The 51,211-nt window shown below is 57.5% G+C and carries 48 protein-coding genes and 1 tRNA gene (1 of these 49 running past the window's edge); 18 read left to right on the top strand and 31 right to left on the bottom strand.

The genetic code is table 11. The annotated features are described in order from the left end of the window. Positions 1-73: 73 nt before the first annotated feature. The gene (locus tag ACYVJT_RS03635) at positions 74-571 is read right to left on the bottom strand and encodes a DUF2238 domain-containing protein (protein ID WP_343955409.1); all 498 of its coding nucleotides are present in this window, start codon (positions 569-571) and stop codon (positions 74-76) included. Between the two features lie 45 nt (positions 572-616). Then, positions 617-1,294, bottom strand: a complete 678-nt coding sequence (trhA, locus tag ACYVJT_RS03630) for a PAQR family membrane homeostasis protein TrhA (protein WP_343955411.1) — start codon at positions 1,292-1,294, stop codon at positions 617-619. Between the two features lie 118 nt (positions 1,295-1,412). On the opposite strand from trhA, the gene ACYVJT_RS03625 reads away from it, so the two are divergent. After that, on the top strand, positions 1,413-2,246 hold the full coding sequence (locus tag ACYVJT_RS03625; protein WP_343955413.1) for a phosphotransferase: 834 nt from the start codon (positions 1,413-1,415) through the stop codon (positions 2,244-2,246). A 166-nt stretch (positions 2,247-2,412) separates the two neighbouring features. Here the strand turns inward: ACYVJT_RS03625 and gatB (ACYVJT_RS03620) are convergent, their stop codons facing one another. The 10 genes from gatB (ACYVJT_RS03620) to ACYVJT_RS03575 are packed head-to-tail and all read right to left on the bottom strand — an operon-like array spanning position 2,413 to position 12,394. Further along, complete coding sequence (gene gatB / locus ACYVJT_RS03620; protein WP_343955415.1) at positions 2,413-3,885, bottom strand: Asp-tRNA(Asn)/Glu-tRNA(Gln) amidotransferase subunit GatB; 1,473 nt, start codon at positions 3,883-3,885, stop codon at positions 2,413-2,415. Further along, entirely contained in the window at positions 3,882-5,156 is a 1,275-nt protein-coding gene (locus ACYVJT_RS03615; RefSeq protein ID WP_343955417.1) for an amidase, read from the bottom strand. Before ACYVJT_RS03615 ends, gatB (ACYVJT_RS03620) begins: the two co-directional genes overlap by 4 nt. After that, on the bottom strand, positions 5,156-5,422 hold the full coding sequence (locus ACYVJT_RS03610; RefSeq protein WP_343955419.1) for an Asp-tRNA(Asn)/Glu-tRNA(Gln) amidotransferase subunit GatC: 267 nt from the start codon (positions 5,420-5,422) through the stop codon (positions 5,156-5,158). Before ACYVJT_RS03610 ends, ACYVJT_RS03615 begins: the two co-directional genes overlap by 1 nt. Before the next feature lie 22 nt (positions 5,423-5,444). Further along, on the bottom strand, positions 5,445-5,954 hold the full coding sequence (locus ACYVJT_RS03605; RefSeq protein WP_343955421.1) for a GNAT family N-acetyltransferase: 510 nt from the start codon (positions 5,952-5,954) through the stop codon (positions 5,445-5,447). Then, a complete protein-coding gene (locus ACYVJT_RS03600; protein ID WP_343955423.1) occupies positions 5,948-7,006 on the bottom strand; it encodes an inositol monophosphatase family protein in 1,059 nt (352 codons plus the stop codon). The genes ACYVJT_RS03605 and ACYVJT_RS03600 overlap by 7 nt, the downstream gene beginning before the upstream one ends. Next, entirely contained in the window at positions 7,003-9,210 is a 2,208-nt protein-coding gene (gene ligA, locus ACYVJT_RS03595) for an NAD-dependent DNA ligase LigA (protein ID WP_425579830.1), read from the bottom strand. Before ligA ends, ACYVJT_RS03600 begins: the two co-directional genes overlap by 4 nt. Before the next feature lie 8 nt (positions 9,211-9,218). Then, positions 9,219-9,941 (bottom strand): PP2C family protein-serine/threonine phosphatase, encoded by a 723-nt coding sequence (locus ACYVJT_RS03590; protein ID WP_343955427.1) that lies wholly within the window; start codon positions 9,939-9,941, stop codon positions 9,219-9,221. Next, the gene (locus ACYVJT_RS03585) at positions 9,941-11,098 is read right to left on the bottom strand and encodes an adenylate/guanylate cyclase domain-containing protein (protein ID WP_425579831.1); all 1,158 of its coding nucleotides are present in this window, start codon (positions 11,096-11,098) and stop codon (positions 9,941-9,943) included. The genes ACYVJT_RS03590 and ACYVJT_RS03585 overlap by 1 nt, the downstream gene beginning before the upstream one ends. Beyond that, positions 11,095-11,634 carry a PH domain-containing protein gene (locus tag ACYVJT_RS03580; RefSeq protein ID WP_343955429.1) on the bottom strand — a complete coding sequence of 180 codons (540 nt, stop codon included), beginning with the start codon at positions 11,632-11,634 and terminating at the stop codon, positions 11,095-11,097. The genes ACYVJT_RS03585 and ACYVJT_RS03580 overlap by 4 nt, the downstream gene beginning before the upstream one ends. A gap of 28 nt (positions 11,635-11,662) precedes the next feature. Then, positions 11,663-12,394: a biotin--[acetyl-CoA-carboxylase] ligase gene (locus ACYVJT_RS03575; protein ID WP_343955431.1), complete on the bottom strand. Its 732-nt coding sequence runs from the start codon at positions 12,392-12,394 to the stop codon at positions 11,663-11,665. Positions 12,395-12,468: 74 nt separating this feature from the next. On the opposite strand from ACYVJT_RS03575, the gene ACYVJT_RS03570 reads away from it, so the two are divergent. The 6 genes from ACYVJT_RS03570 (at position 12,469) to ACYVJT_RS03545 (ending at position 20,128) form a co-directional block, all read left to right on the top strand. Then, complete coding sequence (locus ACYVJT_RS03570; protein WP_343955433.1) at positions 12,469-14,088, top strand: acyl-CoA carboxylase subunit beta; 1,620 nt, start codon at positions 12,469-12,471, stop codon at positions 14,086-14,088. Next, entirely contained in the window at positions 14,085-14,291 is a 207-nt protein-coding gene (locus ACYVJT_RS03565) for a hypothetical protein (protein ID WP_343955435.1), read from the top strand. The genes ACYVJT_RS03570 and ACYVJT_RS03565 overlap by 4 nt, the downstream gene beginning before the upstream one ends. Before the next feature lie 16 nt (positions 14,292-14,307). After that, the gene (locus ACYVJT_RS03560; RefSeq protein ID WP_343955437.1) at positions 14,308-15,936 is read left to right on the top strand and encodes a DUF885 domain-containing protein; all 1,629 of its coding nucleotides are present in this window, start codon (positions 14,308-14,310) and stop codon (positions 15,934-15,936) included. After that, positions 15,933-16,568: a Maf family protein gene (locus tag ACYVJT_RS03555; RefSeq protein WP_343955439.1), complete on the top strand. Its 636-nt coding sequence runs from the start codon at positions 15,933-15,935 to the stop codon at positions 16,566-16,568. The genes ACYVJT_RS03560 and ACYVJT_RS03555 overlap by 4 nt, the downstream gene beginning before the upstream one ends. A gap of 178 nt (positions 16,569-16,746) precedes the next feature. Next, the gene (locus ACYVJT_RS03550; protein WP_425579834.1) at positions 16,747-18,582 is read left to right on the top strand and encodes an acetyl/propionyl/methylcrotonyl-CoA carboxylase subunit alpha; all 1,836 of its coding nucleotides are present in this window, start codon (positions 16,747-16,749) and stop codon (positions 18,580-18,582) included. A 130-nt stretch (positions 18,583-18,712) separates the two neighbouring features. Next, the gene (locus ACYVJT_RS03545) at positions 18,713-20,128 is read left to right on the top strand and encodes an MFS transporter (protein WP_343955443.1); all 1,416 of its coding nucleotides are present in this window, start codon (positions 18,713-18,715) and stop codon (positions 20,126-20,128) included. A 93-nt stretch (positions 20,129-20,221) separates the two neighbouring features. Here the strand turns inward: ACYVJT_RS03545 and ACYVJT_RS03540 are convergent, their stop codons facing one another. Both ACYVJT_RS03540 and ACYVJT_RS03535 read right to left on the bottom strand, forming a co-directional pair. Further along, positions 20,222-22,210: an acetoacetate--CoA ligase gene (locus tag ACYVJT_RS03540; RefSeq protein ID WP_343955446.1), complete on the bottom strand. Its 1,989-nt coding sequence runs from the start codon at positions 22,208-22,210 to the stop codon at positions 20,222-20,224. A gap of 116 nt (positions 22,211-22,326) precedes the next feature. Further along, positions 22,327-23,733, bottom strand: a complete 1,407-nt coding sequence (locus ACYVJT_RS03535) for an NAD(P)H-quinone dehydrogenase (protein WP_343955448.1) — start codon at positions 23,731-23,733, stop codon at positions 22,327-22,329. Between the two features lie 101 nt (positions 23,734-23,834). Between ACYVJT_RS03535 and ACYVJT_RS03530 the strand changes: the two genes are divergently transcribed. The 5 genes from ACYVJT_RS03530 to ACYVJT_RS03510 all read left to right on the top strand — a co-directional run bounded on the left by ACYVJT_RS03530 (position 23,835) and on the right by ACYVJT_RS03510 (position 28,634). Next, the gene (locus tag ACYVJT_RS03530) at positions 23,835-24,662 is read left to right on the top strand and encodes a purine-nucleoside phosphorylase (protein ID WP_343955449.1); all 828 of its coding nucleotides are present in this window, start codon (positions 23,835-23,837) and stop codon (positions 24,660-24,662) included. 1 nt (position 24,663) lies between these two features. Beyond that, complete coding sequence (locus ACYVJT_RS03525) at positions 24,664-26,364, top strand: phospho-sugar mutase (protein ID WP_343955451.1); 1,701 nt, start codon at positions 24,664-24,666, stop codon at positions 26,362-26,364. Positions 26,365-26,373: 9 nt separating this feature from the next. Continuing rightward, positions 26,374-27,069 (top strand): deoxyribose-phosphate aldolase, encoded by a 696-nt coding sequence (gene deoC / locus ACYVJT_RS03520; RefSeq protein WP_343955453.1) that lies wholly within the window; start codon positions 26,374-26,376, stop codon positions 27,067-27,069. Positions 27,070-27,141: 72 nt separating this feature from the next. Further along, positions 27,142-27,414: a hypothetical protein gene (locus ACYVJT_RS03515; protein ID WP_343955455.1), complete on the top strand. Its 273-nt coding sequence runs from the start codon at positions 27,142-27,144 to the stop codon at positions 27,412-27,414. 158 nt (positions 27,415-27,572) lie between these two features. Next, a complete protein-coding gene (locus tag ACYVJT_RS03510) occupies positions 27,573-28,634 on the top strand; it encodes an acyltransferase (RefSeq protein WP_343955457.1) in 1,062 nt (353 codons plus the stop codon). A 6-nt stretch (positions 28,635-28,640) separates the two neighbouring features. Here ACYVJT_RS03510 and mfd read toward each other — a convergent pair whose 3' ends face one another. Continuing rightward, positions 28,641-32,180 (bottom strand): transcription-repair coupling factor, encoded by a 3,540-nt coding sequence (mfd, locus tag ACYVJT_RS03505; RefSeq protein ID WP_343955698.1) that lies wholly within the window; start codon positions 32,178-32,180, stop codon positions 28,641-28,643. A 189-nt stretch (positions 32,181-32,369) separates the two neighbouring features. Between mfd and ACYVJT_RS03500 the strand changes: the two genes are divergently transcribed. Further along, positions 32,370-32,894 (top strand): DUF2505 domain-containing protein, encoded by a 525-nt coding sequence (locus ACYVJT_RS03500; protein ID WP_343955459.1) that lies wholly within the window; start codon positions 32,370-32,372, stop codon positions 32,892-32,894. 67 nt (positions 32,895-32,961) lie between these two features. Here ACYVJT_RS03500 and pth read toward each other — a convergent pair whose 3' ends face one another. The 12 genes from pth to ACYVJT_RS03440 all read right to left on the bottom strand — a co-directional run bounded on the left by pth (position 32,962) and on the right by ACYVJT_RS03440 (position 42,701). After that, positions 32,962-33,573 (bottom strand): aminoacyl-tRNA hydrolase, encoded by a 612-nt coding sequence (pth, locus tag ACYVJT_RS03495; RefSeq protein WP_343955461.1) that lies wholly within the window; start codon positions 33,571-33,573, stop codon positions 32,962-32,964. Between the two features lie 10 nt (positions 33,574-33,583). Beyond that, positions 33,584-34,210: a 50S ribosomal protein L25/general stress protein Ctc gene (locus tag ACYVJT_RS03490; protein ID WP_343955463.1), complete on the bottom strand. Its 627-nt coding sequence runs from the start codon at positions 34,208-34,210 to the stop codon at positions 33,584-33,586. A gap of 174 nt (positions 34,211-34,384) precedes the next feature. Continuing rightward, a complete protein-coding gene (locus ACYVJT_RS03485) occupies positions 34,385-35,365 on the bottom strand; it encodes a ribose-phosphate diphosphokinase (RefSeq protein WP_343955465.1) in 981 nt (326 codons plus the stop codon). A gap of 86 nt (positions 35,366-35,451) precedes the next feature. Continuing rightward, positions 35,452-36,912: a bifunctional UDP-N-acetylglucosamine diphosphorylase/glucosamine-1-phosphate N-acetyltransferase GlmU gene (glmU, locus tag ACYVJT_RS03480; protein ID WP_343955699.1), complete on the bottom strand. Its 1,461-nt coding sequence runs from the start codon at positions 36,910-36,912 to the stop codon at positions 35,452-35,454. Positions 36,913-36,957: 45 nt separating this feature from the next. Next, positions 36,958-37,029 (bottom strand) — tRNA-Gln (locus ACYVJT_RS03475). 58 nt (positions 37,030-37,087) lie between these two features. Then, the gene (locus tag ACYVJT_RS03470; protein ID WP_343955467.1) at positions 37,088-37,480 is read right to left on the bottom strand and encodes a Rho termination factor N-terminal domain-containing protein; all 393 of its coding nucleotides are present in this window, start codon (positions 37,478-37,480) and stop codon (positions 37,088-37,090) included. Between the two features lie 39 nt (positions 37,481-37,519). After that, complete coding sequence (gene gatB, locus ACYVJT_RS03465) at positions 37,520-39,025, bottom strand: Asp-tRNA(Asn)/Glu-tRNA(Gln) amidotransferase subunit GatB (RefSeq protein ID WP_343955469.1); 1,506 nt, start codon at positions 39,023-39,025, stop codon at positions 37,520-37,522. Next, a complete protein-coding gene (gene gatA / locus ACYVJT_RS03460; RefSeq protein ID WP_343955471.1) occupies positions 39,025-40,575 on the bottom strand; it encodes an Asp-tRNA(Asn)/Glu-tRNA(Gln) amidotransferase subunit GatA in 1,551 nt (516 codons plus the stop codon). The genes gatB (ACYVJT_RS03465) and gatA overlap by 1 nt, the downstream gene beginning before the upstream one ends. Then, positions 40,572-40,877, bottom strand: coding sequence for an Asp-tRNA(Asn)/Glu-tRNA(Gln) amidotransferase subunit GatC (gene gatC / locus ACYVJT_RS03455; protein ID WP_343955473.1), 306 nt, complete (start codon positions 40,875-40,877; stop codon positions 40,572-40,574). The genes gatA and gatC overlap by 4 nt, the downstream gene beginning before the upstream one ends. Positions 40,878-41,000: 123 nt before the next feature. Then, positions 41,001-41,528 carry a type 1 glutamine amidotransferase domain-containing protein gene (locus tag ACYVJT_RS03450; protein ID WP_343955475.1) on the bottom strand — a complete coding sequence of 176 codons (528 nt, stop codon included), beginning with the start codon at positions 41,526-41,528 and terminating at the stop codon, positions 41,001-41,003. Positions 41,529-41,563: 35 nt separating this feature from the next. Continuing rightward, on the bottom strand, positions 41,564-42,175 hold the full coding sequence (locus ACYVJT_RS03445) for a DNA-3-methyladenine glycosylase I (RefSeq protein WP_343955477.1): 612 nt from the start codon (positions 42,173-42,175) through the stop codon (positions 41,564-41,566). Next, positions 42,159-42,701: a methylated-DNA--[protein]-cysteine S-methyltransferase gene (locus tag ACYVJT_RS03440; RefSeq protein WP_343955479.1), complete on the bottom strand. Its 543-nt coding sequence runs from the start codon at positions 42,699-42,701 to the stop codon at positions 42,159-42,161. Before ACYVJT_RS03440 ends, ACYVJT_RS03445 begins: the two co-directional genes overlap by 17 nt. Positions 42,702-42,898: 197 nt before the next feature. Between ACYVJT_RS03440 and ACYVJT_RS03435 the strand changes: the two genes are divergently transcribed. The 5 genes from ACYVJT_RS03435 (at position 42,899) to ACYVJT_RS03415 (ending at position 48,704) form a co-directional block, all read left to right on the top strand. After that, positions 42,899-43,762, top strand: coding sequence for an NUDIX hydrolase (locus ACYVJT_RS03435; RefSeq protein ID WP_343955481.1), 864 nt, complete (start codon positions 42,899-42,901; stop codon positions 43,760-43,762). A gap of 89 nt (positions 43,763-43,851) precedes the next feature. Beyond that, complete coding sequence (nadA, locus tag ACYVJT_RS03430; RefSeq protein WP_425579835.1) at positions 43,852-45,105, top strand: quinolinate synthase NadA; 1,254 nt, start codon at positions 43,852-43,854, stop codon at positions 45,103-45,105. Continuing rightward, on the top strand, positions 45,102-46,715 hold the full coding sequence (locus tag ACYVJT_RS03425) for an L-aspartate oxidase (protein WP_343955485.1): 1,614 nt from the start codon (positions 45,102-45,104) through the stop codon (positions 46,713-46,715). The genes nadA and ACYVJT_RS03425 overlap by 4 nt, the downstream gene beginning before the upstream one ends. Further along, on the top strand, positions 46,702-47,556 hold the full coding sequence (gene nadC, locus ACYVJT_RS03420) for a carboxylating nicotinate-nucleotide diphosphorylase (RefSeq protein ID WP_343955487.1): 855 nt from the start codon (positions 46,702-46,704) through the stop codon (positions 47,554-47,556). The genes ACYVJT_RS03425 and nadC overlap by 14 nt, the downstream gene beginning before the upstream one ends. Further along, positions 47,556-48,704: a cysteine desulfurase family protein gene (locus tag ACYVJT_RS03415; protein ID WP_343955489.1), complete on the top strand. Its 1,149-nt coding sequence runs from the start codon at positions 47,556-47,558 to the stop codon at positions 48,702-48,704. Before nadC ends, ACYVJT_RS03415 begins: the two co-directional genes overlap by 1 nt. On the opposite strand, the gene ACYVJT_RS03410 is transcribed toward ACYVJT_RS03415, so the two are convergent. The 4 genes from ACYVJT_RS03410 to ACYVJT_RS03395 form a co-directional block, all read right to left on the bottom strand. Next, positions 48,701-49,015: a DMT family transporter gene (locus ACYVJT_RS03410; protein WP_343955491.1), complete on the bottom strand. Its 315-nt coding sequence runs from the start codon at positions 49,013-49,015 to the stop codon at positions 48,701-48,703. The two genes, ACYVJT_RS03415 and ACYVJT_RS03410, sit on opposite strands and share 4 nt — an antisense overlap. Further along, positions 49,012-49,359 (bottom strand): DMT family transporter, encoded by a 348-nt coding sequence (locus ACYVJT_RS03405; RefSeq protein ID WP_343955493.1) that lies wholly within the window; start codon positions 49,357-49,359, stop codon positions 49,012-49,014. The genes ACYVJT_RS03410 and ACYVJT_RS03405 overlap by 4 nt, the downstream gene beginning before the upstream one ends. A gap of 144 nt (positions 49,360-49,503) precedes the next feature. Next, a complete protein-coding gene (locus ACYVJT_RS03400; RefSeq protein ID WP_343955495.1) occupies positions 49,504-50,838 on the bottom strand; it encodes an MFS transporter in 1,335 nt (444 codons plus the stop codon). Between the two features lie 32 nt (positions 50,839-50,870). Continuing rightward, a protein-coding gene (locus tag ACYVJT_RS03395) for a DMT family transporter (RefSeq protein ID WP_343955497.1) crosses the window boundary here: on the bottom strand, positions 50,871-51,211 show its 3' end. The gene runs 586 nt beyond the window's last position; the window shows 341 of its 927 coding nt (coding positions 587-927); its start codon lies beyond the right edge, outside the window; it ends in the stop codon at positions 50,871-50,873.

Genomic DNA, 51,211 nt, shown 5'->3' with positions numbered 1-51,211 from the left:
GCGAGCCTCATTATGGCGACGTCAACACCAATACCGGGCCCAGCAATATCACTACACAGCACGCGGCCACACTTTACAAACACGACTGTAGTACTAGGAGTTGATCAACGAAGAATTCGCCGAATTCCCACAACAGGGCAACAAAACCTTTGATGGAAATGACGATCGTGACTTCGAACCACACGGGAAATGTGAGCCGATACGTCTGTGCCGTGACCCCTAATGCAGCGATAATTGCAAATGTAATAGGAAACCCAGAGTAGAAGTGCACCACGGTGTCCCAGGGCGGCCAGGCCACATAGAGACCCAGTGCGCCGCCCACGTACGGGCCTGCGATCAATAGCAGCGCGTACTGTATCTGGAGACTGACTGGGAAGCGTGCCCGGGTCCAGTACTCGAGCAACCACGGAACACCAACGGTGAGCAGTAGAAGCGCAGCAATCCCGGTCCGTGCCCATTCGCCCTGGATGCCAAAGACGATGCCGGTGGCCAAGAATACGACCCCGGTGCACAGCATGGGAAGATGATCTTGCAGTGCAGGAGTTTTTCGCTCAATGGGCACTGTGTTCACGCTACCGCTTTCCCCGACGTCCCGGAGGAGGTGACGTTGAAAACTTCACCATGCGAGGACAACCGCGGTGGCATGTGACGCCCAAGCGATGACGGTACACAGGTGAAATACTTCGTGGAAGCCAAATGTGTTGGGAAACGGATTTGGCCGCTTCAAGCCGTATGCCACAGCGCCCAAACTATAAAATACTCCGCCGAGCACAATGCACCATACAACGGCACTGCCGCCTGCCTGATAAAAATCTGGGAGGAACCAGATCGCGACCCAGCCCAAGAGCAGATAAACGGCAACATATACCCAGCGGGGTGCAGACAACCACAATTGGCGCACAGCTATACCCACGAGCGCTCCGCTCCATATGATGCTCAGCAGCAGGATCGTCTGGCTGGTTTCAAGCAGTAACACCGCCAACGGCGTATACGTGCCTGCGATGAGCAAGAAAATATTGGAATGATCAACGCGCCGCAAAACTGCTCTGACCTTGGGCGTCCAATTGCCCAGATGATACACGGCCGATGAACCAAAGAGGATAACCGAGCACAGCGCAAAGACCGCCACGCTGACCCGTTGATACGTATGTTCGGGCTGAAAAATCGCAATGAGACCAGCCACCAATGCGATTGGTGCGGCGATCAGGTGGATCCAGCCGCGCAACCGCGGTTTGTGTACTGGCAACTCCGATGGTTGATGGGGCGAATGTGTCGGAGCAGCTCGAGAGGTCATGAACTCACCCTACTGTGCCGTGGTGGCGTTGCCGACGGTTACACCGTGATCTTTCGCAGGGCCAAACAACCCATCGCTTTGGGTCTGATGACACTGCTGCGGGTACTACAATCGAGCTATGTATGCCGTCCGTGCCACACACCTCGCTGACCAACTGCTCGACACGATGCCAGCCGATATGGCCACAAAAATACAAGCATACGATTGGCACCAGGCCAAAGTGGTGGAGCGCGGTAAAGACCATGTCCTGTTGATCGCCGACGACTTGGCGGTCGCCAGGCTACCGCGTCGGCAAGATCCCGAGCTTGAGCGCAAAATGCGGCTCCTTGCAGAACTCGACTTACCGTGGCGCGTGCCCAGTCCGCTGTCTGCCCTCGGCGACGGGGTGCTGCAGTCCTTTATTCCGGGCACCGCACATCCACATCGTGTCGGTGACGCAGCAACATTAGCCAACATCATAGAGGTCTTTGACAACTACGACACGAGCGGGTTGAGCCTCGGGGAACCCTTCGCCCAGCGCGGCCGGTTGACCCAACAGCAGCTAGCGGCCTTGGATCGCGTGGTCGATGATGGCATGGCGTGGGCGATTGCCGAACACGTGCACGCCTGGACCGACGAAGGTGTTGGAAAAGGACTGGTCCATGGCGATTTGGCGGGTCACAACATGCACTGGGTTGACGGTCAACTCGTCGGCATTTTGGACTGGGACTATGCAGCACGCTGGGATACGGCGCTCAATGCCACCTATCTGAACCTGTGGCACGGGGTGGAACTAGAAGCCATCACGGATGTACCGCATCGTGCCCGGGTGTGGTCGGGAGCGCTGGGACTATATGCGCTTGCCGATGCGCTGAGTTGGGATGTCTCCCCTGGCGGTTGGCGTCGACTGAACGCAAAAGTCCAGCCCAGGATCCTTGCCGCCTACCAAGCCCTGGCCCACGCCGAAGACTAACGCGATGAACCCGGGACAGATCGTTCACAGAGGCTTGGTTCCTCCAGTCGGCTGGGGTATGTCCGGCCAACCAGAAGAATCCGCCCGCTCCTCTAGCTGGTTTGGCGACACCAGGTTGGATAGCACGATGCGGGCAGCGAACTGCCCACATCGTGCGTGGTGATGTTTAGCTGAGCTTTTCGATGATGATTTCGCGAACGCGACCGGCATCAGCTTGACCCTTGGTCGCCTTCATCACCGGCCCGATCAGTGCGCCAACGGCCTGCATGTGGCCGCCTTTGATACGCTCCACGACATCTGGATTCGCAGCCATAGCTTCATCCACCGCGGTGGTCAATGCGCCATCATCCGAGACGACGGCTAGCGATCGTGCTTCCACAATCTGGGAGGGTCGGCCTTCACCTTCTGCAATGTGGCCAACAACTTGGCGTGCGATCTTGTCGTTGATCGTCTTGTCGGCAATCAACTGTTCAATCTCGACGACGTCCGCTGGCGTAACCCCCAGTGCCTCGGGCGAGACGCCTTGTTCGTTCGCGAGCCTGGCGATTTCACCCATCCACCATTTCCTGGCGGCTTCCGGTGTAGCACCGGCGACGATGGTTTGCTCGATCTCATCGAGGATACCAGCGGCAACCACATCACGAAATTCGGATTCGGAAAACGCCCACTCTTCGCGCAGGCGGCGACGACGCTGGACGGGGTTCTCTGGCAATTCAGCCCTAAGCCGCTCAATCCAGGCTGCATCGGTGACAATCGGCACCAGGTCTGGATCCGAGAAGTACCGATAATCGTCGGCATCCGATTTTGGTCGACCCGAACGCGTCGAACGGGCTTCTTCATCCCAGTGACGGGTTTCCTGAACGATGGTTTCGCCGGCGTCCAGGACTTTAGCTTGGCGGATGATTTCAGATTCCACCGCTGCTGCCACAGCACGAGTCGAGTTGACGTTCTTCGTTTCGGTACGGGTCCCGAAGGTCGCTGCCCCAATGGGCATGAGCGAGACGTTGGCGTCACAACGAATGTTGCCACGTTCCATACGCGCATCGGAGACGCCCAATGCCTTGACGATGTCGCGGATGGTCGCCAAGTAGGCACGTGCCAATTCTGGTGCGCGTTCGCCAGCGCCGGTAATCGGTTTGGAAACGATCTCAACCAGGGGCACACCCGCACGGTTGTAGTCAACCAATGAGGACGACGCGCCGTGAATCCGCCCGGTGGACCCGATGTGGGTGAGCTTGCCGGCATCTTCTTCGATGTGGGCACGCTCGATTTCGACCCGGAAGATTTCTCCGTCATCCAGTTCTACATCCACGTAGCCGTCGTAGGCGATGGCCGGCTCCAGCTGGGATGTTTGGTAGTTCTTGCCCAAATCCGGGTAGAAGTACTGTTTGCGTGCGAACCGCGATTCCGGGGCGATCGTGCAGTTCAGCGCCAGCCCGAGTTTGATACCGTATTCGATACCGGCCTGGTTAATGGTCGGGAGGGTGCCCGGCATTCCAAGATCTCCGGCAGTGACGTTGGAGTTGGGCTGATCTCCGAACGCGTTGGTTGCAGTCGAGAACATTTTGGTGACGGTGTTGAGTTCTACGTGGACTTCAAAACCGAGGACGGGTTCATACGTTTGCAATGCTGTTTTCATTTGGTTGCTCCTGCCGTGGTTTCAACGACCGTGCTGAGGCGGTACACCAGCTCGTCTGCATAGGGTGGTGCGCTGATGTGCACGCCCGCCACGCTTGCGGCGGGTAGGCCTGCCAACGAAGCACCCACCCCGGGGTTCGTGGATTCGTATTCTTCGCCCTGTTGGGTAATACCCGGGACTGCGATGGCATCAACGGATTCAAACGCCGCTTGGTATTCGTTGATGATGGCGGTCCGGATCCGTTGCGCCGGGTAGAAGTGCGTGTCGATCATGCCCGAGGACAACATGTGGGTCCCCACGATGATGCGGCGTTTTGTTTCGTACCCAAAACCGGCACCACGCGAGGCGACGATCACGTCTTGGACGGTGCCGTGCCCGGGGGTGACTCGATTGCCAAACCGGATGCCATCAAATTTGGCGAGGTTGGCGGAGAATTCTGCTGCACCAATAATGTGTGCGGCCTGACGTGCCTGAGACAGCGCGTCGAGCGTGACCTGGGTGGTCTGGGCACCGGCGGCGTGCAGCGCTTCCACACCAGCACGGTAGGACGCCCATGCTTCGTCAGTCACGTCTGATGGTTGGGTTACGGTGACGCCAATGGTGGTGCCAGCGATCTCGGCCTGAGCGGTGAAGTCCCAGTCGTACTGCACACTGGTGGGGTCTAGCTCATCGTGTCCCACGAGCACCTCGTGGAGGGCCTGAGCATCGGCAGTGCTCCGTGCGAGCGGGGTGACCGTATCCATCGAGGAGACTGCGGCCACCACACCAAAGCGAGAAATCGCACCGTACGTTGGTTTCATAGCCACCAAGCCGGTTTCAGCGGCGGCGCGGCGCGCGGTGCCGGCGGTATCTGAAACCACAGCGAATGGCGCCTGATGGTTGGCGACCACCTCGTGGGCGCCTGACTCGGCGCCCATACCGAATTCGGCGACCCGGGTTTTGCCCAGAATTGGCAGTCCAGCGGCACGCAGACGAGCCACGGCGGTGGCTTCATACGGTGCGACCCATCCGGCGAGGTATTCTGACCCCGCGGCGGTTGGCATGGCTGTCGTGACCATGACATCGGATAATACGACCGGTACACCCGCCAGTGGATGATGATAGGCGCCGGCGTCAACGTCTTTAGCCACGGCGAGGGCGTCGTCGGCATTGACGTGGACGAAGGCGTCCGACCCCGCGTCAAGGTGGGCTTGTACCAATTCGACGGCGGTCGTGTCACCGGCGCGAAGTTTTGCCGCCATAGCACTGGCGGTTAGTTCTGTAAGACTCATTACTCTCCGTCCAAGATTGCAGGAACCATGAATTGCCCGTCTTGGGCTTCAGGCGCAGCGGCAAGTGCCTGCTCGTTGGTCAATTCGTTGGCGACCACGTCTGGGCGCAGTGTGTTGTTGACGGGCAGCGGATTGACGGTGACGGGCAGCTGGTCGTCCGCGGTCACCGCCAGCGAAGCGATAATCGGGTCGAATTCTGTGGCCAGTCGTTGACGGTCTTGATCCGTCAGGCCTATATGTGCGGTCGCTGCTATGTTGTCAACCATGAATCTCCTTTACTAGATTTCTTTAGTTTAAAGGATGGACGTAGACCAAAAAGGTTTCGAGTCCTTCTTGGTGGTCCACTATGCCTGCGGTGTAGAGGTTCCAGTCGCGGTGTGGTGCGCGGTGGAATCCCATGGCGGTGTACATGGCTTGCGCGGTGGTCATGGATGCCATGGTGGTGATGACCACTGCTGCTGCCTGATGTATGCGTGCGGTGTCGAGTACGTATTGCACTAGTTTGCGTCCGATACCGCGTCCGCGGTACTCGGGAGCAACCGCTAGCATACGGAATTCTACTTCGTTGTCGTAAGCAACCTCGCTCAGCGACGAGCCACCAACCGCAATATTGACGCCACCGGCTATCGCGCCATCGTCCTCTGCGATATAGAGGCCCTCGGTTCGAGCGGCAATGGTGGTCAGATCGGTGACGTATGGGTCAGTTGCCGCAACGTGTCCTTCGGCCACATACGAGGCGAGGGTCAGCTCACGGATGGCCGGATAATCTCGGGGTGTGGCGGGGCGAACGGTTACCAAGACACCGCTTTCAGTTTCTCTTGCAGTGCTTCGACGCCGTCGGCAGGGCCCGTGGCGGTGACGTGGACGGCACCCTCGGCGACGGTGCACTGCACATAGAAGTTGGCAATGGTGAAGGCGCTGGCCGTTGAATCGGTGAACGTTTGAATCCAACCGGCAGCATCGTCGGTCGCCACGCTGCCGTGCAACACGGTCCGACCCACCGGGTGATGCGATTCGACGTCGAGCTCGTGCAGCGCCAAGCCGAGATCCCCGGCCAAGGTCCAATCGGGGGTGGTATCGGATTGTGGCCAGGCGGCGCGACGGACGGGCACACCGGCTTCCTGGGCGATCAATGCTCCGGCAGCCCAGTCGTATTCCTGTAGCCCGTATTCGGCGAAGGCATCCAGGGTGCCATCGGCGACCATGCACAAGTCTAATGCCGCTGATCCTGCCCGGCGTAGGTCGGCGAAATCACCGGCGGACACCAGCCGTTGGAGTTGCTGAAATTGGAAGCCCCGCCGTTGTGGATCATAAGCGAATCCTGATGCCAGTAGCCGACCTGACCGGCCAAGCAAGGGCCCGCTCAAGCGCACGGGTTGGGCAGGCGTAGTGGTGAGCCCAACGTCGAGCGGCCCGTGGTTCGAAGTGAACGCTCCTCCGTCTGCGCTGGCCCACCATGATCGACCAAGGGCCGGGGCCACGATAGCCGCCGCGATCCAGGTGCCTTCGTGCTCCACCGCAACTGATGAGCAGTAGTGCGGCAGGCCACGGATGAAGTTGGTGGTGCCATCTAACGGATCAATGGACCACCGATAGCCGCTGGGTTCCTCGACGGTGGTCGCGCCATATTCTTCACCGTAGATCTCGTCGTGGGGACGGTAGGAGCGTAAGACATACCGGATGGCGTCTTCGGCTCGGCGGTCGAAGTCTGTGACCCAGTCGGAGCCGGAAGTTTTCGTTTCGGCGCCCAAATCTTCGATGCCTAGCGGGGCGAGTGTGCCGGGGCGCTGCGCCAATTGGGCAGCACCAGCTTGTGCTGCTGCGCGTGCGACCGCTAAGAATGCCTTCATCGTGCTCCTGCCAACAAGTCGGTAAATCCTTGCTCGTCCAATACTGTCACGCCCAGTTCTTCTGCGCGTGTGAGTTTCGACCCTGCATTGTCACCGGCCACGAGATAATCCGTGTTTTTGGAAACCGAACCGGTGGATTTACCGCCGCGGGACAAGATCGCTTCTTTGGCAGAATCCCGGGTGTACTCCTCCAAGGTGCCGGTGACGACGATGGTCACGCCTTCGAGCAAGGTGGAATGCTCTTCGACTTCATCGGCCATGGTGACGCCGGCCTGAGCCCAGGCATCGATGATCGCCAATCGCCAGTCTGTGGCGAAGAATTCCATCACTGCCGTCGCGATGACTTCGCCGACCCCATCGACGTAGGTGAATCGCTCATAGTCTTGCTGCAGTGCAGCTTCACGCAGGGCATCCATGGACCCAAAGGAGGCTGCAAGCGCGCGGGCTGCGGTTGGTCCAACGTGGCGGATGGACAGAGCCACCAACACGCGCCACAAGGGCTGGGTTTTGGCTTTTTCGAGTTCTTCGAATAACCGTATGGTGTTGGCGGTGGGGGTTCCGCTGCGACTGTAGAAATACGGGACCTGCTCCCACACTCCGGTGGGTTCTCCTTTGGCACGCTGTTGTCGCCACACCACCACATCGGCCAGGCGGGCTTTGAGCTCTTCGTCGCCGGTGTCTGCCAATTGGAAGAGTTGGGCATCTGAGGTCAGGACCCCGGGGCCACCGGGTTCGACGACGCCAGAATTTTCGGCCGGGTTGGGCCCGGGCCCATTGGTCAGCCAGGTCGCGGCTTCTTCGCCGAGGGCTTCGATGTCGAAGGCGCCGCGCGAACCGGCGTGTTCGATGCGTCCGGTGAGTTGTGCCGGGCAACTTTGGGCGTTTGGGCAGCGTAGGTCGACGTCGCCTTCTTTCATGGAACGCAACTCGGTCCCGCATGCCGGGCACTGCGCGGGCATCACGAAATCGGTCACGTCGTCGCCGCGTAGTGGCAGGACGGGGCCCACGATTTCGGGAATGATGTCACCGGCTTTGCGCAGCACCACGGTGTCGCCGATTTTTACATTTTTGGCTTTGACCACGTCTTGGTTGTGGAGGGTCGCCATGGACACGGTCGAGCCGTCCACGAAGACCGGTTCCATCACCGCGTATGGGGTCGCGCGTCCGGTACGCCCGATGTTGACCAGAATGTCTAGCAGTTTGGTGTGGACTTCTTCGGGCGGATATTTATAGGCAACGGCCCACCGCGGTGTGCGCGAGGTGTAGCCCAGCTGTCGCTGATAGCTGACGTGGTCGACTTTGACCACGATGCCGTCGATACCATGCACTAATTCGTGGCGCCGGCCACCGTAGTCTGCGATGTACTCGCCGACTTGTTCTGCCACGTCGGCAGAGGTGCCGTTGAGCAGTTTGGTGTAGGGCGAGATGGGCAGACCCCACTGTTGCATCAGATCATAGGCCTGGTGCTGTGAGGTAATGGTCGTTCCGGTGACGGTGCCCAGCCCGTGAACAAACATCGCCAGCGGTCGTTTCGCGGTTTCGGCGGCGTTTTTCTGTCGCAGGGATCCAGCGGCTGCATTTCGTGGGTTCGCGAACGGTACTTCACCGGCTTCGACGCGTGCTTCGTTAAAGTCTTCGAAGTCTTTGGCGGGCATGAACACTTCGCCCCGGACTTCGAGTTCTTCGGGAATGTTGTCACCGGTCAACCGAGTGGGGATTTCTTTGATAGTCATCACGTTACGGGTGACGTCTTCACCGATGGTTCCATCGCCACGAGTGGCGGCACGAAACAGCACCCCATTGCGGTATACGAGGTTGATTGCCAGACCATCGATTTTGACTTCGGCCAACCAGCCCACGTCGTCGCCGGCACCGAGTTGTGCCAAACCGCCGCCGACTCTGGCGAACCATTCTTCGAGCTCGCTGAAGGAGAACACGTCTTCGAGTGAATACATTTGGGTCAGATGTTGAACCGGAGAGAACACCGCGTTGCCGCCGACTTCTTGGGTGGGCGAATCTGCGGTGACGATCTGCGGGTGTAGTGCTTCGATGTCTTCGAGTTCCCGAAAAAGCACGTCGAAGTCGGCATCGGAGATTTCGGGAGCATCCTCGACGTAATAGGCGCGCCGATGGTGGCGTACCTGGTCTTTGAGGTCGTCGTATCGGGCGAGCAATTCTGGGGCAGGAGTGTTCACACCTGACATTGTACTGGTCAGTGCTCGATGACTTCAGCGACTAACACTGTGACGTTGTCTGAGCCGTCAGTTTCCAAAGCAAGCTCTACGAGTTGGTCCGCAGCGTCTTGGACCGTCGCGGCAGAGGCAAGCACGAGCCCGATTTCTTGGTCTTCGACTTCGCCGGTCAGCCCGTCGGTGCAGAGCAAAAATCGGTCTCCGACTTCGGCTTCCAACAGTACGACATCGGCTAACAGACGCAGCGTTGAGCCCACGGCACGGGTGATGACGTTGCGTGCGGGATGTTCACGGGCTTCTTCAGCCGTGATCTGGCCCAGGCGTACCATTTCTGCGACGGCCGAGTGGTCTTGGGTCAGCTGAAGGAATGCCTCGTCATTGGCACGGTACCGATAGGTTCGTGAATCCCCCACGTTGGCAACGACCAGTTGTTCTTTTTGTTGGTGCACCACATTGGTCAACATGGTCAATGTGGTACCGGCTCGACCTTCGGCGATGTCGTAGACGGCTCGGTTTGCCTGGGTCAGCCATTCTTGGAGGCTAAAGAGTTCCAGTGGTTGGGTGTTTTCGTCCCACACGTACCGAAACGTATCGATCACGGCGGCCGATGCAAGTTCGCCGCCGTCGTGGCCTCCCATACCATCTGCCACGAGATACAGCCCGTCGCGGACCAGATACGAATCCTCGTTCAGATCCCTCACATGACCCACGTGCGTGGCCGCTGCGGCTGTAAAATTATACATTAGTCAACCTCTATCCCATCTCCTGCACCTCGCAAGAGCATCGATGGATGAATCGGGCCAAAGCCACGCACGGATTGCGGTGGTTGTGGAATGAGGATATACCGTTCGTCGTCGGCCAGCACACTGGAAGTCAGCTGATCTACCAACACGGTGCCGGGATCAGCCAGTGCGGTCAGCCGGGCCGCCAGGTTGACGGTGGGGCCATAAATATCACCGAGTCGAGACAGTACACGCCCCCATACGACCGAGACACGGGCAGAGGGCAACACCTGGTCCTCACTCAGCGCCTGAGACAGTGCCAGCGCAATATCCGCTCCTGCCTCGGGGGTTTCAGCATTGAATAGCACCTCATCGCCCACGGTTTTGACCAGGTGGCCGCCACCTTCGGCAATGATTTCGGCACAGGTCTGTTCAAAGCGTTGCACCATTTGGGCCAGGGTACGCTCACTCATGGTCCGCGACAGTGCAGTGTAGGAGACCATATCGGCAAAACCTACCGCGCGAGCTAGAGGCAGTGGAGCGTCATCTTCGGTCCCATCACGACCTTCTTCGGAGGCTGCCAGCCCGGCCTCAACTCGCACCGTCAATCGTTGCAGGGCGGAGTTCAGTTGGCGCCGGTATGAGAAGGTGACGACATCTTCTAATGATTCAATCACCGACGGGAGCATCCGCACGACTTCACGGCGTGCCACCGGGTCAGACAGGTTTTCGGCACTCATCTTGTCTTCGACCAGTGCTTCGATCTGCCAGACCACCATGCGGTCGGTCATTTGCCCGATAGAGCGTGCCACGGAAATCGCGGTTTCTTCGTTGAGCACATCTTTCCGTACGAGTTCGACGATCGTGGCCATCGCCGCGGCGTCTTGCTGCGTGAATACTTTTTCATCGGCTTTGATGTTTGGAAAACCCAGGGCCCGCCAAATTTTGCGTGCCGACACCGCCGAGACACCGAGTTGTTTGGCCAGATCTCGAGGGGTGAGGCGTCGTGGGCCACCGATCAGCTCCTCGTCGAGCACTTTGATGGCTTGTGTCCACGTTTCCGAAAACGGTTCGGCATCGCCCAGATCCGCAGATGTTGGGGATGTTGACTGCACAATATCCAACGGTCTCGTGGGTGTTGGATCGGTATGGATGTCATCGGGTGAATCGTTGTTCACAAGCCCCTACTTTCGCTGAGCGAACCATTACTATAGCGACCATAGGAACCAAAGCGTTCCATATCCACCAGGGTCTGAAATTCTGAGATTTTTGGGATGTTCGGCAGTATCCAAGTTTGGCCGCGCGCGTTCATCAGGTGGAGGTCCCCGGAGCCACGCCGACGCTGTCTACGTGTTTGTTGCACCTGCAGCGAAACCAGCGAGTGCAACGCGACCCAATGTCGTTTGACCGCGAGCGCACCCAATTTATGCGCCACCCGGTGGGTCGTGATCTCATACCGCGAGACGAACCATTGCCACACCGGCCGCACCACGGTCAAAAACACGCCGATGGCAATGAGTCCGAGTCCGATAGTCGTCAGGGTCGGTGCAGAGGTCCGCAAAAATTCTGGCAGGACGTAACTCGACAGGACTCCGGCAAGGAAGCCAGCTCCAGCGGCCCACAACACCAAATTCCAGGCAGGCTTCACCAGCACCGACGGATGCGCACGGGTACGCACCAGCAAGTGTTCACCGGTCACATAGTGTGAACGCATGCCCCTCCCTTGGTCGTGTCGCGACGTCTCATGCCGGTCGTAAATGGACAATATCGCCCGCAAAGATTTCTTGAATCGTTTCGCCTTGTATTAATAGGCTACCGGTCGGACCCAAACCCACAGCAGTACCCGTCACATCATTACCATCCGGCAAGAGCGCTTTGACCCGCTGACCGATCGTCGACATGGTCGATTCCAAAGATTTTGCATCAGGCTCAGCCACGAACGCGTCCACGGCTGCAACGATGCGGTGACGGGCCGCAACCACAAACTCCTGGGGCGTCAGCACAACACCATAATCCGCCAGGGCACCAGCAGTTGTTAACCGCTCGTGCTGGCCAAAATCTATGTTCGTCCCGATACCAATGACCACTGCCTGCTGTTCTGGTATCCACTGGGCCAAAATGCCACAGAGTTTTTTGCCGTCCGGGGCCAACACATCATTGGGCCATTTCACACCGGCCGCCAGATCGAGTTCGCGGAACCACCGCACCAGGCCATCGGCGACCACCAAGGTCATCATGCCCAATAGATGGGTTGCAACATGTGGACGTAACATCACCGACATGGCAGCAGCCGTACCGGGTGGCGTATCCCAACTGCGATCCAGCCTTCCGCGACCAGCCGTTTGTTGATCCGTGGCCACGACATCCCCGTGCTGGAAGTCCGCGGCAGCGTTGATCATGACATCTTGGGTTGAGCCAACGTGCGTCATCCAATACACCTCAGAGGTGAGCCATTGGTGTTCTGCTTGCGCCACGTACTACAACCTTCACAAATAACAACCGGTAGTATTGTCCAGGATACAGGCCATACTCTACCCTGGAGGACCCGTTGACCAACCCCGAGACTACTGGTGAAAACCTGGGTGTTACCACCCCGGATCTCACCACGACGGCCGGCAAATTAGAAGACTATTTCCACCGGCGCGAAGCAGCCCTGCTGCCCACCGGACAAGGACCGGTCGACCGCCAACACGCACGGGGAAAACAGACTGCGCGCGAGCGCATCGCCGCACTGCTTGATGAAGACTCGTTCGTTGAATTCGATCAGCTGCGTACCCATCGGACCCGCTCGTTCGGGATGGATGCCCGCCACCCAGAAGGCGACGGTGTGGTTGCCGGCTACGGTACCATCGATGGTCGAAATGTTGCCGTCTTCGCCCAGGACTTCACCGTATTTGGCGGCTCACTGTCCAAGGTCAACGGCGAGAAAATCGTCAAAACCCAAGAATTTGCGGCCACCAACGGCTTCCCACTGATTGCCATCAATGATGGCGGTGGCGCTCGCATCCAAGAAGGCGTCGACTCGCTCGCAATGTTTGCCGATATCTTCCGCAACAACGTGATGTCTTCGGGTGTGGTCCCACAGATCTCCATCATCATGGGCCCCGCTGCTGGTGGAGCCGCCTACTCCCCCGCCTTGACCGACTTTGTGGTCATGGTCGATCAGACCTCCCATATGTTCATCACCGGCCCCGATGTCATTAAGTCCGTGACCGGCGAGACAGTCGATATGGAGTCGCTGGGTGGTGCACGCCAGCACAACGAAACCTCCGGCACGGCAGCCTATATGGCAGCCGATGAGCAAGATGCCTTCGACTGGGTCTCCGAACTGCTCGACTATCTGCCCGCGCATAACTTCGTCACCCAGGAACCCACCCACCAGCAGGATTTGGAGACGACCGTTGATGACCTGGCGTTGGATACCATCGTCCCGGATTCAGCCAATCAGCCCTACGACATGTTGGAAGTCATCGCCAGTATTGTTGATGACGGCGCGCTATTGCAGATTCAAGAACGCTACGCACCAAATGTGATTGTTGGACTCGGGCGTATCGAAGGCCGCACCGTGGGCATTGTCGCCAACCAACCATCACAGCTGGCAGGCACCCTGGATATTGCGGCATCCGAAAAAGCTGCGCGATTCGTCCGGTTCTGCGATGCGTTCAATATCCCGATCGTGACCCTGGTCGATGTGCCAGGTTTTTTGCCGGGTGTGGACCAGGAACACTCGGGCATCATCCGTCGCGGCGCAAAACTCATTTACGCCTACGCTGAGGCCACGGTGCCAAAAATTACCATCATCACCCGCAAGGCATTTGGTGGCGCCTATATTGTGATGGGTTCCAAAAAGCTCGGGGCCGATCTCAACGTGGCCTGGCCAACCGCACAAATCGGTGTGATGGGGGCCCAAGGGGCCGTCAACATTTTGTACCGGCGTGATCTCATCAGCACCGAAGAGGCCGGCGAAGATATCGAAGCCCGTCGCGCTGAACTGATCGAAGATTACGAGCACGCGCTGCTCAACCCGTACGAGGCCGCAGATTCCGGCTATATCGACGCGGTCATTGCACCATCTGAAACGCGCTCACAGGTCGTCCGTGCGCTACGAGCCACGGCAGCAAAACGTGAATCGCGTCCAGCAAAGAAACACGGAAACATTCCGCTATGACAAATCAACCAGAGCCCACCGGCATCACCGTGACCGGAACCGAATTATCGCAAGAAGAAACGGCAGCCGTTCTGACAGTGGTCAATACTCAACTGATCAACGCGCCGCAACCTCCACGGATCGTGGACCACACCACTCGCAATCGGGTGACATCCACCTGGAGGCCCGTTGATTCGTGGCACCATCTCCCGCCAGGACACTAGAACAGGCAAGGGAAGCATGTCGCACACCGCCATTGATGCGCTCGCCGAGCACTATGCGACCCAACTGGCAGCACACCATCCGGTCGTCGCCTCGGAAATCGGTATAACAGGCTATGCCGATAAAATGCCCGACTACTCACAAGACGGTGCCGAGGAGCTCGACGCTCTCAACGCGAATATGCTGACTGAACTGGCCCAGCTCAACGTGGCCAACCCCAATGACCAGGTCACCCATGACGCCATGGTGGAACGGCTGACCGTGGAACGCCAGTTACACGCTACTGGCGTTGTGGAGCTGAACAACATTGCCTCCCCTGTTCAAGATATTCGTGCCACATTTGACCTGATGCCCACCGATTCAGTGCAGGACTGGAACAATATCGCCGCACGGCTTCGTCTCGTGGAAGACTCGTTGGGTGGCTATCAACGCCGTTTAGCAACCGCAGCACACACGGGCCATGCTCCTGCACTTCGCCAAGTAGATGTCTGCATTGTTCAAGCACAAGCTGCCGCCGAAGGCTACTTCACTGGCTTGACTACACAAGCCGGTGAGGTCCCCGAGTCGCTGCGTGCAGATCTGGAACGCGGCGCCGCATCGGCATCGCAGGCTTACGCAGATTTTGCGAACTACCTCAAAGACGAACTTCGTCCGCATGCGCGAACCAAGGATGCCGTTGGCCACAACTATTACCAGCTAGCCTCCCAGGAATTTTTGGGTGCCCAAGTCGATCTCTTGGAGACGTATCACTGGGGACTGGAGGAACTCGAACGGATTATTGGCGAGCAACGCCAGGTTGCCGAATCGATTCGGCCAGGTGCCAGCATAGACCAAGCGCGCACCCTACTGTCAGCAGATCCACGACGGCAGTTGCACGGCACCGGCGCACTTCAAGCATGGATGCAACACCTTTCAGACACCACGATCGAGGCGATGAAGCAGCATTTCGATGTGCCAGCGCCAATGGATTATGTCGAAGCGATGATCGCCCCGACCCAAGACGGTGGGATTTACTACACGGGGCCATCAGAAGACTTCTCACGGCCAGGTCGGATGTGGTGGTCAGTCCCCGAGGGTGAAGAGACCTTCACCACCTGGCAGCAAACCACCACCGTCTTTCATGAAGGCGTGCCAGGTCATCACCTCCAGATCGCTACCGCGCTGATGAATGCCGACCAGCTGAATTCCTGGCGGCGCAATTGGCTCTGGGTTTCTGGCCACGGTGAGGGCTGGGCGCTCTACGCGGAAGACCTCATGAAGGAACTCGGCTACCTCAATGATCCAGGCGACTACTTGGGCATGCTAGATGCCCAACGAATGCGCGCTGCTCGCGTAGTCTTCGACATTGGCATCCACTGCGGCTTTCCGGCACCTGCCGCTTGGGGTGGAAAGATCTGGGACGTTGAGACCGGTTATCACTTCCTGAACGCCAACCTCAATGAGACACCTGGCGTCTTAGACTTTGAGTTCACGCGCTACCTGGGCTGGCCGGGCCAAGCCCCAAGCTATGCGGTTGGCAAACGCATCTGGCAAGACATTCGTGCCGAGCACGACGCGCTGCCAGATTTCGATTTGAAAACATTCCACACCCGCGCCCTGCAACTCGGCTCGATGGGCTTAGAAACACTACAGAAGGCACTTCAATGAGCATCAACATCGTATTGGGTTCCGCCTCCCCGGCGCGGGCACAGATCCTGGAGCGCGCCGGCGTTGCGTTTGAACAGGTTGCTGCTGATCTTGATGAGCAAGCACTCGTAACAGATCTCCCCGAACCTCGGGCCCAAGCCCAGGCCCTGGCGACCGCGAAGGGACACGTCGTGGCAGACATACTGCTCGCACAGGACCGGGTCACCGACCCTACCTATGTGATCGCAGCAGACTCTGTCTTTGAATTTGAGGGCCAAGCCTTCGGTAAACCACATACGCCCGAAGTAGCAACGCGCAGATGGCAAGCGCAACGAGGCAACACCGGTATATTGCACAGTGGGCACACTGTCATCGCAGTGCTGGGTGGACGCAAGCAACGCGTGCTCCAAGAAACCGTGAGTGCTACAGTAGCGTTTGCTGACGTCCCCGATGCGGTAATTGAGGCATACGTCGCAACCGGTGAACCACTGGGCGTGGCCGGCGGGTTTACGTTAGAAGGCCACGGTGCAACCATGATTACCGGTATCGATGGAGACCCCAACGCGGTACTCGGACTGTCGCTTCGTGCCGTGCGTGAGATGTTGCAACGCCTCGATGTGTCACTAACCTCCATCTGGCACGCAACGACCTAGACCACACTTTTGTAGGGTTCCTACAAAATTTCTGCCATTTCAGGGGCGCGCGGAGCGTCCTTCTGTATGGTTTCCACGGATTCGTCCTAAGCTTCTTAGGATGGCATCGATATACTGACGGTATCGAGCGTCCATGTGAGCGGAGCGTTCCAAACCAAGGAGAATAGTTTCTATGTCCATGACCAGTGCGTCATCTTCGATGATCTACCGATCATTTTCGAAGGTACTCGTCGCGAACCGCGGTGAGATTGCGGTTCGAATTATCCGTGCTGCACAAGATGAAGGACTAGAAGCCGTTGCGATCTACGCGAATCCCGACCGGGACGCCATGCACGTCCGGCTCGCCGACCACGCTTTCGCACTCAATGGAGAAACCGTCGCAGACACCTACCTGTCGATCGACAAAGTATTAAAAGCAGCCAGAGACGCCGGTGCCGAAGCGGTGCACCCCGGCTACGGCTTCCTTGCCGAAAACGCAGAGTTCGCCCAAGCTGTGCTCGATGCCGACATGGCATGGATCGGCCCACCACCTGCGGCGATCAATGCTCTCGGCGATAAAGTTGCCGCACGCCATATTGCTCAAAAGGTCGGTGCCCCGCTCGCACCTGGTACCCCAGATCCGGTGGAAACATCACAAGAGGTGGTCGCTTTCGCCGACGAATACGGCTTGCCACTGGCAATTAAGGCTGCCCACGGTGGCGGTGGCCGCGGTATCAAAGTCGTACGCAAGCGCTCAGAGATCCCCGACGCCTTTGAATCGGCGGTACGCGAAGCCACTGCAGCGTTTGGTCGCGGTGAATGCTTCGTAGAACGTTTTCTAGATGCACCGCGCCACTTGGAAACACAGTGCCTGGCAGACCAGCAGGGCAATGTCGTTGTCGTCTCCACGCGTGACTGCTCGCTGCAGCGGCGCAACCAGAAGCTTGTGGAAGAAGCCCCGGCCCCCTTCCTGACACAAGCTCAAGAACAACAACTCTATGACGCTTCCGTCGCTATGCTCCAGGAAGCCGGCTACGTGGGTGCAGGTACGTGTGAATATTTGATCGGTCAAGACGGCACGATTTCATTTCTGGAAGTCAACACCCGTCTGCAGGTCGAGCACACGGTGTCAGAAGAAGTCACGGGTATCGACCTGGTACGCGAGCAATTCCGCATCGCTCGCGGTGAGCTGTTGGATTACGACCACCCCACCGTTGATGGCCATTCCTTTGAGTTCCGCATCACCGCTGAAGACCCGGGCCAAAACTTTATGCCAGCACCGGGCACCATCACCAAAATGCGACTGCCCGGCGGCCCGGGTGTCCGCATCGACACCGGTGTGGAAGAAGGCGAAACCATTTCCGGCGCATTCGACTCGATGGTCGCCAAGCTCATCGTGACCGGCAAGAACCGCAAGGAAGCCCTGCAACGTTCGCATCGTGCACTCAACGAAATGCGGATCGCAGGACTGGCCACGGTCCTGCCGTTTCACCGCACCGTCATCCGGGATGAAAATTTTGCACCCGAACTCGATCAGCCGGATCAAAAGCTGTCGGCCGATGGCCCGTTCACCGTACACACACGCTGGATCGAAACCGATTTCATCAATGAACTCCAACCCCAGAACAGCCAACCGGGTATGGAGGACACCGACGAGCAGGAACGCAGAGTCGTCACCGTCGAGGTCAACGGCAAACGCGTTGAGGTCACGCTGCCAGATTCACTAGCCGGAATCGCGTCGGTGGAACCCAAACCGAAACGTCGTAGACCATCACGTAGTGCGACCGGCGCAAGCGGATCCAACGCAGCCGGAGCATCCGGGGATGCGGTGACTTCGCCAATGCAAGGCACGATCGTGAAAATGGGTGTCGAAATCGGAGATAAGGTATCCGAAGGTGACCTAATCCTCGTGTTGGAAGCCATGAAAATGGAGCAGCCAATTACCGCACACAAAGCCGGTACCATCACCGAACTTACCGCTGAACCAGGTGCCACCATAAACGCCGGCGGGGTCCTCGCCACCATTGAGGGGTAACATTACCCACTACGTTGACTGCTTGATATTTCGGCCGATAAGATAAGGTTGTTTTCACAGGTGGCGTCCAGGTCGCAATGAACTGGGCGCCACCTGAACTATTTTCATATCCGTCACGAAAGTACACTCGATGTCAACGCAACCAGCAGAGACTTCGCATGGTATCAAGGACAATGATTTGGGCGTCGCCCGTTGGAAAATCATCCTCGCCTCAGTCGTAGGCACCACCATCGAATTCTATGATTTCTACATTTACGCCACCGCAGCAGTGTCCGTCTTCCCTCTAATCTTCTTCCCTGGTGACGACCCACAAATCGCATTGCTCGCCTCCATGGCTACCTTCGGTGCAGCCTTTGTGGCCCGCCCCCTTGGTTCGATCATTTTTGGGCACATGGGCGATCGCGTTGGTCGAAAAGCGACACTAATCGGTGCCCTCCTCACCATGGGTATCGCAACCTTCATTATCGGCCTGCTGCCAACCTACCTCCAGATCGGTTTGTGGGCTCCTGCCATGCTGACCATCCTGCGCTTCTGTCAGGGTCTTGGTCTGGGCGGCGAATGGTCCGGTGCTGCACTGCTGGTCACCGAAACCGCCAAACCCGGCAAGCGTGCTTCTGCGGCCATGTGGCCACAGCTCGGCGCACCGTTTGGCTTCTTGTTGGCCAATGGCTTCTTTTTGCTCCTCACCCTGGCGTTTAACTACGACTCGGCCGCAGATGGCGCCGACCACGTCTTCATCGACTGGGTCTGGCGTGTCCCCTTCCTCGCCTCGATCGTCATGGTTGGCATCGGACTATGGGTTCGCCTCTCACTCGAAGAAACCCCCGTATTCAAACAAGCCATCGCTAAAGATCAACGAGTCAAGGCCCCGCTCAAAGATGTCTTCGCCAAGAACTGGTGGCAGCTCACCTTGGGGACCTTTATCATGTACGCCACCTACGTGCTGTTCTATTTGATGACCACTTGGGTGCTGTCATATGCAATTGGCGCACCTGAAACGGGCGGTTTGGGCACCGCGTATAACGATTTCTTAGTCATCCAGCTCATTTCCATTCTCTTCTTTGCCGCGTTCGTGCCGGTGTCCGGTTACCTCGCCGATAAATTCGGCCGCAAACCAACCATGCTGATCATCACCGGCCTGCTCATCGTCTTTGGGCTGCTGTTTGGTTGGTGGCTCAACGCCGATATTATCGTCAGCGATGATGGGACCCTGAACACCACACGCATGGTCTTATTCATGATCGTTGGTATGGCATTGATGGGCCTGACATTCGGCCCGATGTCGGCCATTTTGCCAGAACTCTTCCCAACTGAAACCCGGTACACCGGCTCGGGTATTGCCTACAACGTATCGTCCATTCTGGGTGCAGCGTTGACCCCGTTCATCGCCACCTGGCTGATGGGAGCCTTTGATGTCTCCTACGTGGGCTACTATCTGGCAGCAGCAGCGTTCATTACCTTGATCTTCTTGGCCCTGAGCCCAGAAACCAAATACCGCTCACTGTCGAACCTCGACACAGATGAGATTCAACGAACCCGACGCTAACACCCCTTGAGATCTGAGTAGATCACGATGTGGCATGACGCCCAGGCATATTTGCCTGGGCGTCATGCTTTATCTCGAACAGGTAACAAGTGGTTATGCCGTGGTGTAATCCTGAGCGTAGTCCAGGTACCACTGCAACACCGAGGGATCTGCAGCGCTCTCTTGCGACACCTTTTGAGCCTCCATGCCCTGTAAGACGCGTTTGATCGGGACTTCCATGAGTTTGCCAGTTTTGGTCATCGGCACACCCGGAGCAATGATGATCTCATCGGGCACATAACGCGGTGACAGTTCAGTTCGAATGGCATCGACGACATCGTCTTTCAACGCTTGAAGATCACTCTGCGGATCAGCGGGCACTACGAATAACGGCATGTAGTAATCACCGTCATCCAGCTCAGCACCAATCACCATCGAAGCAGAAACGCTCTCCATCGCGTTCACTACCTGGTAGAGGTCGCTTGACCCCATGCGAATGCCACCACGATTGAGGGTGGCATCAGAACGGCCGTGGATAACAAATGATTGACGCTCGGTTTGGGTCGCGAAGTCTCCGTGGTACCAAATATGTGGGTCTTCGCTGAAATACGCGTCGCGATATCGGGAACCGTCGTGGTCATTCCAAAAGTACAACGGCATGGTGGGCATGGGCTTGGTGATGACGAGTTCGCCAACTTCATCGATGACCGAGCGCCCGGCGTCGTCATACACATCTGCAGCCACTGCCAGCGCGGGGCCCATCAGTTCATTGGTGCGAACCGGATCCATGGGGTTGGAACCAACGAAGACCGAACAGACATCGGTCCCGCCGGAGTCTGACCGTAACCGAACATCTGGGCTGACCGCCTCATAGACCCATTTCCAGGTGTGTGCTGGTAAGGGGGATGCCGAGACTAATATGTCGGTGAGCCGTGAAAGATCGTATTGGTCTTTGGGCACGATACCGGCATCTTGGACCCCGGTGAGAATGGCCGCGCCACAACCAAACATCGCGACCTGTTCTTTCTGCAGGATCTCGAACTGGCGGCCGGCTCCCCCGACAAACACTCCGCCAGAATAGGTCACGGCTTTGGCACCGCTGATCAACGTGCCGACCAACATATTCCACAGCATCCAGGTAGTCGAGGTCGAAATATAGACCGGTTCACCCTGGCCTACCTTGTAGTGCAGACCAAACGATTTGGCGATTTCTAATACGGTGCCACCCTGGCTCTGAACAATTCCCTTGGGCGTGCCCGTCGTGCCGGAGGAGTATAGGACCCACAATGGATGGGAAAAATCGACGGCCGCAAATTCTGGTTCTTGGCCATTTGCTACGACGTCGCCGAAGACTGCGGTGTCGACGTTGTGTTTGCTGGCAATGTGCTGCACGGTATCGGCGGCACTGGTCTTGGTGTTCTCCACCAACACGTGATGGGTGACGCTGTCGAGTTCCCCGAGCAGTTCGTCCAGGTCACCGATTTGGTCGCGCACTTTCCCACCGAGTTCGAGTCCATCGATGGTGAGCAGCACTTTGGGCTGAAGTTGTTTGAACCTGGTGACGATACCGGGGACGCCAAAATCCACGTTAACCACCGACCAGATAGCACCCACGGCTGCTGTGGCGAGCAGACTGACAATCGCCTGGGGGATATTTGGGAGCGCGGCTGCAACAACATCGCCTTGTCTGATACCGATTGAACGAAGGTGATGTGCCAGCGCGCCGACTTGTTCATTGAGCTGTTTCCACGTCAACGCGGTACGGTTCAGGGATTCATCGAGTCCCACGATGGCTTCTTGGTCTGCCATGGTCGCAGCATGACGCAGAATGTTTTCGGCGTAGTTAACCCTGGCGCCCTGCGCCCACTGCGCATGCGGCATGTCTCCTTGGACCATGGGGCCGGCGGGTTTTTCCCCGATGATATCGAAATACTCCCAGATATCCGTCCAGAACTGTTCGAGCTCAGAAACCGACCAGTTCCACAGATCCAGGTAGGTATCCATGGCAAGATGGTGTTTGGTATTCATGGCCTGCATGAACTCATGCATCGCGGTGGCCTGAATCGTATCCGGGCTTGGCTCCCACAGAATGTTATCGCGCAAAATTTCTCCCAACGAGGTACAAGACGACTGCCATCTAAGTTAATAATAATTAACTCAATGAGCAAGAGGTTGGCGTCTCATATTGTAGTCGAGATCACAATGCGGTGGTGCAGCGCTTAGAACTCTTCTCTGCGGTGTAACTGTCGCGCAACTTCTGCCACTGTGCCCGTCAACGATGGATAAATCGTAAAGGTGTCAGCCAGATCATCGACATGGAGTTTCTGCGAGACCGCCAACGACAGCGCATAGATGAGATCGGATGCCCCCGGTGCGACGATGACACCACCAACCACATGGCCCGAGCCCCGACGAGCGAAGATTTTCACAAACCCTTCGTCGACGTTCATCATTTTCGCGCGCGGGTTTGTCGACATCGAAATCATGTATTCATCCACTTGGTAGTCACCGGTAGCAATCATTTCGTCGGTGATGCCCACGGTCGCGATCTCGGGGGAAGTGAAAATATTGGAGGCCACTTGGTTGCGCGAAAACGGTTTGACCACATCGCCCAGGATGTGGTTCACCGCAATGCGGCCTTGTTGCGCGGCAACAGAGGCCAGTGCGAGCCGACCGGTACAGTCCCCAGCCGCATATACACCAGGCACTGAGGTACGAGAGACCGCGTCAATCTTGATATGGCCAGACGCGGTCAGATCGACTCCGATGTCCTCAAGTCCAAGCTGGCTGGTATTCGGTATGCCACCGACGGCCAAGAGGCAGTGTGACCCTTCCACGTATCCCCCGGCGGTGAGGTCCACTCGGACGCCGTCCTTCGTTCTGGTGACTGCTTCGGCGCGGGTCCGAGAGATGACGTTGACCCCATTTTCGGAAAATGCGTCTTCGAGCACTTTGGCAGCATCGGGATCTTCACCTGGCAGCAAGGTCTCACGCGAAGACACCAGCGTCACATTCGAACCCAGCAATTGGTAGGCCGAGGCAAATTCCGCGCCCGTGACACCAGAGCCGACGACCACCATATGCTCCGGCAGCTCGTCCATCGCATACACCTGTTTCCAGTTGAAAATGCGTTCACCGTCGGGTTGTGCGGTGTCGAGTTCACGAGGAGAGGCACCGGTTGCGATCAAGACTGCGTCCGAGGTGACCTGTTCAACGTCACCTTCCATCGTGGTCACTTCCACGACATTCTGCTCGACGAATTTGGCCTCGCCCATCATGATGCGCACACCATTGTTTTGTAAGCCACGTCGGATATCTTCGGATTGTTCGGCTGCTAGGCGCAGGAGCCGGCGATCGATGAGTTCCATATTGGATCGCACGGATGCTGCATCGAACTGCAGTCCGAGACTCGGAGCACGCAACACGCGGCGACGAGAATCAGCCGAGGCAATCAGGGTCTTCGAGGGCACCACGTCAGTCAGCACTGCTGACCCGCCAATGCCATTGCGTTCAATGAGGGTGACTTCGGCGCCGAATTTCGAGGCCACAAGGGCGGCTTCGTAACCACCGGGGCCACCGCCGATGATGGTGATGGACGGACGAGGGACAATTTCAAAAGTGCTCACGGGTCTATTCTGGTCTCTTTCATCACGGAATGCACAATCACTACGCGATACGCGCTTGTATTGCATTGGTTTTGTTCTGCAGCGGGGCTACAGTGGTGCTTGTGAGCGATACACAAGAGTTTTTAACCGGTGACCATCCTGGATTTGACCTAGCACGGCAGGCCGCCGAGGTCTTAGCGGACAAACTGGGTATAGCCCACCACGATATCGGTATAGTGCTGGGTTCTGGCTGGGCCCATACGGTCGACGCGCTGGGTGACATCAACGGTGAAGTCTCCTTTGCTGAGGTTCCGGGGCTTGCTGGTGACGGAGTTGCCGGTCACGTGCAGAACATTACCTCGGTTCGACTGCCCACCGGTCTCAATGTGCTGGTGTTTGGTTCCAGAACACATTTTTATGCCAACCGGGATGCCCAAGCGGTCGCTCATGTGGTGCGCACAATTGCCGCGACCGGAGCCAGCACGGTCGTGCTAACCAACGGTTGCGGCGGCTTGAACCCCAATCTTCAGCCCGGCACACCGGTTCTGATTTCAGATCACATCAATCTGACCGGCACGACCCCGCTGGCGGGTCCGGAATTTGTGGACATGACAGATGCCTACGCCACCCGGTTACGCGCTATCGCCAAACAGGTGGAACCCAGCCTGACCGAAGGCGTCTACGTGCAGTTTGCTGGGCCACAATATGAGACCCCCGCAGAGGTGTCGATGGCGGCCAAACTCGGTGGTGACTTGGTGGGCATGTCGACCGCACTGGATACGATTGCAGCTCGTCATGTCGGTTTGGAAGTCTTGGGGATGTCACTGGTGACCAATGCCGGAGCCGGCGTCACGGATGCGCCACTGTCACACGCCGATGTAATTGCTGCCGGAGAAGCTGCAGCACCTCGGGTTTCAAAACTGTTAGCCGACATCATTCAGGCGATCTAGCATGGACGAACTTCTGACCGCAGCCGAAGCTTGGGCGGCACTGGACCCACAATATGCTGACGTGTTGACCCAGGAGATCGCAGCTGCCAAAGCTGGTGAAGACTGGGCGATCACTTCCCTGACCGCCCGCTTTGCTGGCTATCTGACGTTCGGTACGGCTGGTTTACGCGCCCCACTTGGTCCGGGCCCCGCCCACATGAATCGGGTGGTCGTACGTCGGGCAGCTGCCGGGCTCGCGGATTTTGCACTGGAGCGATGCAATCAGCCCGTCGTAGTCATAGGGTACGATGCGCGTCACGGGTCAAAGGATTTCGCCATCGATTCAGCCGCGGTTTTCACCGCGGCCGGTTGCCGCGTCAAACTCATGGCCACGACCGTCCCCACCCCGGTCTTGGCGTTTGCGCTCAAGCATTTGCAAGCTGATGTGGGCATCATGGTCACAGCGTCGCATAATCCACCTACCGATAATGGCTACAAGGTATATCTTGGTGCGCGACTCGTTGGTGACAACGACTCGGCCGGTGCATACGCGCAAATTACCTCCCCCACCGATGAAGAAATTTCTCAACATATTGAACGCTGGAATCTCGCTGACGAGCTCCCACCGCTCGCCGAGTCAGGCTGGGAAGAAGTCACCTCGCATATTGTCGATGACTACATCGAGGCTGTTACGGCATTTCTGGAGGCACCCTATGCCTCAACTAACCGGTCAGAGCTAAACATCGTTTACACTCCGTTGCACGGAGTGGGCGCGGCGGTGTTTTGTCAGCTGATGGAATCCGCCGGCTTTGGTACCTTGTCGCTGGTAGGCCAACAGGTCGAACCAGATCCCACCTTCCCTACCGTGGCCTTCCCCAACCCGGAAGAACCCGGTGCGTTGGATCTGGCCATCTCCACGGCAGATTCCTTACCGGATACTGATATCATCATCGCCCACGATCCGGATGCAGATCGTCTGGCTGTTGCGGTACCAGTTGCCGGCGAGTGGCGGCGGCTCTCCGGGGATCAGGTGGGACTCTTGCTGGGCGCCCGGCTGATGCCACGGTTGCTTGACGAAGGCCTCATTGCAGCCAATTCGGTAGTTTCGGCACCACAGCTCGCTGAGCTCGCCACGCTTCACGGGGTAGCGCATCAGGTAACACCCACCGGTTTCAAGTGGATCTGTCGGGTGAAAAACCTGGGCTACGGATACGAAGAAGCGCTAGGTTATGCTGTTGCCCCGCACCTGGTCAATGATAAAGACGGGATGAGCGCCGCCGTCATTCTTGCTGATCTGGCAGCCGAGCTGAAAGCCGAGGACCGAACGCTGGTGGAGTATCTCGTAGAACTCAACCAGCTGATCGGGCCAACGCTGACCGATCAGGTGTCGGTGCCCGTCGAGACGCCCGGCGTTGGCGCAACACTTGTGGAGAATTTACGCACAAACCCGCCGCTGACACTCGCCGGGCAGAGTCCGCTGCGTACCGTGGATTACCACAGCTTGGATGCAGAATTGGCCCAAGAGTACGGTCCTATGAATATGCTGGAATTTTCTACCGAAGCGCTGGTCGCTGCCCGGTTGATGATTCGGCCTTCGGGTACAGAACCAAAAGTAAAATGTTATCTGTCCGTCTCCGCTGCACCAGGAACAGCTCTGGAGACTGTGCAGGCCGCCATGGAACGTTTACGCGACGAAGCCGCCAACTTCGCCAATTTCGAATAAGGAGGGACCGTGTCCAATACTGCACCACTCAACCCGACCCAGGTGGATACGTTAGAGACTGCCCAATTGGCAGCGAGGATCGATCACACGCTGTTGTCGCCGACGGCGTCGGCACAAGATATTGATAATCTCTGCGACCAAGCAGCAAATTATGGCACGGCCTCGGTCTGCATTCAGCCGATCTGGGTTGCACGGGCAGCCGAACGCCTCAAGAAAACCGACGTCAAAGTCTGCACCGTCATCGGTTTTCCCACCGGAGCCCACGCCCCACAAACCAAAGCATTCGAGACATCACAAGCGATCCACGACGGTGCCGATGAACTCGATATGGTCATCGACCAAGCCGCAGCATTAGCTTCCAATACACGACAGGTCGTCAAAGACATCGCCGCCGTAGTCCACGCGGCCAATGACCACGATGTGCTCGTCAAAGTCATTCTCGAAACGGGAGCCCTGACCGATCAGGCCAAAGTCTTGGCGTGTGAAGCAGCCGTCGAGGCAGGAGCCGACTATGTTAAAACTTCCACCGGCTTCGGGACCGGTGGAGCCATAGTTGAAGACGTGCAGCTGCTGCGTAGTACCGTCGGCGAGTCCATCGGAGTGAAGGCATCCGGCGGGATACGTACCCGCGACGACGCACTCAATATGTTAAAGGCCGGCGCAACCAGGCTCGGTGCCAGCTCAACGTACGCTATTCTTAGTTAACAACACATCATCGCCGTGTCGACCAGACTATGCTGGCGACAGTAACCCTTTCTGAAAGCACGAGGTGTCCCCTTGATTCGTGACGGTAAACCGGTTGATTACTCCGGCCAGGGCAGTACCGCAGGGAACTTGATAGCAGCTGCTATCGTATCCGTCTTGTTTGTTGGCGGACTGTACATGTTCAACACGCTTGACTTCTACAACGTGTGGATTCCGATGTCGGGTGTTATGGTCCTGTGTTCACTGGCGTATTTCATTCCGAAACAGCTCATGGGCCATTCCAACACCGTTGATCATGACTTCATCACCGACCCGGTCCACGAGACCAAGTCACCAAATATGTAAGCTGATCTACGAAATTTTTGTCGCGGCACCCCGAGGTCACTCTGGGTGCCGCGATTTTTTGTGTGGCACCGGACTGTGCTGACCGCTCTGGCACCATTTTGTGAGTAAGGTTTGCAGTAAGCTTCCGTCCACTGCCACCAAAGTTCTGAAACGAATCTATGTCCACCACACGTGTTCCTCGCAATATCGGCATCGATCTACTGCGAGTCTTTTCCATCATGATGGTTGTGGTTGGTCACGCCGGTGCGTTCCCGAACGATGAGCTACTCACGATGTGGCGCATGCCGTTATTCTTCATGCTGTCGGGCTTCTTTTTTACCAGCGGACGAACCCTAAAAGTTGAGTTTATACGCCGCTGGGACACCCTCATCATCCCGTATTTAGCGTGGTCGGTCATCATCTCCATCTGGCTAATCGTCAGCATGTGGGACCGTACAGACCTTATCCTCGAGCATCTCCACTCCGGGTGGGCTGGCGGGTCTGGCCAGTCGATTTTCTGGATGGCAGCGTGGTTTATCACCACCCTGGCTGGTGCGACCCTTCTGCGTCGCTTCTTAGAACGTTTTGGCACCACCGTCGTGTGGCTGGTTGCCGTGGCCGGTCTGGTCACCACCTACGTATTTTCGGCGATGGTAGACAACGGCACCCTGGAGACACATCCGCTCGTCGATACGCCACTACGCCTCGGACTGGCGTGGCCTGTCATATTCTACCTGTTGGTCGGCGAATTACTGCGCAAACTCGTGATGCCGATTGTACGAAAGTACTCATCGCACGTTCTGGCGATCAGCGGGCTTGCCCTGGTATCAGCAGCGCTGTTCGTAACCTGGCGATTCGACATCAGCGCTCACTACATTCAATCTGGAGACTTCGGGGCGCCCGGTCTCACACCGTTGATTGCCATCGCGGTCACCATCGGGTTTATTTTGCTCTTTGCCACCTGGATCAACGATCTCCTTCAGAAATTCCCAGCCGCACAAGCGACGGTGTCCCGCCTGGTACGCACCGGCACCCCGGTGGTGTTCTTCCACGGGCTCGTCCTGGTCTGGCTGTACCAGCATGATTATGGGGACGACACGCTCTACCAATTCTTCTTGCGTGTCGTCGTCTCCATCGTGTTGTCCTTTGTGATAGCCCTGTTGATCAACAGCACTCCCGCAGCACGTCTGCTGTCTGGTGCTCCGCAAGAACCGAAGCTTTTCCGGGATCGAACATTCTAAGTCCTGCTAGTTATCACCGAAAATGGTGGCAATAAATTCGCCCGCCCACTCGAGTAAGTCTGCATCGACCAGCTCTTTACCGGTGACCGCCTTGGTTTTCGGTCTCGGCACCATGAGCGCTTTGAGCGGAGGACGATGCGTGGCGCCGGGATACATGCGTTTCAACCGCATCGCCCGAGAGTCTGGCAAGGATTCCACCGGACCAAACTTGATGTTCTTGCCCATCAACATGACTTCGTAAATGCCATACTCTCGGGCAGTATTACGGAAGTTGGCGACTGCGACGAGGTTCTCGGCGGCCTCTGGCAGCGCTCCGTAGCGATCTTTGAGTTCCTCAACGACCGCGTTGACGGCATCGGTATCGGCCGCTTGGGCAAGATTCCGGTAAGCCTCAAGGCGTAGTCGTTCACCCGGTATGTAGTCGTGTGGCAGGTGCGCGTTGACGGGCAATTCGACTTTAACTTCTTCAGGGGTGGTGTCTTCTTCGCCTTTGAAATCAGACACGGCTTCACCGACCATGCGCAGATACATGTCAAAACCCACACCGGCGATGTGACCGGATTGTTCGCCGCCGAGCAGGTTGCCGGCACCACGAATTTCGAGGTCTTTTTGTGCCAGTTGCAAACCAGAGCCCAGCTCATTGTGTGTTGCAACGGCTTTGAGGCGTTCCATCGCGACCTCGTTGAGGGGCTTGCCTGCGTCGTAGAGGAAGTAGGCGTAGGCCCGGTCTCGGCCACGACCTACACGACCGCGTAACTGGTGGAGTTGTGACAGCCCATACCGGTGGGCATCTTCAATGATCAGTGTGTTCGCATTGGCAATGTCTAAGCCGGTTTCGATGATGGTCGTAGAAACAAGTACATCGTACTCTTTCTCCCAAAAGTCGACCATGATCTGTTCTAGTGTGCTTTCGCCCATGCGTCCGTGGGCTACGGCTACTCGTGCCTCCGGTATCAATTCCTGGATGCGGGCGGCCACTTTGTTGATGGTATTGACGCGGTTGTGCACGTAAAAGACCTGTCCCTCACGCATCAACTCACGTCGGATGGCTGCCGTAATCTGCTTATCGGTGTACGGCCCCACGTAGGTCAGTACCGGGTGGCGTTGCTCCGGCGGTGTCGCCAGTGTTGACGTCTCACGAATACCGGTCATCGACATTTCCAGGGTGCGTGGAATTGGGGTCGCCGTCATCGCGAGGACGTCAACGTTGGTGCGCATTTGCTTGAGTTTTTCTTTGTGCTCCACACCAAAGCGTTGTTCTTCATCGACGATGATGAGCCCCAGATCCTTGAATTGGACCTCGTTGGACAACAACCGGTGCGTGCCGATGACCATATCGACGGTTCCTTCAGCGAGCCCGTTGAGTGTTTCGCGCGTTTCTTTCGCATTTTGGAAGCGTGACAGAGCGCGCACGGTCAGTGGGAAGCCAGCGAACCGTTCGGTAAAAGTTTCATTATGCTGCCGCGCCAACAACGTGGTGGGCACCAGCAGTGCTACCTGCTTACCATCCTGAATGGCTTTAAACGCCGCCCGAACAGCAACTTCTGTTTTCCCAAAGCCGACATCACCGGCGACCAGTCGGTCCATCGGGATTTCGGCTTCCATATCGTGTTTGACTTCTTCGACCGTCGTGAGCTGGTCAGGCGTCTCCATATGGGGGAAGGCTTCTTCGAGCTCTGACTGCCACGGTGTATCCGGTGGATAAGCGTGTCCCGAAGTTGCCATACGTGCCGAATACAGTTGGATGAGCTCTTTGGCAATCTCACGGGTAGCACGACGTGCTTTGGACTTGGTCTGAGCCCAGTCGGAGCCGCCCATCTTCGACAAGGTCGGGACATCGCCACCAACGTATTGCGAAACCTGGTCCAATTGATCAGTCGGCACAAAGAGACGATCCCCTGCACCGCCACGTTTCGACGGGGCAAACTCTAAGACCAGATATTCGCGGTAGCCTTCTTCTCCGGCGGTCGATCGGGCACCGGCCACTTTGCGTCGTTCAAGCTCAATAAATTTCGCGATGCCGTGCTGGCTATGCACCACGAAGTCGCCTTCTTCCAGGGTGAGCGGATCCACGGCATTGCGACGTTTACGCGCGAGGGAACGTTTTTCACCACGCTGGGTACCTGCGGCTTGGCGTCCGAACAGATCGTATTCGGTCACCACGGCCAGCCGTTGCTGTGCCCAAGCAAACCCTGACCCCAAGGAGGCCACGGTGATTTGAATCTGGGCTGGTGCAACATCGGTGATGTGCTCGACCACGGTTGCGGTGTGGCCCTGCTCTAAAAACAGTTCGGCCAGTCGGCGGGCCGGTCCAGGCCCGTGGGTGGCCACCGCGATGGACCATTGGTTTTTCAGCCGATCGCCCACGTGTTCCATGAGTGCCGGTACATCACCGGCGAACTGCGCAGGTGCGTTGAAGTCGCTACGCAGCACAGTGGTATCCAACGCTTCGTCCAGTTCAAAGGCGGTAAATTGCCACCAGCCCTGGTCGCGTTCCAAGGCCTGGGCGCGGGTATCGCCCAGCGTTGCAAAACCGCCGGCTTCCTGTTGGTTTTCTACCGGGGCGGCGAGTCCTTCGCCGGCTGCAGCCCAGGCGGCCTCTAAGAACTCTTCGTTGGTAGTCAGTAGGTCATGGACGCGGCTACGCACTTTTTCTGGTTCGACCATAATGGTGACCGAGCCTTCGGGCAGAACGTCTATGAACGATTCCATCTCGGTGACCAGCGGTGCCAGAGATTCCATGCCTTCCACAGCGAGCCCATTCGACATGGGTTCCAGCATTTCCAAGACATTTGGCATGGATGCTTGGAGGTCGCGTGCACGCTGCTGGACCTGATCAGTCAGTAAGAGTTCACGACACGGTGGTGCGTAGACACTCGTCGGCGTTTCGGAACCATCTTCGGATGTGTCGACGAGCGATCGCTGATCTGCGATCGAGAAGTAGCGGATCTCTTCGACCTCATCGCCAAAAAATTCAATACGATACGGGTGAGCATCGGTGGGCGGAAAGACATCGATGATACCGCCCCGTACCGCGAATTCCCCGCGACGTGAAACCATGTCGACGCGAGAATACGCGGCGTTGGCGAGGTCTTGGACGACCTGGTCGAAATCGTAGAAGTCACCGGTCTTTAGCAACACCGGTTCCAGGTCGCCGAGTCCTTTGACGATGGGCTGGACGATCGAGCGTACCGGTGCGGTCAGTACTTTCAGCGGCAGTTGGCCATCTCGGCCCGGATGCGCCAGTTTGCGTAAGATCGCCATACGTTCACCCACGGTGTCACTGCGCGGTGAGAGTCGTTCGTGGGGCAGGGTCTCCCAGGACGGGAAGTGTCCGATGCTGTCAGCATCCATCCACGAACCTAGCCCGCGGGCGAGGTCTTCGGCTTCGCGCGCGGTTGCAGTGACCAGCAATACCACGGGTGTCTGAAACGTCGAAGAGTCGAGAGCCTGGGCAAGCGTAGCGGTCACGGCTTCGCGTGCACCATCCGGCAGAGTTAAAGATAGGTCCGAGGTACGCTCGGACCGTGTAATCGAAGATCGCATCGCCGCGACGGCGGTGTCGGTTTCGAGATGGGGTAAGAGCCCTGATAACACGGCATTTTCAGACAAATCTAACTTCCAATATCCTGGTAATATTCACATCCGGCGCACATATAAGCATAACCGTTTTCACAGCGTCACCGTCTACACTCACTCAGCATCCACTGCTGTCGAGTAATAGAGAGGAAGCACATGGCCTTCAACGAAACCACGACCATCTCATACGCCCCTGAAAAAGTATTTAACGGTCTCATAAGTCGTGATTTTCAGGAGTATGCATCGGAGGCATTCCGTGCCGATCTTGACAAATTTTCTGTGGTACCAGCTCAGCCAGCAGCTGCCGATACCGTTGCAGTCGACATTACGCGCACGGTCAATGGCGAAGACTTTGCACAGAAGCTGCCTTCTGCTGTGCAGCGTTTCGCTAAAGGACGTATCAGCGTCGAACAGCAAGAAGCCTGGTCGGCGGCAGCCGAGGACGGCTCACGCGATGCCAATGTCACCATCAAGGTTTCTATGGTCAAAGCCACCGCGAAGGCGACCATTAAGCTGTTCCCTGCCAAAGGTGGTACAGCTACTGTCGTAGAAACTGAAGGCAGCGTCAAATCATCGATACCGCTGGTGGGATCCAAGGTCGCACAATTGGCCGAACCACAAGTCGGCAAATTGCTCAATGGGTTGACTCAGAAACTCGAAGCCTGGTTAAAAGACCACTAAGTTTTCCGAAACTAACGTCACACGGCGAGATGTATCCGAAGAGGTGCATCTCGCCGAAATGTTTCATCTACTTTTGATGGAACCGGTTTTGGGTCACGGTGAGGCCGTGTTCGATCAGTGATTCCACCGCGTCGGCGGCTCGATCGATATGCAGTGCCAGCGTTTCGTGTTCGGTGGATGAAAATGGCCGCAGCACGTAGTCTGCAGCTGACATTCGTCCGGGTGGTCGGCCGACACCAGCTCTGACGCGCAGGTAGTCTTTGGTACCGAGCGCCTGTGTAGTGGATTTCAATCCGTTGTGGCCGCCTTCTCCCCCGCCGCGTTTGATACGCAGGTTATCGAAGTCGATGTCGAGTTCGTCATGAATGACGATCAAATTTTCGGGACCGATGTTGAAAAATTTCAGCAGGGCAGCGATAGGTTTGCCCGAGAGATTCATGTAGGTGGCGGGTTTGGCAAGAATTATTTTTGGACCGCCGATACCCAACCGAAATTCAGCGACCGCAGCACCGGCTTTGTGCACGTTCCATCGCTGAGAGTTGCGATCGGCGAGTTCGTTGACCACCATGTGGCCAATGTTGTGGCGGGTCGCGGCATAACGGTCGCCGGGATTACCCAATCCCACCACCAGTACTGGACCGGCGGTGGGATCGAGTATTCCTGTTGCCTGAGTAGTCAACTCTGCGGTCTTATTCTTGGTTCTCAGCGTCTTGTTCGGCAACGGTTGGGACTTCGCCGGAACCGTCTTCGTCGGTCTCTTCGCCCAGATCCTGGTCGGTGACGAGGTCAACGGTTGCAATGAGGTAGTCCTCATCTTCTGCAATGGTGACACCTTCTGGCAGGATAACGTCTGGAGCGTAGACGTGGTCGCCGGCTTCACGGTCGGTCATGTCGATGGTGACGTTGTCTGGCAGATCCAGTGCGTCAGCTTCAACAGCCACGGTAGTGACGTCCATGACGTAGGTGTGTTCTGGTGCGACTTCACCGGTGACTTCAATGTAGACGTCAACGGTGACGCGTTCGCCACGGCGCACGTGGACGAGGTCCACGTGTTTGATCTCGTCTTTGAGTGGGTTGCGCTGGATGTCTTTTGGCAGCACGAGTTCTTTGCAGTCACCTTCAATGAGGCGAATCAGCTGGTTTGCGTGGCGCAAGGCCAAGAAACCTTCGTGACGTGGCAACAGCAAGTGACGTGGTTCTTCGCCGTGTCCGTAGAGGACCGCTGGGATGTAGCCTGCACTGCGTGCACGACGGGATGCGCCCTTACCGAATTCGGTGCGGGTTTCGACTGACAGATCAATGTATTCAACAGCCATAATGATTCCTCCTGTAGTAGTCCAAAGTGCGTGTGCACTTCTATTTTCCAGGCAGGAACTGCAGAACGACACAAGAGTGTCTGCAAAGCCTCGTCGATCACGGAGTGGGTGAGACTCCCTCGCCTGGGCAACGACTCACCACTATAGCATTCGTCAGCGCTGCCGACGAACTCGTTAGGCGTTGCCGTCAAATAGGCTGGTCACCGAGCCGTCTTCGAAGACTTCACGTATCGCGTTGGCCAGGATCGGAGCAACGGACAGGACGGTGAGGTTCTCGAATCGTTTCTCTTGTGGGATCGGCAAGGTATTGGTGACGACGACTTCACTCGCACCGGAATTTGCGAGTCGTTCGGCTGCTGGATCGGAGAAGACCGCGTGGGTTGCCGCGATGATGACTTCGGCTGCGCCAGCATCCTTGAGGATCTTGACCGCACCGGAAATCGTGCCGGCGGTGTCAATCATGTCGTCAATGAGCACGCAGGTGCGTCCTTCGACCTGTCCGACAACAGTCTTGGATTCGGCTTTATTGGGCTGGGTGAGGTCACGTGATTTATGCACGAAGGCCAGTGGTGCACCGCCGAGACGTTCAGCCCACTGTTCAGCCACACGGACACGTCCGGTATCGGGTGACACCACGGTGACCTCTTCGACGTTCACCCGGCCACGAATGTAGTCGGCCAGAATGGGGAAAGCAAAGAGGTGGTCCACCGGTCCGTCAAAGAAGCCCTGAATCTGCGAGGTGTGCAGGTCCATGGTCATGATACGGTTCGCACCGGTTGCCACGTAAAGATCCGCCATCATACGCGCCGAGATGGGTTCGCGACCGCGACCCTTCTTGTCTTGGCGTGCATATGGGTAGAACGGAGACACGACGGTGATGCGTCGGGCAGAGGCACGTTTCATGGCGTCGCACAGCAGCAGTTGTTCCATGACCCAGTTGTTCATGGGGGCAGGGTGTGCTTGCAAGATGAAGACATCCTTACCGCGGACCGATTGGCCGGGGCGAACGTAGGTTTCACCGTTTGCAAAGTCGTAGGCGTCCAACGGCAGGAGTTCGGTGCCGAGGTGCTCTGCGATTTCTTCGGCAAGCTCCGGGTGTGCACGGCCCGAAGCCAACACGAGCTTTTTGTTCTCATTGGTGACGATTTCGCTCAACCAAGTTCTCCCTAGAACGTTCGCGATGTGTATGGGGTTTCAACTGTAGACCCTGCTACAGGCTTCCAACAGTATAGTGGGAAAGATTATGACTTCTCGTTGGCTATCCGAGCGGCCTTAGCTGCTGCGGAATCGGGGCGACGCTCTAAGACCCATTCTTCAATCGTCCGCTGCTTCACCGCGTTCATTGCCAGAGCACCCGCTGGGACGTCTTGGCGAATCACTGCACCTGCGGCGGTATAGGCTCCGTCACCGATTGCTACCGGTGCGGTAAAGACCGTGTTCGAACCGGTGCGCACTTCAGCGCCAATCTCGGTGCGGTGTTTGTTCACCCCGTCATAGTTGGCGGTGATGTTGCCGCAACCGATATTGGAGTTTTCACCAATGTCTGCGTCGCCGGCGTACCCGAGGTGCGAGAGTTTGGCACCGCGACCAATGTTGACGTTTTTGGTTTCATAAAACGCGCCGATTTTTCCGGTGTCGCCAAGGACCGTGCCGGGGCGCAAGTAGGTGAATGGGCCGACGTTGGCGCCCTGCCCGATGACGGCTTCGGTACCTTCAGTGCGACGAACCGTGGCAGCTTCGCCGACGACCACGTCCACAAGTGTTGTGTCGGGACCAATGGTGGCGCCCGTGGCAATTTTTGTGGTGCCGTGGAGCTGAGTGTTGGGTTTGATGGTGACATCTTGTGCCAGCTCGACATCGACATCGATCCAGGTGGTCGTCGGATCCACGATGGTGACACCGGCACGCATCCAACGCTGGGCAAGACGACGGTTGAGTTCCGCACCCAGCGCTGCCAGCTGCGTACGATCGTTGACGCCTTCGACTTCCATGAGGTCCTCGGTGACATATGTTGCCACGCGACCGCCTTCAGCGCGAGCAAGACCAAGGACATCGGTCAGATACTTTTCGCCTTGAACATTATCGGTGCTGACTTGCGCCAAGGTGCGCGCCAGAACGGCACCGTCAAAAGCGTAAATGCCGGAGTTGATTTCGGTGATGTCAGCGATGGTTGAGTCACCGGTGTCTTCGGCGAGCTTCAGCGCGTCTTTGTGCTCGACGATCTGTGTTACGAGACCATTGTCATCGCGCACGATGCGACCATAGCCGGTGGCATCTGGCACATTGGCGCTCAGTACTGTCACCGCGTTTTTGGCATCTTGGTGCTCGGCAACCAGCGCGGACAGCGTTTCCGGGGTGAGCAATGGTACGTCGCCGTAGGTGACGACCACTGTGCCGTCGACTGCGCCGATGGCTTCGAGCCCTTGTTCGACCGCACGTCCGGTTCCTGGGATGTCATCTTGATCTGCGATGACCAGCTGGGGATTGTGTTCCAGCACGTGGTCAACCACGCGTTCACGCTGGTGACGCACGACCGCTACGAGATGGTCTGGGTCCAGGCTCGTGGCAGCATCAAGAGCATGTCCAACGAGGGATCGCCCACCCATGGAGTGCAAAATTTTTGGTAGATCTGATTTCATTCGTGTGCCAGCACCGGCTGCCAACACGATTACAGCCGCGGGAGAAGAAGAACTCAATGGAATCTCACCTTTGATCGTAAGGCACTATTTCTCAACCGCGATGCGGTGTTCCGCCCCTAGGATTCGAACCTAGACCACACAGCTCCAAAGGCTGGCGTGCTGCCGTTACACCAAGGCGGAATGTTGATTGATCATCAACACCTCAAACATTGTGCCACATCTAGCGATAAATTCCGAATTAGTTTGCTTCCTTGGCACGCAGCGCATCGATCAGCTCGGCTTTGCGCATATTTGACCGTCCGATGATGTCGCGCTCTTGTGCCAGAAGATAGAGCTCTTCAACTGTCAGCGCTTCCAATTGATCAGAAGGAGCGTCGTCGGTGACTGGTCCCTGCGGGTCGACACGCTCGTCGACATCAGGTTTCAGCGCCAAGTCTGGTTCTTCTTGAGAGTCTTCCGCTGACACGTTCGTTGCGGGTGGTAGCGAGTCCAACAGGTCTTGTGTTTGACGGTGCCGACGCAGGCGGTTGGCCGCATACACCGCGGCCACGGTGCCAGCTACCGCCACTGTTGTCGCACTGAGTATTTGACCGATGCGCTGTCCCGTTGAGTGCTGTTCTGATGATGCCATAACTCCTATTATCACCTACACACCACGTCACGTCATCACTCACCCGTTGAGGTCAAGCTTCTCTATGATGATCTGACGGACTCGCCCAGCGTCGGCTAGGCCCCCTGTAGTCTTCATGACCGGCCCGATGAGTGCACCAATCGCCTGGGTCTTACCGCCGACAATCTTCGCGACGACATCCGGGTGCTGCTCGATCACTGCATCAACGGCTCGGGTCAGCGCTGTGTCGTCGGAGACCACCGCCATTGAACGGTTCTCCACGATCTCCCTCGGGTTGCCCTCGCCCGCAACAATATGGCCCAGAACTTGTCTGGCGATTGTATCGTTGATGATGTTCTGTTGGATCAGACCGTCGAGTTCGGCCACGTGCTCGGCGTTGATGCCAATATCAGCTATCGGCACGTGGGCATGATTGGCCAACCGGGCAATTTCTCCCATCCACCATTTGCGAGCAGCGGCAGGGCTCGCGCCGGCTGCGATGGTTTCTTCGATCGCGTCCATCACATCCGCGCTGACGACATCGCGAAATTCCTCATCCGAGTATCCCCAGGTTGCTTTCAGCCGCTTACGACGTTGATGGGGCGGCTCGGGTAAGGCAGCGCTGAGTCGGTCGATCCATGCCTGGTCAACGTGGATCGGCACTAAATCTGGTTCCGGAAAGTACCGGTAATCGTCGGCATCTGATTTCGGCCGTCCAGCGGTCGTCGAACGGGTCGCTTCATGCCAGTGCCGTGTCTCTTGGGTGACCGTTTTTCCTTCGGCTAACAGGGCTGCTTGTCGTTGCATCTCGTAGGTCACGGCATGCTTCACTGCCCGCATCGAGTTGATATTCTTCGTCTCGGTGCGAGTTCCGAAGTGGTCAGCGTGCTTGGGCATCAGTGACACATTGGCATCACAGCGCAAGTTGCCATGTTCCATGCGAGCATCGGAGATGTCGAGGCTTCTGACGATGTCACGAATGGTCATCAAATAGGCCCGCGCTAACTCGGGTGCGCGGCTGCCCGCCCCAACAATCGGTTTGGTCACAATCTCAACCAGTGGAATCCCTGAACGGTTGTAATCCGCCAGAGCATGCTCGGCACCTTGAATCCGACCGGTGCCACCGACGTGTGTGAGTTTGCCCGCGTCTTCTTCAAGGTGAGCACGTTCGATCTCGACTCGAAATATGGCACCGTCGTCCAATTCGACATCTACCCAACCATCGAACGCAATCGGCTCGTCAAACTGCGAGGTCTGAAAGTTTTTGGGCAGATCGGGATAGAAATAATGTTTTCGTGCAAAACGGCAGGTTTCGGCGATGGAACAGTTCAGGGCCAACCCCAACTTGATGCCGTAGTCCACGGCCTCGAAGCTTACCACAGGCAGCGCCCCGGGAAGCCCCAAGTCGACCTCAGTCACGCTGGTGTTCGGTTCCTCACCAAAACCGTTTGGCGCCGAGGAGAACATTTTGGTTGCTGTGTTGAGCTCGACGTGCACTTCAAAGCCTAGAACGGGGTCAAATGCAGCCAGGGCCTCATCGATGCTGGGCAGTTGTTTGGTAGCCATCAGTCTTGCCTTCCTGCCGTCGCGGCTGTGGTCGCCTCGGGCGCCTGCTGATATAGCGGTCGGCCCCACTTATCTTCCAGGAGCGCTTCCAGCCCACCGGCCACACGGTATGCGACCGCGTCCCGTGTGGCCGGGGCCTGAATTTGGATCCCCATTGGCATGTCGTGCTCAGCCATACCACCCGGGATAGACACTGCCGGAATACCAGCCAGATTTGCCGGGATGGTTGCGACATCGTTGGCATACATGGACGCCGGATCCGAAACCTGTTCGCCTAACGGCACTGCCACCGTTGGCGTCGTTGGGCTGATCAGCACATCAACGTTTTCGAAGGCACGCGCAAAATCTTGTTGCACAAGCGTGCGGATGCGCTGCGCCGAACCATAATATTCCTCAACATAACCGGCCGAAAGGGCGTACGTCCCGAGGATGATCCGACGCTTGACCTCGTCGCCAAAGCCTGCCGCACGGGTAGCGGCCATGACCTCTTTGACGGTACTGTCGGCCTCTGGCACCACGCGATTACCGAAGCGGATACCGTCGAACCGCGCCATATTCGACGACACTTCCGATGGCACGATCAGGTAGTAGGCGGGCAGCGCATAGCTCATATTGGGACAGTCGATAGCGACAACGTCAGCGCCAGCATCGCGCAACAATTGTAGTGCTTCGTCGAAGCGTTGCTGAATCTGCTCGGAGAAGCCAGAGCCTTGAAGCTCCTCGAGCACACCGATCCGCACACCCGTCAGATCTCTGGTCTGTGCTGCGGAGGCGAGATCGTTCCACTCAGTGATCAGCGAGGTCGAATCTTTCGGGTCGTGGCCGGCGATTAACTCATGCAGTGCCGCGGCATCGGCTGTCGTGCGGGCGACCGGCCCAATCTGGTCGAGCGAAGACGCCATCGCGATCAGCCCGTATCGGGAGACGGAACCATAGGTTGGTTTCGTTCCGACGGTGCCGGTGAAGGATGCGGGTTGGCGGATCGAACCGCCTGTATCACTCCCCAATGCTAGCGGTGCCATGTAGGCGCCCACTGCGCTGGCGGAACCACCGCCCGATCCACCCGGTGCCCGTTCAAGGTCCCACGGGTTGCGAGTCACGCCATAGGCTGAATACTCCGTGGTCGATCCCATGGCAAATTCATCCATGTTGGTTTTGCCGAGCACAGGCAGTTTGGCATCACGTACTTTTTGTACCACGGTCGCATCATAAGGGCTCATCCACCCTTCGAGTATTTTCGAAGCGGCCGTTGTGGGCTGTTGCGAGGTCACAATATTGTCTTTGATCGCAATAGGTACCCCTGCCAGCGGGTGCAGTGCCGCCGCATCGGCGCCTCCTGCTGCTCGCAAGCGATCGACTTCGGCCGCAACAGCTAGGGCATCGTCTTCGTTGAGGTGCAGGTAGGCGTGAATACCAGCCTGGGCTGTACCGTCAATCTGGCGTATGTGGTCAAAGTGAGCCTTGGTAAGTTCAACGGAGGTAAAGGTAGTTTTGTTGAGCTCTTCCGCCATCTGCAGGGCAGTCAACCGGATCATGTGGTCGGGATTCATGACTCTGATCCCCCGTCGAGAATAGCCGGGACTTTGAATTGCCCCGATTCGGTCTCTGGGGCACTGGCCAGAGCCTGCTGTTGCTCGAGGACACCGCGCACTACGTCATCGCGGAACACGTTGTGCAGCGCAACCGGATGCGAGGTGGCTGGCACTTCTTCCGTTCTAATTTCTTGAACGCGTTCAACCGTTTTCAAAATGCCGTCGAGTTCTCCCGATACGCGGTCGAGTTCTTCCTCGGTCAAATCCAGATGTGCTAGTTCGGCGAGGTGGACAAGCTGCTCGCGGGTGATGTCGGACATAGGGGCCCTTCGCTCGCTGCGGGTTTCAATTGGCCCCAGTCTAATCGCATGTCATGAGGCGAGAAGACAAAATTTGGGCGGATGAGTTCGCTCATCCGCCCGTCTCGTTGGTTTTCAGACTGTCTAGTTTTGTTCCGTCAGTTTATTGACGATTGCCTCGTTGAAGGCTGGTAAATCTTTCGGTGTCCTGGAGGTATTCAGGTTTCCGTCGACCATGAGTTCTTCGTCTGCCCAGTTCGCGCCAGCATTGCGTAGGTCTGTTTGCAGGCTGGGGTAACTTGTCATGTTGCGATCTTTGAGGACATCGGCTTCGGTCAGGATCCACGCAGCGTGGCAGATGGAAGCCACAGTTTTTTCTGCATCGAAGAATGCCCGTGTGAAGTTGACTGCATCGGTATTCATGCGAATTTGATCGGCGTTTTTCGTTCCGCCGGGTAGTACCAGCGCATCGAAATCTTCGACGTTGGCTTCGGCGACGTCAAGATCCACTTTTTGGGAGTGGTCTCCACCGCTAATTTCTCCTGACTCTGGCGAGACGAGAACTGCTTCGGCGCCCTCTTCAACGACGGTATCCCACGGTGAGTAGAGCTCGGACGGCTCGTAACCGTTGGTCACGAGAAAAGCTATGCGACGGCCTTTAAGGTCGCTCATGATTTCACTCCTTTAGTGTTGGGTGTCCTCCCAGGCTAGTTGGCGCCCAGAGTCTTCGAAAGAGTGACTGGTTCGCGAAACGGAAAGGTATTCACCACTCCGATCGCTTCAAACATGGCAAAGAGAATCGTCGGCCCAACAAAATGAAAACCACGCTTTTTCAGTTCTTTGGCCAACGCCACGGATTCCGGTGACTGGGTCGGCGGGTTCCCTTCGGCGTCCAGCACAGGATCTTCAGCCGGACGGTAGGACCAAATAAGCTGGGATAACCCTCCGTCCTTCCGAAGCCCAATTGTTGCTTGCGCGTTAGTAATCACGGCCAGAATTTTCTGTCGATTACGCACGATACCTGTATTCGACATAAGCTCCTCGACGTCGTCATTGGTGAAAGCCGCCACCACGTCTGGATCAAAATCCGAGAAAGCGTCTCGAAAGGCCTGTCGCTTTTTCAGAATCGTCAACCAGGACAGTCCGGCTTGAAAACCTTCCAAACTCAGCCGCTCGAAGACTCCCTGTTCGTCCCGCACCGCTCGACCCCATTCGGTGTCGAAATACTCCTGTAGCACCGGGTTCGTCGTAGCCCACGCTGGACGGGCGACACCGTCGTCGTCGATGAGTACGTTGGGATATTTAGGATGTTGGCGCACTGGGGCGTTCACCTCGTTCAAAGGCCAGTAGATATTGTTTTGCACCGGCGGTGCCGCTGAATTCACCATGACTGCCGTCTGATCTGACGACTCGGTGACACGGTTGGATTAGCGGGATGGGGTTGCGTGCGCATGCACTGCCCACTGCGCGCGCAGCGCCGGGATTTTCGAGCTGTGTGGCGAATTGCCCATAGGACCGGGTTTCGCCGTAGGGGATGCTCGACAAATTTTGCTGTACCCGTGTCATGAACCGGTCGGGTGCCGGCTGTTGGACTGGGAGTTCAAAGTACTTCCGCGTTCCCGCGAAATATTCAGCGAGCTGCTGGGTTGCGTACTCGAGTGCAGCATCATCGCGTTGAACGGGCATGCCGTAGGCAGCTTCGAGTTTGGCGCGGACGCTGTGAAAATCGTGGTTCTCAAAAGCCAGGTGTACTACGGCTGATGCGGTCGCGGCGATGAATAGCTCGCCGATCGGTGAGGGCATGATCGCGTATCGAATGGTGACGGATTGTGCAGTGTCGGACATGGTGTACCACCTCGGTTGATGTCATTACTGATTATGCCTGCTTTGGTCTTTGGCGTCAGGTGGAAATGGCGCACTGTGGATAAGCACCGCTGATGTTCTTGACAATCCGTGTGTGCCAGCCCATACTTACTTAAAGTCAGATTGACCTTAAGGGCAATTGTGGGATTCCCTGGTCGCGAGCGCAGAAAGGACAGCGCGTGGTGAATTTTTCTGCTCCGAGTGCCTCGGAGCGGCGTTTTATGCCGCCAGCCGTTGCGGTGTCCTCTGTCGCATTTGCTCTGCATCCGCCCGTGGATGCCAATGTGGCGGATCCTCGATCGGGCGATGTGATCTCGACGTGGGGCGAGTATGCCGGGCGCGAGGGTGCACGCGTTGAACATGCCACAACGTTATGGTTGCCGCTAGTTCGTCGCACCCGTCCGCCGTTTGATGATTTATGGGCGCTGCCCGGCGGACCGATCCCCTGGGATGAAGATCTCTATCACACAGCCGCACGCACCCTGCACGAGTCAGTGCTGCGCTCCCCCGGTTACCTCGAACAATTATTTACGTTCGGCGCGACGACCCGGTCTGCTACGGCACAACGTTTGGTGACGATTGCCTACTGGGGGTTATACGGCGAGCTTGATCTGGCCGTGGATCCGACGACGGAACCATCTCGTGATGTCGCAAGCGATGTGGCCACCGCGGGGAAGAACGCGGTCACAGAATTTTCCGAAGCGCTCGTGGCCAGCGCGGATGCCAATATCGCATGGTTTTCAATTGACCGCTTACCCGAATTGGCGTTTGATCACGCAGACATTATTGATTACGCGGTGTGGCGTCTGCGGCAACGCACGGAGTATTCGATGGTGGCCCACAGATTTTTGAGCGAAGAGTTTACGTTGGCCCAAATGCGTCGCGTTCACGAGGCAATTTTGGGGGAACAAATTGATCCGGCGAACTTCCGACGCGATGTGCTCGCCCAAGGCCAGCTGGTGGACACCGGGCGGGTCGAAGAAGGTACACCGCACCGACCGGCCAGGCTCTACCGGTTCAAAGAACAACCCGAACACGTTTGATTTTCCCGACTGTTAGCTAGAGGAGTCCCATGACAAGCGTTGCCAATATCATTGCATCGGCTGCCACCGTTGAACAGCGCAGCCGCACCATGCTGGGTGACACCATTACCTTCGGTGAACCAACCGATATCACGACCACGTGTGACAGCCAGTTGAGCACTGAGCCGTGGCAGATCGACACCGAGCCGGGTTATGGCCCCGGGGCCTCGACGAATGACGAAGCACCGTCCACGGCTCCGCATCAGGGTCCGATCCCTGCTGAATATACGGATGCTTCCGAAGCCGAGCTTGATGCCCGCATTATCGCCGCAAAAGAGACGTTAGGCGACCGGTTGAAGATTCTGGGTCACTTTTACCAGCGCGATGAGATCGTGAAATACGCCGATTTTGTCGGTGACTCATTCATGCTCGCCCAGGCAGCCAAAGACCACCCGGAAACCGAGGCGTTTGTCTTTTGCGGGGTCCATTTCATGGCTGAGACCGCCGATATTCTCTCGGATGAGCAGCAGTCGGTGATCCTGCCGAATCTGGCCGCGGGCTGTTCGATGGCTGATATGGCCACCATCGACCAAGTAGAAGAGGCTTGGGAACAACTCATGCAAGTCCTCGGAACTTCCAATGACGAACGTGCCGAAGTCATTCCGGTGACCTACATGAATTCTTCTGCTGCGATCAAAGCGTTTTGTGGTCGCAACGACGGTATCGTGTGTACCTCTTCAAATGCCACGACCGTTTTAGAATGGGCCTTCGAACGTGGCAAACGCGTCATCTTCTTCCCGGATCAACACCTCGGACGCAATACCGCAAAAGCCATGGGCCTCACTGAAGAACAGATGCCGCTGTGGCGCCCCTATCTGCCCATGGGTGGCAATACTCAGCAGCAGTTGGAAGACGCCAAAGTAATCTTGTGGAATGGTTTTTGCTCGGTCCATAAACGCTTCACCGTAGCCCAAATCGACAAGGCCAGAGCAGACTACCCAGACGTCACGGTCATTGCGCATCCCGAGTGCCCCGCCCCGGTCGTCGAAGCAGCCGATGGTGTGGGATCAACGGAATATATCCGCAAAGCCATCGAGGCCGGCCAGCCCGGTGATGTGTTTGCAGTGGGCACAGAGATCAACCTGGTCAATCGATTGCAGGCGCAACACCCGGAAATGACCATATTTTGTTTAGACCCGGTCATCTGCCCGTGTTCGACTATGTACCGTATTCATCCGGCCTATCTGGCATGGGTGCTCGAAGGACTCGTCGAAGGCCAAGTTCACAACCAGATCTGCGTTGATGCCACGGTCGCAACTGATGCCTCGGTTGCGTTAGAACGTATGTTGGCGGCTCGTCCATGATTTTGGTGATCGGCGCCGGCGTGGCTGGACTCACCGCAGTGCAGCACCTCGCGGCAGCAGGTGAGCCAGTCACATTGGTGACCGCGGGGCGCTTTGGAACCGATGGGATTGCTGCCGGCAACACTGCGCTTGCACAAGGTGGTATCGCTGGGGCAGTCGGTCCAGATGATTCGCCAGAGTTGCACATGACCGACACGATCGCTGCAGGTGCCGGACTTGTAGATCGGCGTGCTGCCCGCGTCCTGGCCACCGACGGTGCGCACCGCCTCAACGCGTTACTCAACGACGGCTTCGCCGCCGACCGTGATACCAACGGGCACCTGGAACTTGGTATGGAAGCAGCGCACAGCACCGCCCGGGTGCTCCATGCCGGCGAAGACAGTTCCGGGGCTGCGTTGTCTGCGTTCATGACCAGCAGGGTCCAACAGCTCATCAATGCCGGTGCGGTCGGCCTAATCGAACAGGCCCATCTGACAGCACTGTGCGTGGCCGACGGTGCAATCTGCGGCATCGCGTATGAGACTCCGAGCGGACGACAACGCCTCAATGCTGATGCCGTCGTGTTGGCAACCGGTGGGTATGCCGGGTTGTATTCCACCACGTCATCATCGGCCGCGGTCACCGGAGACGGGCTATTGGCCGCAGCGCGTGCCGGAGCGGTGGTTGCTGATCTGGAATTCGTCCAATTTCACCCAACCGTCCTGCCAACAACTGGTGAGCTGATTTCCGAAGCGGTCCGCGGAACCGGAGCGGTGCTACGTGATCCCAACGGCGAACGCTTCATGGACCAAGTGCACCCTGGCGCTGAACTTGCGCCACGCGATGTGGTCTCGCGGGCATCAACCGAACTGATGCGTCGCTTCGCCACCGAGCACATATGGTTGGACGCCACCGTTATTGAGACGCATTTTGGCGCGGGGACGCTGGCGACGCGTTTTCCAACATTGACGCAGCGACTGGCTGCTCAAGGGATCGATTGGTCACGCCACTATGTTCCCGTTGCCCCGGCGGCCCATTATTGTATGGGCGGTGTCGCCACCGATACGTTCGGTCGATCATCGGTCCCCGGGCTGTTCGCTGCCGGTGAGGTGGCGTCAACCGGGGTGCACGGCGCCAACCGTCTGGCCTCAAATTCATTATTAGAGGGGTTGGTTTTTGGTGCCCGAACCGCGCTGGCTGCACAGCAGTATCGCGGCACTGGTGTCTGGGCTACGGAATCACCGTTTCGAAAGTTCATCGACGCACCGTCCGCCATGCGAGCTCAGCGCTCGGGTCCGCGTGGTGCCAACGGTGATGCGCACCAATTAACACAGCTGCGCAAGCTCGTGGGAGCCCACCTCGGCATTCCTCGCGATGCTGCATCACTACAACGACTGCAATCGCAGTTGAACACGGTCCAGCACCCACTGCGTGAGTTGGTGTCACTGATGGCCTCAGCCGCCCTGTCAAGAACAGAGTCTCGCGGTGGCCACTGGCGAACTGATTATCCCGAGGCAGATTCTCGCCAAGCTGCTCGGAGTGCTTGGCGCTTAGACACAACACAGCAGACGCCCCATGACGCGTTCAAGATGACGCGGGGCAAGGAAAAGGTTGAACATGTTAACGCATAAACTCGTTGCGGATGCCGTTGAAGGTGCGCTGGCGGAAGACAACCCATGGGGAGATGCCACCGTCGCAGCTTCCATTTCGGCTGACATGACGTTCCGGGCCAACCTCGTAGCTCGTGAACCCGGCGTCTTCGCCGGTGGTGCAGTGGTGGTAGAAACCTTTCAACAGGTGGATCCTCACATTGTCGTGACCGATCTCGTCGCCGATGGCACCGCATTGTATCCCGGCGATATCATCGCAACGCTGAGCGGACCGGCTGCCGGCATACTCACGGGTGAACGGATCGCGCTAAATTTCGTACAGCGTCTTAGCGGTATCGCAACGTTGACCTCCCGGTTCGTCGAGCAGGTGGACGGTGTGCACGCTCATGCGAAAATTGCCGATACCCGCAAGACCACCCCCGGATTACGTGCACTTGAAAAACACGCTGTGGTCGCCGGTGGTGGCATCAACCACCGATTTTCTCTCTCGGATGCCATCATGCTCAAGGACAACCATCTCGCTGCACTTGGTGCCACACACGGCAGTGGGCTGACCGCCGCGATCAATCGTGTTAAAAACAGTGTCGGCCATACGACGCCGATCATCGTGGAAGTCGATGAGCTCGACCAAATCGAACCCGTCCTGACCGCCGGGGTCACGGGAATACTCTTGGATAATTTCTCCCTGGCTGATCTGCGGTCTGGCGTGGCACTGATTGATGGTCACTGTGTGGTGGAAGCATCCGGCGGGGTCACTGTTGATACGGTGGCAGGAATCGCTGAAACCGGAGTCGACATCATTTCGGTCGGCACTATCACCCACGGTGCCACGGCACTGGATCTCGGATTGGACGCCGTTTAATGCTCTATCTCGACGCTGCTGCCACTGCCCCACTTCGTCCCCAAGCCCGCGAGGCGATGCTACGCATCCTAGACGGTGGGCCAGCCAATGCCTCGTCGGTACATACTGCTGGCAAACAGGCCAAAAGCGTGCTGCAACAGGCACGCCACCAGGTGGCGTCTGCTGTGGGTGCACGCGACTCGGAAGTGGTCTTCACCGCCGGTGGCACCGAAGCCAATAACCTCGCGCTGAAGGGCATTGCGGTAGCGAACCCGCGTGGCAAACACATTGTCACAACCGCCATCGAACATTCTTCGATTCGACGGTCCTGCGAGTTCTTAGCCCGGGTGGCGGGTTTCGAAATCACCGAAATTGGTGTCGATGAGCATGGACGCGTCGACGAAACGGCCGCGCTGGCAGCCATCCGCGACGATACGACCCTCGTGTCGGTTGGGTTAGCCAACGGTGAGGTCGGCACCGTCCAGTCGATTGACCAAATAGCCGAGGCGGCACACCGAGTCGGCGCAGTGATGCATACCGATGCTGTGCAAGCAGCCGCGTCGCTGCCGGTCAATTTTGGTACCGGTGGTTGGCCAGGAGCAGCCGTGGATGCGATGTCTGTGGCGTCGCATAAATTTGGTGGACCACAAGGTGCCGGTGCCTTGTTGGTGCGTCGCGGTATCGCATTCGAACCACTGTTGCACGGTGGTGGCCAAGAGGCTGGACAACGGGCTGGCACCGAGAATATGGCAGCGATCGCTGGTTTTGGTGCGGCAGTTGCGGCCGTCATGTCGCAAGCCGGCAATCGAGCTGCCGCGATGGTGATACAGCGAGATGCGTTTGTCACACGCCTTGTGGAAGCCATCCCAGGGGCCCAACTCACCGGTCACCCCACCGAGCGAGTACCAAACCACGCCTCGTTTGTCATCGAAGGTATCTCAGGGGAATCCATGCTGGTTGACCTCGATGTGGCAGGCATTGCTGCGTCATCGGGTTCCGCATGTTCGGCTGGTAAGAAGGAGCCCTCCGGCATTTTGCTTGCCATGGGCTACGACCCCGATGTTGCGGTCACCGCCCTGCGCTTTACGTTCCCTGACCCGCTCGATGATGCAGCATTTGAGCAACTGCTGGATAAAGCACTGGGGGTGCTTTCACGGCAGGCGGGCTAGCCTATTTCGACGAATAACACCCCTACCATGATCAGGCCAAGACCCAACACCATGCGGGGAGTCAGCGGTTCTTTCCAAATCACTCGTGCTAACAGGGCGATAACGGCCACGCCAACGGCCGACCAGATCCCATAGGCAATGGCGACCGGCATACCCTCAACCAGGGTCATGGCCAAGAAGAAAAACGCCAGCGCGTAGAACACAACCAGGGGTATGATCCAGATTTTCTTGCGGAACCCATCGGCAGCGCGCAAACTCAGGGTTGCAATAATTTCGCACACGATCGACAACGACAAATACAGCCAGCTCATGGGTTACCTACCTCGACCTTCTTCGGGCGGCCGTCCCCTATTTGCACCAGGAACACTCCAACCACAAGCACGACAATGCCAATGATGGATAGCCAGCTGAGCGTTTCACCAAAGATGGCGGCACCAAGAATAGCGACCAGCGCGACACCACCGGCGGCCCACGTGCCATAGGCGATGCCGATGGGCATGCCCTCGCCCAGCGCTAAACCAAGCAGCGTAAAGGCCACCGCATATCCGCCCACGACCCCGATGACCCACAGTGGTGTATCAACGGTGGCTCGTAGCGCCATCGTGCCGAGCACTTCGGCAATGATTGCTCCCACCAGCAATAACCAGCGTTTCATAAAACTGGACAATCCCATCCGCTTCGACTGCCTAGGAACACTCTGCAACGGAGATGTCCCAGGTCACACGCATCATGTTCACTCGTGCCAGACCCGTCAATATTCTACCTATCGCTCCAATAGCTCGAGACACGCGGTCGAGTGTTAGCTCCGTGAGACGTTCGGCAGCCGTGCCCCGGCAAAGACACCGATGAAGCCACTGGCGGCTAAAAATAACAGCGCAAAGGCGACATGCCAGGTGGCCAGCACCGAGCTGATACCCCCAATCAACAACAGCACGAGTCCCAGCGCGGTGTTCGACACGGCGACATAGGTGGTGCGCTGGTCACCTTCAGCCATGTCGACGACATAAGTCTTTCGACCGATGCGCACTCCGGTGTGCATCAGCGTCAGCGTGAAGTACACCCCGATAAAGATCACATTGGTCACCCAGTTTTCGGCCAACAACTCGGGGATCGTCGCAAGTATCACAATGGCAAGCACTATGGTCGAGGCGATGCCGGCTCCGATGCTCATGAGGTGTTTGCTTGAGCGGTCGGCAAGACGTCCGAAGATGCGTCCGCCGAGCAGTGCGGCGATACCCGAGGCAATGATGAACCCACCCAGCCCTGCCAGCGTGTCGGCGCCATATTGAATGGACAGGGTCACCACATACGGTGGGCTGAGCGACGAGACCAAGAGCAAGCTTCGAACGGTCACGAAGTGCCGAAACTCCTTATCGTCACGCAACAGTTGAGCCATCTGCACAAACGTATTGGTACGTTCTTCGGTCTCATTCGTGTCGGGATTGTGGCGATCCTGGTCCTGGTTAGGTTCTCGGATGCCGGTATAGATCAGCCCCACGCCGACCCACAGTGCTGCACCAATGGCCAGTAGCCAGGCGAGTTGGACGTTGGTCAGATCGGTGCCGCCAAAGAACCGGATGGCCAAACCAAGCGTGATCGCCACGAACCCCGCAGCTGTAGTGGCTAAGCCATTGATTTGGCCCCGTTCGCCCTTGGGCACGGTGCGCCCCTGAACATCTTTTGAAGCAATCGAGCTCAGGCATCGGCCAAGCGAAAATGTCATCAACGCCGCAAGGATGATAACGCCTGCGGTCAGACCGGTGGCAAGTGCTGCAGTCAGGGCCATCGTACCTACAGCAAGAGACTGGATAAGAGCGCCGGCGATGAAGACCCATTTTCGGTAGCGCACCCGCAGTATCAGGGGTGTTAGGAATGCTTGGGGCAGCATCGAACCTGATTCCCGGATGGGCACAAGTAAACCGGTCAAGGCTGGCGGGACCCCGAGGGTGGCAAAGAGCCACGGGAGAACGGTCGCTGAGTTCACCGTTTGGTCGCCCGATGATTGCAACGCATTGGCAGATACGATGCGCAGCCCATTGGAGGCAATATTGCCGCGCACCTCGGCTGGCAGATCGGCTTCCGCGGTGGGGTCCCGTTTCATCAGCGCCGAATAGATGGTGTCCTTTATACTCACTCCAAAAGGCTACCGCGTAAGAGTGCAACACACTAGTACGGTGAGCCGCGCCTGGCCGTTGCAGGAGACGCTGGTCTCGTCGGTGACACTGCCAAGATCAGCAGGACAACCCCAAACATACTCAGCCCGAGCCATCCCACCGGTGTGAGGCGTTCGCCCACAATCAGCACCGCCAGTACGGTGGCGACTGCGGGTTCGGTCAGAGTAATCGTCGTGGCCGAACTGGCCGGTATTTTCGACAGCCCATAACCAAACACGAAATAGCCCAAAAACATGGGGACGAGCGCCATGTAGGCGCCGACCGCAAATGCTTGTGGTGTGGCGAGGAGTTGCGCGCCGGTGAAGAATAAGACCGGAAGCAGCAGAACACCCC

This window comes from Yaniella soli (assembly GCF_054782375.1).
This window is presented reverse-complemented; position numbering and strand designations above follow the sequence as displayed.

Excerpts from the sequence above, each read along its gene's own strand:
- ACYVJT_RS03415 (WP_343955489.1), top strand. The coding sequence starts at position 47,556 with ATGCTCTATCTCGACGCTGCTGCCACTGCCCCACTTCGTCCCCAAGCC.
- ACYVJT_RS03550 (WP_425579834.1), top strand. The coding sequence starts at position 16,747 with ATGACCAGTGCGTCATCTTCGATGATCTACCGATCATTTTCGAAGGTA.
- ACYVJT_RS03555 (WP_343955439.1), top strand. The coding sequence starts at position 15,933 with ATGAGCATCAACATCGTATTGGGTTCCGCCTCCCCGGCGCGGGCACAG.
- ACYVJT_RS03490 (WP_343955463.1), bottom strand. The coding sequence starts at position 34,210 with ATGGCTGTTGAATACATTGATCTGTCAGTCGAAACCCGCACCGAATTC.
- ACYVJT_RS03565 (WP_343955435.1), top strand. The coding sequence starts at position 14,085 with ATGACAAATCAACCAGAGCCCACCGGCATCACCGTGACCGGAACCGAA.
- trhA (WP_343955411.1), bottom strand. The coding sequence starts at position 1,294 with ATGACCTCTCGAGCTGCTCCGACACATTCGCCCCATCAACCATCGGAG.
- ACYVJT_RS03405 (WP_343955493.1), bottom strand. The coding sequence starts at position 49,359 with ATGAAACGCTGGTTATTGCTGGTGGGAGCAATCATTGCCGAAGTGCTC.
- ACYVJT_RS03590 (WP_343955427.1), bottom strand. The coding sequence starts at position 9,941 with ATGTATAATTTTACAGCCGCAGCGGCCACGCACGTGGGTCATGTGAGG.
- ACYVJT_RS03500 (WP_343955459.1), top strand. The coding sequence starts at position 32,370 with ATGGCCTTCAACGAAACCACGACCATCTCATACGCCCCTGAAAAAGTA.
- ACYVJT_RS03580 (WP_343955429.1), bottom strand. The coding sequence starts at position 11,634 with ATGCGTTCACACTATGTGACCGGTGAACACTTGCTGGTGCGTACCCGT.
- nadA (WP_425579835.1), top strand. The coding sequence starts at position 43,852 with ATGCTGGGTGACACCATTACCTTCGGTGAACCAACCGATATCACGACC.
- ACYVJT_RS03425 (WP_343955485.1), top strand. The coding sequence starts at position 45,102 with ATGATTTTGGTGATCGGCGCCGGCGTGGCTGGACTCACCGCAGTGCAG.
- ACYVJT_RS03600 (WP_343955423.1), bottom strand. The coding sequence starts at position 7,006 with ATGAAGGCATTCTTAGCGGTCGCACGCGCAGCAGCACAAGCTGGTGCT.
- ACYVJT_RS03510 (WP_343955457.1), top strand. The coding sequence starts at position 27,573 with ATGTCCACCACACGTGTTCCTCGCAATATCGGCATCGATCTACTGCGA.
- mfd (WP_343955698.1), bottom strand. The coding sequence starts at position 32,180 with ATGCGATCTTCGATTACACGGTCCGAGCGTACCTCGGACCTATCTTTA.
- ACYVJT_RS03625 (WP_343955413.1), top strand. The coding sequence starts at position 1,413 with ATGTATGCCGTCCGTGCCACACACCTCGCTGACCAACTGCTCGACACG.
- ACYVJT_RS03560 (WP_343955437.1), top strand. The coding sequence starts at position 14,308 with ATGTCGCACACCGCCATTGATGCGCTCGCCGAGCACTATGCGACCCAA.
- gatA (WP_343955471.1), bottom strand. The coding sequence starts at position 40,575 with ATGAATCCCGACCACATGATCCGGTTGACTGCCCTGCAGATGGCGGAA.
- ACYVJT_RS03525 (WP_343955451.1), top strand. The coding sequence starts at position 24,664 with ATGGACGAACTTCTGACCGCAGCCGAAGCTTGGGCGGCACTGGACCCA.
- nadC (WP_343955487.1), top strand. The coding sequence starts at position 46,702 with ATGTTAACGCATAAACTCGTTGCGGATGCCGTTGAAGGTGCGCTGGCG.
- ACYVJT_RS03610 (WP_343955419.1), bottom strand. The coding sequence starts at position 5,422 with ATGGTTGACAACATAGCAGCGACCGCACATATAGGCCTGACGGATCAA.
- ACYVJT_RS03450 (WP_343955475.1), bottom strand. The coding sequence starts at position 41,528 with ATGAGCGACCTTAAAGGCCGTCGCATAGCTTTTCTCGTGACCAACGGT.
- gatB (WP_343955469.1), bottom strand. The coding sequence starts at position 39,025 with ATGGCTACCAAACAACTGCCCAGCATCGATGAGGCCCTGGCTGCATTT.
- ACYVJT_RS03410 (WP_343955491.1), bottom strand. The coding sequence starts at position 49,015 with ATGAGCTGGCTGTATTTGTCGTTGTCGATCGTGTGCGAAATTATTGCA.
- ACYVJT_RS03545 (WP_343955443.1), top strand. The coding sequence starts at position 18,713 with ATGTCAACGCAACCAGCAGAGACTTCGCATGGTATCAAGGACAATGAT.
- ACYVJT_RS03615 (WP_343955417.1), bottom strand. The coding sequence starts at position 5,156 with ATGAGTCTTACAGAACTAACCGCCAGTGCTATGGCGGCAAAACTTCGC.
- gatC (WP_343955473.1), bottom strand. The coding sequence starts at position 40,877 with ATGTCCGACATCACCCGCGAGCAGCTTGTCCACCTCGCCGAACTAGCA.
- ACYVJT_RS03470 (WP_343955467.1), bottom strand. The coding sequence starts at position 37,480 with ATGGCATCATCAGAACAGCACTCAACGGGACAGCGCATCGGTCAAATA.
- ACYVJT_RS03440 (WP_343955479.1), bottom strand. The coding sequence starts at position 42,701 with ATGTCCGACACTGCACAATCCGTCACCATTCGATACGCGATCATGCCC.
- ligA (WP_425579830.1), bottom strand. The coding sequence starts at position 9,210 with ATGTCAGGTGTGAACACTCCTGCCCCAGAATTGCTCGCCCGATACGAC.
- gatB (WP_343955415.1), bottom strand. The coding sequence starts at position 3,885 with ATGAAAACAGCATTGCAAACGTATGAACCCGTCCTCGGTTTTGAAGTC.